The organism is Chloroflexus sp. (assembly GCF_056331925.1).
Genome location: NZ_JBWGQH010000001.1, coordinates 166,893 through 215,480, shown reverse-complemented (window position 1 = coordinate 215,480; position 48,588 = coordinate 166,893). Strand labels below are relative to the sequence as shown.

Sequence of the window (48,588 nt, the reverse complement as noted above, 5' to 3'; positions counted from 1 at the left end):
CACTGCCGTGCGCACCTACTAGTGGCGGAAATGGCGGTGGCCGGTAAAGACCATCGCGGCTCCGGCGGCATCTGCGGCGGCGATAACCTCTTCATCACGGACCGAACCACCGGGCTGAATGATTGCTGTTGCTCCGGCGGCAATTGCTGTTTCGACTCCATCGGCAAAAGGGAACAGGGCATCACTTGCCACGATACTCCCACGTAGATCAAGCCCCGCTTGTTGGGCTTTCCAAACTGCGAGTCGTGAGCTATCAACACGGCTCATCTGACCGGCACCAATGCCGAGGGTACGGTCAGCCGCTGCATAAACGATTGCATTGGATTTCACATGTTTGACGACGCGCCACCCAAACCGGAGGGCGGCTACTTCGGTATCGGTAGGAGCGCGTTTGGTAACTACCCGCCATTCTTCGGCTGCTAGCGGCGTATGATCGGCTTCTTGGACGAGTACTCCGCCGGGTACACTGCGGATCTGCCATTCACCGGTGCGGGTGACCGGTTGCAGATTGCGCAGTAAGCGGCGATTTTTCTTCCGTTGCAGTAATTCGAGCGCATCAGGTTGGAATTCTGGAGCGATAATAATTTCGGAGAAGATTTCATTTACCGCTTCAGCAAAGGCAAGATCGACCGGACGGTTCACGGCGATGATACCGCCAAAGGGGGCATCACGGTCGGTGGCGAAGGCTGCTTCCCATGCACTGCGCGGATCGGGACCGATGGCCACACCGCAGGGATTCGTATGCTTGATAATCGCCACTGCTGCTCCCTCAGCGGGAGGAAACTCTTCGATAAGTTCTTGAGCCGCGGTCGTATCCAAAATATTGTTATAGCTTAGCTCTTTGCCGTGCAACTGTTGGAAGAACGCACCGAAATTGCCGTAAAGTGCAGCGGCTTGGTGGGGATTTTCGCCGTAGCGCAAGGATTGGTATTTGCGCCATGCCATCGGTAACACGTCAGGGAAGGGATCGGTGCGCAAATAGGCTGCGATCGCTGCATCGTATTCGGCGGTATGGGCAAAGGCCTTTGCTGCTAGCCGCTGCCGTTCGGCCAATGGTACCTCCCCGGCGCGTAATCCGGCCAGTACCCCTGCGTAGTCAGCCGGGTCAACCAGCACGAGTACAGCCGGGAAGTTCTTGGCGGCGGCACGTAGCAGGGCAACACCACCAATATCAATCTGCTCTTGGGCCTCGGCCATCGTTACGCCGGGACGACTGATCGTGGCGGCAAAGGGGTACAGGTTCACAACAACCAAATCGATGGGTTTGAGACCATGAGCAGCAAGTTCGGCCAGGTGGGTTGGTACATCGCGGCGAGCCAGGAGACCGGCATGGATTGCCGGATGCAGGGTTTTGACTCGGCCGTCAAGAATTTCAGGAAAATGGGTGATGTCGCTTACTGCTACTGCCGGGATGCCGGCCTCACGTAAGACACGCTGGGTTTGACCGGTTGAGATAATCTCAACGTCAAGTGCATGTAACTCCTGTGCGAACTCAACAATCCCAGACTTATCGTAAACGCTGATTAATGCCCGCACAGCACGCTCCTCATCAAACAATATCGTCGGTCAGAATCAAAAAAAACCTGCCCCTAGCGACGGGCAGGGTCGCACGCCGACATTGTACCACAGATCACACGAGTAACTCACGGGCACGCTCACGGAGTTGGGCCGCGGCTTGACCGGCGCGGTCGGCGCCGATCAGGCGACGGGCCTCTGCTTCAAATGCATCGGCGGCGGCGAGCATTTCGGCAGCCGATGCACGTGACGGATCGGTCACACCGGCGATCCGGTACGCCTCTTGGAGCAAGGCATTGGCACCGGTGCCGAGATAGCCGGCAGCGATCTGTTCAAACTCAGGGGCTAACGACTCACCGGCAGCGGCTTCGCGCCGTTCGATCAAGCCACTCTGCATTAACTTCGTAATAATCTCAAGAGTTCGCGTCTCACCAATACCACTGCGCTGGGCAATTTGCCCAACCGTGTGTTTTCCGTTGATCATCGTCAGCACGCGCCATTCCTCGGCGTCAAGGCTAATCTCAACACTACCCGAGGCAGGGTTTGGCACGAGACGAGGCACCATCGTCAGGGACGGGGCAGTCTCTTGTTGTTGCGACCACGTCTCTTGGCGATGAATACCCTCCATAATAATCGATTCGTTGCTAGCCGTAATGGTGACTTGGGGCGACGTTACTCCTTCGTGAAAACGGAAGGGACCGCTCGTCACAGTAAAGAAGGCATAGACGGCCTCGAGCGGTGTCAGGCCGGGCAATTTTGCATCGACGATTTTACCATCACGAAAGAAGATCCACCCGGTGAGCCGTTGAGTGCCACGCCGGCCATCAATCTCGACTCCACCGGTCTTCTTACTAAGTTGCAACAACTGAATAATATCGGTGAGTGAGAATTCACTCAAATCACCTGCCAGCGCCATAGTTGCGCCTCACTCACATACCGTTTGTCTGCCAACACTACAGTTTACTAATAACCACCCGACTAATAGCACGTAACGTCTCAAATACACCAACACCTTTCGTTGCAATTGCCTCAATGCGCGGCCAATTCATTTTTTTTACACCTAAGAAATGATCCATCATCTCTACCGGGGCCAGCACATCTGGGGGTAAATCACGTTTGTTGTATTGCAACACGACGGGAAAATCAGCAAAACGCTTATTTTGGCGCGTAATATTCTGGGCCAACTCACGCAGGCTATTGATATTTTCCTGCATTTTCGCTTTGTGTGAATCGGCAACAAACACCACGCCGTCAGCGCCATTCAGCACCGCCACGCGGGTTCGTTCATAGAGCACTTGCCCCGGTACAGTATAAAGGTGGAAGCGTGTCTGAAACCCACGCACTTTACCGAGATCGAGCGGTAGAAAGTCGAAGAAAAGGGTGCGTTCGGTTTCGGTAGCAATGGAAAGCAGATCGCCCTTAACCTCTTTCGGCACCTGGCTGTGGATGTACTGCAAGTTCGTCGTCTTACCGCACATACCGGGGCCATAATAGACGATCTTGCAATGTATTTCACGCGCAGCGACATTGATCAGAGCCATAGATTCTCTCGCGTAGCCGGTCGAACGAAGACGCCGACGCGGCCTATCGGCAGTGCAGGAATGCGGCTAATCGCGGAACAGGAGATCGATAGTATCTTCCATCGACGTGCGGAAGGCCGAACCGAGCACCTCATCGCGTGCTTTGTGTTGCTGGCGCACTCGTTCGAGCACGGCGGCCAACTCGTCGGTAGCCTTCTTGGTCAAGACCTTTACCAACCCGATATGGGTACCTTTGTTGAAGATAATACAGAGAATCCACTGTTCTTCGATCAGGGCGATAAAAATATTTTCGCGGACACCTTGCTGAAACGAGGCTCGAAAATCGCGTTCGCGCAACAGCTTCGCAACTTCGCGCGAGGATGCGAACACACCGGCAATCAATGCACCGAGAGCCGTAATGTCTTGGCGGTCACCATCGCCCTTGGAAGAGATAACCTGACCACTCTTATCGAGGAGAAGTGCATAGTCACTGCCGGTGTCTTCGACCAAGCGGGCGAGACATTCCTCGATCTGAGCAATCTCTTCTGAGGGTACGATGATACTTGTCAACTGTGGATCCATCGCAACCTACCTTCACGTCTGAGAGTGGCGGGAATCGATGCGTTACTTTTCAAAATTATAGCACACTCACTGTTAGATTGCGCTCAGCGCATCGATCATTTCGTCACGATGTTTTGCAGCGAGAAACCGCAAAAGACCCAAATCGTCACGCGAATTTGTTAAGAGTAAGAGCATCGCATCATCGCTGATCGGTTCGATCAACACCAGTCCTTCGTCGTATTCAAGAACTGCCTGTACGGTGCTACCTTTGGCTATTTCACGCCCGAGCGCATCGACCATTGCCAACCCATTGGAGGCAACGGCCCCAATCGCATCAATATCGACCCCGGCGCGTGAGACACTTTCGATCAATAACCCATCGGTCGCAACCACTGCCGCTGCTTCAACGCTCTCGACCATTCGGAATCGGTTGAGAAGCTCTTTCAGCTCACTGCTCATGCTGCCTCGCTCTCGCGTGGATGTCTTTCACCACGCATCGATACCTATTATACACTGTCGTGCAACCACATTGTTTCCAAAGGCGGGGTTAGGCGTCGCCCGTTTGGCCCGAGCGTTCGCGCTCTTTGGGTGGACGCCCGGTCCGAATACTGCGGAGCGAGTCGATGGTGGCGGCCAGTGCGCGATCGGCCCAGCCGTAGATGGTTGGGCGGCTTCTGCGCAATTCGTCGGCAATTTGGGTGACGTTTGCCCGGTAGCCCGGATCGAAGGTGGCGAGATTAATACGAGCTGCCGCAACGATTTGCTGAATCTCTTCGGGCGTGAGATTGTGTTCCCGGATCAGCTTCTTTGCGCGCTTGCCGCTCAGATCCAACTTCATGGCCGATCTCCTCGTCGTTGACGATGGTGTCTGCTGTGCACTTGGTTGGCGCGATCTCCCCTGTGCTAAGGGCAATTGCTTGGGTAGCGCTACTCTTCGTTTCTGTTCGGTGTGAAATATCTATTGGCCGTCTGTACAGATCGGTGACAATTTTATCATGCATCATATGTATTGTCGAGTCGTTGTGTAAATAGTAATTGGCCGGTAGTTGGGTGTTAATAGCGGCACGTGAGGTTGCTGCGGCATGAGTTTCGGATCACTGAGAGGGGTATAAAACACATAGGCGATAGTACTCGCGGTAATCCTTGACAGCACCGGTGAATAACTATGTGAATCGGTGTAAAAGGTTATCCTGAAGAGAAAGGGAGTAGTGTGTCGTTCTATGGTACAATGGCAACGATGACTGACCTCCGCTTACGTCAACGCGAATACCTGTTACAGATCGGTCGTGCCCTGACGGCTCAGCTCGATCTGGGTAGTGTACTGAATCTGGTCATTACTTACGCCGTCGAACTACTCGCCGGGACGCTTGGTTTTATTGCGTTGTTCGACGAGGACGATGGCGTGTTGCGTATTCGCGCCTCGGCTCAATTACCGCGTGAGAGCTGGCCGGCCTTCACACCACTGTTGCGAATTCCGATCACCGATCTCAGTCTCTATGGGCCGCAAGTGTTGCGTGAAATATCGTTGGATACCGGTATTCCACTGCGCCAAATGATCGCCCTTCCCCTCACCGTGCGTGAAGCGCCACTCGGTGTAATTTACGTTTTTCGTGCCGCGCTCAATGTGGCTTTTTCCGCCGATGATCGGCAGATGTTGCAAGATTTCGCCGACCAAGCGGCGATTGCCGTTGGGAATGCACGGTTGTTTCAAAGTGTTTTGCGTGAGAAGCAGCATCTGAATGCGCTCATCGAACAGTCGGCGGATGGGGTGATGATTATCGATGGCCGCTGGCGCATTACCACGTTCAACCATACGATGGAGCAACTGACCGGTTGGTCACGGGACGAGGCGATTGGGCGACCCTGTGCTGAAGTGTTGGGGATCCGCGATGCGCAGGGGGTGAATATCTGTTTGAATGATTGTCCGTTGCAGCGCCATCCCGAACTCGCTAATCCGGTGGTTGAGGGACGCATTACCACGCGCGATGGACGTGAGTTGTTTATCCAAAATCGCTATGCGCCGCAGCGGAATGCACTTGGTATGTTGTTGAGCGCTATTGCCAATGTGCGCGATATTACGGCGCAGAAGGCTGAAGAGGAGCGCCAGAATACCTTTATTTCGGTGATTTCGCACGAATTGCGCACGCCGGTGAGTATTATCAAAGGCTTTGCCGAGACGATGCTTCGTCCTGATGGGCAGTTTACCATCGAGCAGTACCGTGAGGCGTTGCAGGTGATCGGTGAAGAGGCCGACCGGTTAGCCCGTCAGATTCAAGATTTACTCGATGTCTCGCGGATCGCTGCCGGTGGTTTGCGCCTCGAACGGAGTGATGTGTCGCTCCAATTGCTGGTGAAGGAGGTTGTGCGGCGGTTTGCGGCTCAGGTTGATGACCGGATTGAGTTCGAGATCCGTGTTCCTGATGATATGCCCCCGGTCTATGCCGATTACGAGCGGTTACGGCAAGTGTTTACGAATCTGATCGAAAATGCAGTGAAGTATAGCCCCAACGGTGGGACGATCCGGATTGGTGCGCGTGCTGAAGGTGAAATGGCGATAGTTTACGTCGCCGATCAAGGCATCGGTATTCCTCCCGAAGAGCAGGATCTGATCTTTGAGCGTTTCTACCGGGTTGATAACCGGTTACGCCGCGATCAGCCCGGTAGTGGGCTAGGGCTTTATATTACCCGCGCGATTGTCGAGGCCCATGGCGGTCGGATTTGGGTAGAAAGCCAGGTTGGGCGGGGGGCTCGTTTCTTGTTTACGCTCCCGTTGAGCCGGCGTCGGTTACCGGGAGAATAGCACGGAGATAGAGTACATCATGCCTGTTGTTATACCTGCACTCCTCGCTATCTTCGTTCTTGCCTTACTCTTTCGCCAAGCTGCATTGACGTTGTTCACAGTGATGCTCTTGGTAAGCATGGGCGCTGCCCGTTTGTGGCAACGTTGGTCGTTGCAGCGGGTAGCGTACCGCCGTGAGTTGAGCCAGACGCGCGCCTTCCCCGATGATGACGTAACGCTGACAATCACCCTGACCAATCGGAAGCTACTCCCATTAGCCCAGATTCAGATCTTTGACACGATCCCCTCGGGTGTACAGGTGCTCGATGGGCCGGTGATGTTTAGTGGCAGCCGACAGAGCAATCTTCTGCGGCGCAGTACAGGGTTGCGGTGGTACGAGCGGGTGGTTTGGCGCTATCGGTTACGGTGCAAGCGACGGGGTACGTTCCGTTTCGGACCGGCGCAGGCGCAAAGTGGTGATCCGTTTGGGATCTATCGTAGTGAGATGACGTTTGCCGCCGATGCAACACTGCTCGTTTATCCACGGCTGCGCAGTTTGGCCGAACTCGGTTTACCGGCGCGCGATCCGCTCGGCTTGGTTCGCGCATCGGCACTGCTCCGTGATCCGTTACGGGTTGTTGGCGTGCGCGAGTATGCTCCATCCGACCCGTTGAAGGATGTCCATTGGGCGGCAACTGCGCGTACCGGGACGCTACAAACGCGAGTGTACGAACCGACGACGGCGCACGTTGTGGCGTTGGTGTTGGATCTCGATACCTTCGAGTTTTACTTTCAGGGGATCGATCCAGATTTGGTCGAGCATATGATCGGTGTGACGGCAACGTTGGCGCATAGCAGTATCACTGACGGTCATGCGGTTGGTTTGTATGCCAACGGAGCACCCGTCGAAGCAGAACATCTGGTGCGGTTACCGCCTGGACGTAGCCCCAACCAGCTTGCTCAGATCATGGAGACATTGGCTCGACTGACGGCCTATTCCGTTGTGCCCGGCACACGGCTGCTACGCCTGATAACTCCCGAGCTGCATCCCGGCGCTACTATTGTGTTGATCGGTGCCGTTGCATCTGATTCGATTCGGGCCGCGTTGTTACGCTTGCATGAATTGGGGTTCCGTGTGGTCTGGGTCTTCTGTGGTGCGACGGCTGCACCTGCTGTCCCCGGTGTCAATACCTACTGGTTACCGATGCGCCAACAGCAGCACGTAGAGCATGATCCATCTCCCCATACCTCCGGGGGGTAATCTAGATTACAGACAGCTCTTGAGGCAACGTGGTATACTTTCGGCTGTGAGCGACGCGACATTGTTGCGCCGACGGCTATGTATCGCTTAAGGAGACAGGTGATATGCATCACAAAGTTGTTATTATCGGATCGGGTCCGGCCGGTCTGACAGCAGCACTCTATGCGGCACGGGCGAATCTCGAGCCACTCGTCATTCGCGGTCTGCAACCGGGCGGTCTCATTGCTACCACGAGTGAAGTTGAGAACTACCCCGGCTTCCCCGAGGGCATCGGTGGCTTCGAGCTGGCCGAGGCAATGGAGAAGCAGGCAGCTCGTTTTGGTACGCAGTATCTCGATTCTATGGCAACGAAGGTTGTCGTCGATCAGCGACCCTTTATTATTCATACCGACGGCGGGCAGATTGTGACTGCCGATGCGATTATTATCAGCACCGGCGCTTCGCCGCGTAAGCTGGGGGTTCCCGGTGAAGCTGAGCTGGCGAACCGTGGGGTAAGCTATTGTGCAACATGCGACGGTTTCTTCTTCCGCGGTAAGAAGGTCGTCGTGGTTGGCGGTGGTAATAGTGCGCTCGATGAAGGTCTCTTCCTGACCCGCTATGTCGATGAGTTGGTGATTGTCCATCGCCGTGACACACTACGTGCTGATCCGGTGTTGCAAGAGCGGGCATTTAACAATCCTAAGGTTCGCTTTATCTGGAACTCAACGGTAGTGGCGATCAACGGTAAAGACAAGGTTGAGTCGGTAACGCTGCGTAATTTGAAGACCGGTGAGCTGAGCGAGCTACCGACTGATGGTGTCTTTCCATATATCGGCCACGTTCCCAACACCGAGCTTTTCCGTGGTATTCTTGATCTCGATGAAGGTGGTTATATCGTTACCGATGGTCGTACCCGTACTAACATCCCCGGTATCTTTGCCGCCGGTGATGTGGCCGATCACATTTATCGGCAAGCGGTGACTGCTGCCGGTGATGGTTGCCGTGCAGCAATGGAGGCGACGTGGTATCTTGCTGAACAGGAGCACGCACGCGCGAAGGCGACGGCTACCGCATAAGGGTAAGACAGGCGTTCAGGATCACCGTCGTAGTCGGTCGATTTGACGATGAATCGGCCGGTTGACCTCAGTGAGGTAAATGTCCTAAGGTGATAACGTATGTGTAGGACCGTTGTCCCTTGGGTCTTGTGACGGCCACCGGCGCAAGATGGCCGTTCACTTACGCCGTCACTTGATACACCACCTGTCCGTCGAACGACTGAGCCGGTCGGGTGGTTGTCGATGGTATTGTTGGTGTTAGACGGCTTCTGAGTTGGTGCGCGCCTGGGTGATTGTGAGATCGGTGTTTGCACTAGGCAGCGTGAGGGTTGGGTTAAGCCTACCCTCGATAATTTCTGGATGACGGGATGAAACTTTCGTGTAAGTGAAAATCCCATCACATGATTGCGTCTCTTTCTTGAAACTAGCGTACCAGTATGCTACAGTTATACATAACAGCATATACAAGGAGGTGCGCTATGGCAACGACGCCCACCACCGATCTAGATCTCGTTGGTCATGCTCGTGAGAGCTACGAGCATCTTGAGCAGGCCTACATCATCGAATACCTGCGCAGCCAGGGCCTCACGCTCGAGCAAGTCCGTTTGATGCCGAAAGAACAGGCCAAGGAAATTATGCGGGCCGCATCACTCTATGCCTCGACGCAGATGAGTGTAGTTGAGGCACGTGCCCAATTGGTGGAAGAACTGCACGGTGGGCCACGTGCATTGTAAGGGGTGATAACCGTTCTGAGGTGCGGGGAGAAAGTACGTTCTCGTAGAACGTACCTTCTCAGTGTGTCCTGATTCGGCGGCGAAGCTACGCGGTATCACCGCCACGTCGCTGCACCGAGGCATGCACGCGGGGCGATTGAGAGGTGCGCGAACAAACCGTAATCGTCGCTTCCGTTGCGCACGGGCGATGAGCGACGTGGGCGTTGTGATATGAGACAACTAGCGCGAAGCCACGGTGAACCATGCTGGGACGCACCCAATTCTCGCGGATCGCTCCTCCTACGGAGTCGCCGGTGTTTGGCCGGCAACGAACGAGGCGCGCACTGCGCCGGGGCGAATCTGGACGTGACCGGCGTGTGGTATCGTTCATGAGCGAAACCACACTGCCCCATGGTGGGTCCGACCAGCAATGGCGACCTTCCGGGAGGAGAGGGTGCTCCCGGAGGGGGGAATGTGCCGCTTTGCCGTGGCGATTGCGTGTATTTAGAATAGCAGGGAAGCAGTTGAGCGATTAGCTTCCTTTCTCCGTTTATTCAGCCCAATACTGCACGCAAGACAGCATCGGTATCGCGCAAATCAGGGAACAGGGCATCGGGCTGATGAGCCGCCAAATCGGTGAGCGAAAACGGACCGGTGGCGACAGCGACCGTGCGCGCACCGAAGGCTTTACCGCAGGCGATATCTCGGGGGGTATCGCCGATGATTACGACATCAGTACGGTTAAAGGTATGCCGGTAGCGCGCTGTTGCTCGGGCGACGGCAATTGGTGGTAAGGCGAGGCGGTCAAAATGGTCGTCGCCATAGGCACCGGCCTCGATGTCGAGCCACGGTAACAGACCGGTGCATTCGAGCTTGATCTTGGCTGCTGCGGCGACATTGCCGGTTAGCGGTACCTGGTACGCGATGTCCGACAACCCTTGTAAAGCTTCTACCACACCGGCAAAGACGGTCGAGCGCGCGATCAAAGCCTCACGCTGCGTAGTTAATTCAGCGACATAGAGCGCAATAAATTCGCGTAATTGACTATTGATGGCTTCTTCATCAATTGAGGGTAAGCTCTCACGTACAATTTGCCAGTCGGTTTTACCGGCGTATGATGTGCGCTCGATCTGAACCTCTGGCCCAACCAACCGGCGGAGCGCCGTTCGCATTGCATTTGCGGCAATCCCGTCGGTCGAGAGCAGAGTCCCATCCACATCCCACAAGACTAGACGCTTCATCGCAACTCCCGTTGGGGTGGTGTACCTAGCGTTGAGATACGCCACCTAACAACTCAGTAATGGTAAGCAACAACTCATCAAGATCGGTCGGTTTCGTCAAGAAGCGGTTGAAGCCGGCAGCGAAGGCTTTCTGCCGGTCACTTTCGCCCAATCCACTCAGAGCAATAGCCGGGCAATGGCGCAGTTCAGGCCGAGCACGTAACTGTTTGAGCAGCTCAAAGCCATTGCAATCGGGCAGACGCAGATCGATGAGGAAGAGGGTTGGGAGTGAGATGGGTACGGTCAGAGCCGCAGCTCCGGTAGCGGCGACGGTCACATCGAACCCATGTCCGCGGAGGAAGATCGTAAAGAGCTGTTGCATGAGCAGATTATCCTCAACCAGCACGATCTGCATAAGCGCTCCTGCGCAGCCTGAGCCTCAACGCATTACCATCGGCGAGAGGATCGGCTGCCTATCACGGATACACCCCACGGGTCGTATTTGCATCGGCAACCCGTTGCACGGCAAGCAGATAGGCGGCAAGGCGTAACGGGATGTGGCGCTGTTCGGCCATCGCATTCACTTGCTGGAACGCGCCGACGATAATCCGTTCCAGCTTCTCGTTAATATCTTGCTCATCCCAGAAAAATTCTTGTAAGCCCTGCACCCACTCAAAGTACGAAACAATCACCCCACCGGCGTTGGCGAGAATATCGGGGACAATCGGAATGCCACGCTCGCCGAGGATGGCATCAGCTTCGGGTGTCGTCGGACCGTTAGCCCCTTCAACGATCAGTTTAGCCTGGATGCGGTCGGCATTAGCGCCGGTGAGTTGGTTTTCGAGTGCTGCCGGAATGAGCACATCACAGGCGAGTTCGAGCAACTCGTCGCCGCCGATTGGTTCAACACCGGGCGCACGATACCCTTCGAGCAAGCGGTACGGATGTCGGTCGGCGTACTGGCGCATTGCCGGAATATCGAGACCGTGAGCGCAGTAGTAACCACCGGAGGCATCGGACACACCGATCACCTTACAGCCGAGTTGATGGAGCAAGTGCGCAGCCGTGCCGCCGACGTTCCCAAAGCCTTGCACGACAATCCGCAGATCGGACAACGGCCACCCCAGCTTACGTGCCATCTCGCGTACCATCAGCATCACACCGCGCCCGGTCGCTTCGACCCGTCCGAGCGAACCACCGACATTCACCGGCTTGCCGGTGATCACTGCCGGCACGGTATAGCCACGGTGCATCGAGATGGTATCCATGATCCAGGCCATCGTTTGCGCATTCGTACCGACATCGGGCGCGGGAATATCTTTTTCGGGGCCGAGCAAGATGCTGATCTCAGTCGCAAAGCGACGGGTTAAACGTTCCAATTCGCCGAGCGAGAGCTGTTTGGGGTCGACAATCACACCACCTTTCGCACCACCATAGGGAATATTGACTAGCGCGCATTTCCATGTCATCCACATTGCCAGTGCGCGTACTTCATCAATATCGACGCTCGGATGGTAGCGGATCCCTCCCTTGACCGGCCCACGGCTCAGGTTGTGCTGGACACGATAGCCGGTGAAGACACGAGTCGAACTATCGTCCATCTGAACGGGGAAGTTTACCGTCAGCTCACGCTGCGGTACGCGCAGAATAGCCCGAATATCATCGGGTAGGTGCAACATTTCGGCTGCCTGATCGAACTGTTGTTGAGCGACGTGAAACGGATTAATCTGGTGAGACGTCATTGTCTTTTCCTCTTCATTGATGGTTTGCATGAATCCTATTCCTATGATTCGATCAGGTAAGCTCTTTGCGCATATAGATCCAGCCATCCTGACCGAAGAACAGCCGTCCGAGGAGTGAACGGCGAACATACAGAGCGTGAAACCCAATCCGTTCGTACAACATCTGCGCGCCGTGATTCGTCTCACGTACATACAAACCAAGATACGTGAGGGCGCGAGCGCGCGCATCATGCTCGGCCTGGCGCAATAATGCACGGGCTACCCCGCGTCGGCGCCACTCCGGTGCGACGGCGACATCGGCGATGAAGCCTTCGCCTGGTTCGATTTGGTGATCGAGCAGTGATAGGGCAAAGAGCGAACGAAGTGCTCCCCACAGTCCCAACGTTTCAAAAAAAGCCGACTCGGCGAATCCGCCGCTCGGCCCCATCATATCACGAGTACGCAAACTCGTGGTACCGATCAACTGACCGGCATATTCGGCCACCAGCATCCCTTGCAACGCCGACGGACCTTGGCGTCGCCAGCCGGTAGCCAGTGCCTGTGCGCCCCGCTCGCGGTCACGTGGACCAAATGCAGCACCGAACGTATCGGCAAAGGCATCGCGGTGAAGGGCCACGATGGCATCAATATCACTAAGACGCGCCGGACGAATGAGCACATCATCGGCTGACGCGCCTATAGGCGAAGTGACAACGGCATACATACACTACGCTGGTCTAGTGAGCGTTGAGTTCGGCCAGTCGTAATTCGAGGCGGTTGGCAATATCGCGATACATGTTGCCACGTCGTTCGGCAGCAGCGAGCTTTCGCTGTAAAAAGATAATGTATCCCAACGCTGTGAGCAGTGCAAACAAAGGTATCCAGCGCATGGAGTATCCTCCTTATAGCCTGATCGCACCGTATTCTAGCGTAGGCGAGGCAGACTTTCAAGCCGGTTATTCGGCATGTCGTCGGTAACGTTGGCGCCAGGCATGATAAATGGCAATACTACCGGCGACAGCCGCATTGAGCGAACCGATTTGTCCAACAATCGGTAAGCGCACCAAAAAATCGCACCGTTCGCGTACTAAGCGAGACATACCGGTGCCTTCGGCACCAATGACGAGCCCAAGTGGGAGATCAAGATCAACCGCGTCTATATCTTGTGCTGCTTCATCTTGCTCAAGACCAACAACCCAAATCCCGTTGCGTTGCAACTCCTCGATGGTCTGCGATAGGTTAGTCACTATAGCAATGCGGAGATGTTCAACCGCACCACTGCTGGCATTCACCACTGCTGGCGTAATTTCGGCGGCCCGCCGACCCGGAATGACGATTCCGTGACAGCCAACCGCTTCAGCGGTGCGCAGAAGGGTACCAAGATTCTGCGGGTCTTGCAGATGATCAAGCAACAATAAGAGGGCTGCTTCGCGGCGGGCGTTAGCAAGGCTGAGACATTCATCGAGTTCAACGTAGGGGTAGGGACCGGTTTCGAGCATGACGCCCTGATGATTTGCTTCGCGCAACTGGCGGTCGAGTATCTGCCGTTCGATTCGTTCGATGGGAACACCGGCCTGTTCGGCGAGCCGGATAATGTCGGCGATGACACCACTTTCCTGGACACTACGTGAAACAACTAAACGGCGCAACATGCGACGTCGAGCGCGGAGAGCCTCGCGTACCGCGTTGCGCCCATAGAGCAACTCGGAGGTCATGGATTACTCACTCATCATTCAGTCAGACACCACGTGTACCCTTGATACTCTGGCAATTACCCATCAGTTGTGGGCGTGTACTTTTTTACAACCCGAGTGCATCTTTAATATGACCGAACAACCCCTTATCGCCGTGGTCGTGATCGTGGGATGAGAAGGTTTGGGCCAATTCTTGGAACAAACGGCGTTGTTGATCGGTCAGCTTAGTTGGTACCTCAACACGGATCACCACAATCTGGTCGCCACGACCTTGTTGACGCAGGTAGGGTACTCCTTTCCCGTGGAGACGGAACGTTTGACCGTGCTGGGTACCGGGAGGCAGTCGCAGTCGCTCCGTCCCTTCGAGGGTCGGTACACTCACCTCACCGCCGAGGGCCGCTTGGGCGACATTGATAGTCAGGTTGAGAATAATGTCATTCCCTTCGCGCTCAAAGATCGGGTGCGGCTGAATATCGAGCGCCACATAGAGATTACCAGGTGGTCCCCCGCGTGGTCCGGCTTCACCCTCACCACTAATCCGAATCTGCTGCGAACCATCGACTCCTGCGGGTACCCGCACGGTAATCCGACGGGTCTGGCGCACACGGCCTTCGCCACGACATTCGCGGCAGGGAATAGGGATGACGTACCCGGTCCCACCACACACATCGCAAGTCGTGACAGTCACCATATTAAAGATAGGGGCACGCTGGCGAATCTCACCGGTACCGCCACAACGTGGACAGCGCGTCGGCTCGGTGCCCGGTTCGGCACCAGAACCACGACAGGCCGGGCAGGTTTCGAGGCGGCGGAATTCTATCTCCTTTTCCGTTCCGAAGACCGCTTCTTCAAACGTCAGGTGCAATGTATAGCGCAGATCGGCACCGCGCATTGGGCCACGTGTACTCCGGCCTACACCGGCAGCACCGAAGAACGCATCAAAGATCGAGCTAAAGGGATCGACGCCGCTGAATGGATCGGCACCCACTCCACCAAAACCGGGCGGATTGTGACCAAAGCGGTCGTACATCGCCCGCTTTTGTTCATCAGAGAGGACTTCGTAGGCTTCGTTAATCTCTTTAAACTTCGCCTCAGCATCGGGCGATTTATTCACATCGGGGTGATACTGGCGGGCCAGCCGGCGAAACGCTTTCTTGATTTCGTCGGGCGTCGCGCTGCGACTCACCCCGAGAACTTCGTAGTAATCACGTTTGGCACCCGTCGTCATACGGTTTCCTCGTTACGTGCGCTGCCGGCCACCGCCAGCCCTTAGTTTTCTACCTGTTCACCTGTCACCGTGCCGGCAGCGTTGTTTGTTTCCGTTGTGGTGATATGCTGTAATGCTACTGCCAGCTCGGCGATCCGATTACGAATCGCCTGTTCATCATCATCGGCCAAGACGCTACGGAGCGCGATCATCTTCTCTTCGACGGTACTCCGCACGGTCGGATCGAGATTCTCACCAGCTTCACGCAGTGCCTTTTCGGCTGCATACAGGGTGCTATCAGCCTGATTCCGAGCTGCCACCAGTTCACGCCGTCGGCGATCTTCTTCGGCGTGCAGTTCAGCATCGCGCACCATCTGTTCGATCTCTTCCGGTGATAAACCCGACGAGGCCGTAATCGTGATGCGCTGCTCTTTGCCGGTAGCCTTATCACGGGCGCTCACGTTCACAATTCCATTGGCATCGATGTCGAACGTCACTTCGATTTGTGGGACACCGCGCGGTGCGGGTGGAATCCCTGACAGTTCAAAGCGGCCAAGGCTCTTGTTATACTGTGCTTCTGCTCGTTCTCCCTGCAAGACGTGAATCTCGACGCTGCTCTGGTTATCGCTGGCGGTCGAGAAGATTTGGCTCTTGCGGGTCGGAATAGTCGTATTCCGCTCGATAATCGGCGTCATCACGCCACCGAGGGTCTCGATGCCAAGGGTCAGTGGCGTCACATCGAGCAGTAAGACATCCTTCACTTCACCGCCAAGGACGCCGGCTTGAATGGCTGCACCAATTGCCACCACCTCATCAGGATTGACGCTGCGGTTCGGTTCTTTACCGAAGAAATTACGCACCGCAGCTTGAATCGCCGGCATACGGGTCTGACCACCGACCAAAATAATTTCATCGATTTGATGGGGTTGCAACCCGGCGTCGCGGAGTGCTTGCCGCACCGGTCCCATGCTTCGTTCGATCAGGTCGGCACAGAGTTGTTCAAGGCGGGCACGGGTGAGGGTCACACTCAGATGTTTTGGCCCACTCGAGTCGGCGGTGATGAACGGCAAGCTAATCTCGGTCTGCATCAACGTACTGAGTTCCATTTTTGCCTTTTCCGCTGCCTCTTTCAGGCGTTGGAGAGCAACCCGGTCAGTGCGCAGATCGATCCCGTTTTCCCGCTGAAACTCATCGGCCAGCCAATCGATAATCCGCTGGTCAAAATCATCACCACCGAGATGGGTATCACCGCTGGTGGCCTTTACTTCGACCACACCCTCACTCAGCTCGAGGATACTGACGTCGAAGGTACCACCACCCATATCGTAGACGACGACCAGTTCATCTTTGCCTTTCTTATCGAGACCGTAAGCCAGCGCACTGGCGGTTGGTTCATTCACGATCCGCAGCACTTCAAGACCGGCGATCTTGCCGGCATCTTTCGTCGCTTGGCGTTGGCTATCGTTGAAATAGGCTGGTACGGTAATCACCGCCTGCGTTACTGGCTCGCCGAGATATGCCTCAGCATCGGCTTTGAGCTTTTGCAGCACCATCGCCGAAATCTCCGGTGGGGCGTACTCGCGGCCGGCCATCAGCACGCGCACATCACCGTTGGGTGCAGCGGTCAGTTGATACGGCACCAGTTCCTTGTCGCGTTGGACCGACGGCTCATTGAACTTACGGCCAATGAACCGTTTGACCGAGAAGATAGTATTTTCCGGGTTGGTAATGGCCTGTCGGCGTGCAACTTGACCAACGACTCGTTCGCCTGATTTGGTAGTTGCAACGACCGAAGGGGTCAACCGCGATCCTTCGGCATTGGGAATAACGACGACATCACCGCCTTCAACGACTGCCACAACCGAGTTGGTTGTGCCAAGATCGATTCCGATAACTTTCGGCATGAGAATAAGACCTTCTGTATCCTATCGGATTCCAAGATAGTATCACACACAGTTCTCGGCAGTAGGCCGTCGAGTCGCTCGTTTGCTCACTCGCGATATAAAGCGATGTATGATTTTACCCACGGCCAACCTTGACCATACTCGGTCGAATGACACGGTCGTGCAGGAGATAACCGCGCTGTAATTCAGCGATGACCTTACCCTCCTGCCCTTCCGCATCTTCATAGATCACTGCCTCGTGCAGATTGGGGTCAAAATCTTGCCCCAGCGCCTCGATCGGCTTCACACCCTCACTTTCAAGCATAGTACGCAACTTATGTGCGATAAGTTGCGTTCCCTGCCACCACGGTGTTTCGGCAATCTCAGGCGGCACGTTAGCGATGGCCCGCTCGAAATCATCGAGTACCGGAAGCAGTTTGAGAATAATCGCCGCACCGGCATTGCGGATCAATTCGGCCCGCTCGGTTTCAGTACGACGTTTGAAATTGCGATAATCGGCTACAGCGCGCATCCACTGATCTTTATACTCAGCGGCTTGCGCTTCGGCTTGGGCCAAGCGCTGTTGCAGATCGGCGATCACCGCTGCCGGATCGGTCGGTGTGTCGGTCGTAGTTGGCGCAGCATCGGTGGCAATCGCTTGATCGCCAGCAGTTGCCGACTCGGCAGGAGCTGCTGTGGTCTGCTCCACATTCATTTCAGGTTTTACGTCTTCTTGGTTTACCATAGGTTCCTCATCAAACCAATACTATGTATCAGGCACGTTGTTCATCCTCGTATGCAGGTGTTACCTCCGAGGGACGTGCTTGAACATTGTAGAGTTCGGCCAATAAATTATTCATCAACGACGCGATGTAGCGCACCGTCGAGATTGAGCGTGGATAGGCCATACGGGTCGGGCCGATCACGCCGAGCACTCCGGCGATGACACCTTCGACACCATAGCGAGCCAGGATCACGCTATAATCTCGCATTGTATCTTCACCGTGCTCACCACCGATGATCACCTGGACGCCGCCGGAAGCCAGCGCTTGCGGGATGAGCGGACCAAGACCGCGTCCGCTCTTCAGGATCTCAAGGGTGCGACGCATCCGTTCGATCACTCGTTCGGCGTCATCACGCCCGCTCGCAGGCGAAAATTCCGGCTGGCTAAGCATTTCGAGCAAGCCATCAGAATAGATCTGTTCTTGCTCCTGCTCCTCGAACGCGATCATCGCCCGCACGATGAGATCGACCAAGCCGCGTTCAAAATCGCTGAGCGGGATACCGTTGAACGTCGCGGCTGTAGCCAACTCCTCGACGCGGGTGAGGGTGGCATCGGCAAGCAGATCACTCACCAAACCGGCTGCTCGACGGAGGTCTTCTGGTGTGCGCCATGGTTCCACCGCGAGCGTTTGCTGTTTGACGATACCGCCGTGGAACACGATCACGGCCAGGGCCATTGTCTCGTGAATCGAGATCAACTCAAGGCTTTTGAAGCGCAGTTGTTCAGCACGTGGCGCGGTGGCAACCGACGCATTGTGGGCCGTGCGGGCAAGCACCGCACAAGCCAACTGTACCCATTGATCGAGTTCGCCGCGCACCTGATAGAACTGATGACGGATCATGCGCTGCTCGGTAGGCGACAGCGATGTGCGCTCCATCAGGTTTTCGACAAAGAAGCGATACCCGGCATCGGTTGGGATGCGACCGCCCGATGTGTGGGGATGGGTAAGAAAGCCTAGCTCCTCAAGGGCAGCCATGTCGTTCCGTACCGTTGCCGGTGAAACGGGGAGGCGGTATTTGCGCACCAACGTTTCGGAAGCAACCGGTGTGGCTGTGTCGACAAACTCCTGAATAACCAGCTTGAGTATTGTCTGCCGGCGTTCGGTCAGCGGTCCGCTCATCGCTGTATCCTGCCTCACTGGTTGATGATTAGCACTCGTGAGGCGAGAGTGCTAAGGCTTGTAATGTAAAAGGTTGGCGTGCATCTGATGCACGCCGATACAGAGTATACCACAAGTTAATGCAGTTGTCACGAGGGGACAACGATGTGTGTGAACGTGTGAAAGGTGTCACTTTTGTATAACGTGAGACTTGCGTTATATAATGAAGTGCTCAACCGCATAAACAGATGGAGTGGTAGGGTTATGGTAATGGAACGTTTTGCCGCCTATATGGTCGAACACCAGGCGCGGTTTCGTGCCGAGCTGGCGGAGCTTGTACGTTTACCTTCGGTATCGGCGCAGAATCGGGAGATTACCGAAACGGCGACATTTGTCGAGCAACGCTTGCGCCGTCTTGGTGCTGAAACCCGCTTGCTCAGCGCTGATGGTGGTAATCCGCTGGTCTACGCGACAATTGGCAATGGGCCACGCACATTATTGATCTACGACCATTACGATGTGCAGCCGGCCGAGCCTCTCGAACTATGGTACACACCGCCGTTTGAGTTGACCGAGCGTGACGGGAAGCTTTACGGGCGTGGGGTAGCCGACAACAAAGGGAATTTGATGCTGCGTATTCAAGCAGTTGAGGCGTGGCTGGTGACCGAAGGGGCGTTACCGATCCGGATTGTTTTTGTGGTGGAGGGTGAAGAAGAGGTTAGCTCGAAGACGTTGCCGGCGGTGTGTCGCACGTATGCCGATCTGTTCCGGGCCGATGGTTGCTTATGGGAGACGGGCGGGGTCGATCTGAGCGAACGCCCGGTTGTTACCTGCGGGGCGAAGGGAATTCAGTACGTGGAGTTGGTGGCACGAGGGGCAAGCTACGATTTGCATTCCTCGTATGCGACTTTTGTCCCTAATCCGGCATGGCGTTTGACGTGGGCCTTGAATACCCTCAAAGGGCCTGATGGCCGGATCCGCATCCCCGGTTTCTACGACCGGGTACAACCGCCGTCGGCTACCGATATGGCGGCACTCGCAACTATTCCGGCCGGTGATGATGAGACGTTGTTAGCCGATTTCGGCCTTACAGCGTTCCTGGATAATGTGCGTGGGATCGAACGTCTGCGTCGGCATCTCTTTGAACCGACCTGCACGATCTGTGGTTTGGTCAGTGGGTATACCGGTGAAGGTAGCAAGACAGTTTTGCCGAGCGAAGCACGGGCCAAGCTTGATTTTCGTCTCGTACCCGATATGGACCCAGCCGAGGTATTGCACCAGTTACGCCGTCATCTCGATGCGGAAGGCTTCAGTGACATCGAAATTATTGATTTGGGTGGTGAACATCCGGCGCGTAGTCCACTCGATGCGGCGATTGTCCAGGCGGCGGTAGCGTCGGCACGTGACGTGTATGGTTGCGAACCGATCCTCTACCCAACGATGGCCGGTACCGGTCCGATGTACCCACTCTGTACAGCGTTGGGGACGCCGGTGGCGAGCGGAGCCGGTTGTGGTTATCACGGTTCGCGGGTGCATTCGCCAAACGAGCATATCCGGTTGGCCGACTATGAGCGCGCAATGCGCTGGATGGGAAGTTTGATCAAGCATTTTGCGAGCTGATGTCTTCGAGTGGTGAAGGACACCCCCGCTCGTCGTAGGTGCATAGCGTTGCTATGCACCTATGGGGAGAACGATAACGCCGCTTGATCGTATGCCGCCGGTAATCTTGCCCGAAAATGCAACAAGCGCATGCCGTTCAGGGTTACGAGCAGTGAAGCACCGACATCGGCAAGGACCGCCATCCACATTGTACCGAGGCCGGCGAGCACCAGCCCAATGAAGAGAAGTTTGACCCCAATGCTAAACACAACATTTGCGGCGATGGTGCGGAGAGTTTGGCGGCTAAGCGCGATGGCAAACGGCAACTGATGCAGATCACCGCTTAATAGGGTTATATCGGCAGTTTCCATTGCCTGCGTTGTTCCCCCGGCACTCGCACTGATGGCAATGCCGACATCGGCTGTAGCCAATGCCGGTGCATCATTGATCCCATCGCCCACCATTGCCACCGCACCAGTCGTTTGGCGCAATGCTTGCACGGTTTGGGCTTTGTCGGCCGGTAACAAACCGGCCCGCACGTCATGGACGCCCAACTCGGCAGCGATACGCTCGGCAGTGGCCGTATCATCACCGGTCAACATCACGATGCGCAGCCCCTGATCGCGGAGGTGGGCAATTGCACTCCGACTCTCTTCACGAATGGTGTCGGCTACCGTAATAGTGCCGCGGTATTGACCATCGACCCCGACCATTAACGGGGTGCGACCTAATTGACTATCGCGTTGTGCGGCAAGGCAGTGCCATTCATCGTGCGTCACTACTTGATCGAACATGCGATGACTACCGATGAACACTTCGGTCCCGTTCACTACCCCACGGACACCCTGCCCAACCAAGGCACGCACCTCTGCCGCTGGTGGTAAGGTTAGGCCACACGTAGTAGCTGCATTGACAATCGCATACGCGAGTGGGTGTTCTGAACGGAGTTCGACTGCTCCGGCCAATGTTAACAATTCATTACACGCCGGACAATGGCCAAGCGGTGCCTCAGGGTTCGTGCAGCCAATCGTGCGCAATACCACAACTGCCGGTTTGCCGGTCGTGAGGGTGCCGGTCTTATCGATGGCAATCGTCTGTACACGCGCTAACGCTTCGAGATACGCTCCACCTTTGATCAAGACACCATGGCGGGCAGCCGTGCTTAGGGCACTGACAATACTCACCGGCGTACTGATCACCAAAGCGCATGGGCAAGCGACGACGAGTAGGGCTAAACCACGGTAGAACCACCCAAACGTGTCGGGGGTTGGATTCCAGAACGGTTGGCCGAAGAAAAGTGGTGGCACCGTAGCGACAATGGCGGCAAGCAGAACGACTAATGGCGTGTAGATGCGGGCAAAACGGTCGACAAATCGTTGAATCGGTGCTCGTCGTTCTTGTGCTTCTTGCACCAGATGGATCATGCGAGCCACGGTACTCTCGGCGGCGGGTCGCGTGACAATCACTTCGATGCTTCCCTCGCCGTTCATCGTTCCGGCAAACACTTCATCACCGACACTCCGCTCGACGAGGCGGCTTTCACCGGTAATCGGTGCCTGATTGACGAACGAACTCCCGGCGGCAATCGTGCCATCAACTGGGATCCGCTCGCCAGGTCGGACGATAATGCGGTCGCCGGGGCGTAGGGTCTCCACGACGACCACCTGTTCATCGTCAGGGGTGATGAGGGTAGCAGTCGGTGGTGTCAGTTCAAGCAGGCTGCGAATGGTATGACGAGCGTGGTTGGCTGTGTATCCCTCTAACGCCTCGCCAATCGCATAGAGCACCATCACCAACCCAGCTTCGACATACGCACCGATGATGATCGCACCGATAGCTGCGATGGTCATGAGGGCGTCAATACTCAACTCACGATTGGTTCGTAACACGCGCCATGCATGTTGGGCAATTGATGGTCCTACCAGTGCCAGGCCACCTAACGCGAGGACATCAATCCACCACGCTTCCCAACCGAGTATCTCGTGCAACACGATTCCCGGTATGACAAGGAGTAATCCGATGAGCGCCGGTCTTGTTTCGCGACTACTCAACATAAAACGTAAGAATGCGGGTGGTGGCTCGCTCACTGCGGATGTCGTTGGTCGGGCTTCGTACCCTAATTCACGCACACGAGCAATAACTGTTTCAGGGTCAACATCACCGGTGATGTGCAACTGCTCAGTAGTGAAGTTCAAATGACACGTCTTCACTCCTGCGAGCCGGGCTACCCCGCGTTCGACGGTGCGTGCGCAATCGGGACAATCCATTCCTTTAATTGTAAACCGCTGGTTGTGCATCATGTTGTTCCTCAGCAGTGCAAAAAAAGCGATTTATGCCTTTACTCTAGCGCATTCGGCGATAAAGTCAAGGGAAGTAAGAAAAAATGACACTATGTCTTAGTTGTGAGATGGCAGGTTTTCGTTGTATAGACGTTGTCTCAGGGGAGAGGCGTTGCCGGTTGGTAAAAATAATCGATGGTGTAACACGAATATTACGGCAATTACGTTACTATTGTAAATTATTCTGCTTTAGAAAATCGGTAACGTTATTAAAAGCATTCAAAAAGAGGGGTGTGCCGGCGAATGACAGTGGTGAAACCGGTCCGATGGTCATAAATGAATACTCACGACTATCGCTATCGATGGCAGAATGAGGATCGCGGAAAAGCTGATAGAGATCGAGCGCATTCCCGCGCCCGCCAACTAATTCGCTCAAAGCACGGAACTCGGTTCCCATGCTCAAGCCGAATCCGAAGAAGAAGATGCGCAGTTGTTCGATTATTTCGCGGTGTAGACTTGAGAGGGTTTGGCTGATAAACATCCAGCCAACGCCGTATTTGCGGGTCGTGCGCACGGCATCGATCAAAAAGGTGCGCACCGCTTGTTGTTCCTCATTGCTCGGTTCTTCCCGTGGTGCGATGCGGTGGGCTTCGTCGATAAGAACGAGTGTGTTGAGACTGCGATTTTGCCGGTACGAGCGCTCAGCAGCGTGGCGAATGCCTTCGAGAAGCCGTCTCATGACTAACGCCTGGATAGTGTCGTTCCACACAATGCCGGAGGGCAACGCGGTGTCATCAATTTCGGCCACTCCAGGCAGAGTGAGTTGGTTTTTGGATGTAGGCTTTGATGCAAGTGATTGTTCCTCGGAGAGATCAATCACCACCACTGCTCGTTGACCTTGACCGGTAAAGAGATTTTCTAGCAGATGGTCAACGGTTTGAGCCTCTTGGCGACGTTGATGAAACAGTTGGGTAATCGGTAGCCATGCCTGCCGATAGATCGTATCAGGAACGAGACGATGCATTTGTGTAAGCACTTGGTCGCGTTTGTCTTTGGTTCCATAAATTCGAGTCAAGTTTTGCTCTTTCTTTAAGATTTCCCACACACTATCAAACGTTTCTCTAAGGTGTAGATCGGTAAGTTTCTTTTTCCCCTCTAAATGCTCTCGCACAACTTCAGCGGCCTGTTTTTGGTTTTGTGAGGCTTTGATCCCAAGTCGCTGAAAGAAGCCCGAATTGCCCAAAATCTGTTCAAAAAGGTCCCACCGATCGAGGACTAAGTTTCGAATGCCGATAACTTGCACGTTTCTTCCCAACTTTTGCAGGATAGATTGCATAGGCAAACGAAATGATCCTGTTCCGGTATGGTCACGCATATCTTTGGCAAATTCGCCCTGCGGATCGATTACGAGGAGCCCCATTTCACGGTGACGTGCATACGCCAACAAGATCATTTTGGCGAGGACCGACTTCCCCGATCCGGTTTTACCGAAAATACCGAGATGGTATGCCTCACCTGCCCCATCGAGTCCACTACCAAAATGTTTAAACCAGCACGGTAATAGAGGGGTTGATCCGTAGATATGTCCAAGGTAGAACAATTGCTGTTTGAAGAGCGCCAGGAGTTCATGCAAAATAGCGTCGGTGACCAAATAAATCGGGGTCCCGGTTGGTGGTACGGTGCCTAGCATATCAGGCCGGTACGTGCCACTCCTGGCTGCAAATACCGCACTGATCGTCATTTCACCGAGGTGTGTATCTTGCCGTTCACTCACCGTATCGATCCGGCCGCGCTGGCGAATCAAGCTACGCATGGTTGGGTCTTCGTGCCACACGTTGCGCAGCTTGATTTCGGTGATCTGACCAAGAGCATAGTGGGGTACACCGTCTTGCATATACCGAAAGATCGCCAGTTCTCCGATCAGCTTTTTATGAATAGCACTGGCGAGGATGTCAAGTGCAAGTTCTGAGGTGGAGGAAGGTGAGCCGATGACACCAATCCGCTCGGCTTGATCAACGAGTTGATCGAGACGCTGATACATTGGTTACACTCCTGACTCGGTGCGGTAGCCGTGTAAACTGATAAATACGTCGTTGATGTCACCTTGGTAGTGTTCGGCCATTTGTTGACCGGCAATTTGGCGCAATGTTGGGATTGCAATGGCAAGACGTTTGACCATCCGGTCGGCCATGTAGAGTGGGTACGGTTCAAGTACTGCTGGGGTCCCACACTGATGGCGAATCCCGTGTAGGACCTCGGCGAGGCGATGACGATTATTCGCAACCGCCTGTGCCATCTCTAGGCGTAGTGCCGGTAACCACTGGAACGGTCGGTAGTAGACCACTTGTATGGTAGATAACGCCTGGATAATCTCGTTTGCGATTGGACGCAATGATGGTTCAACATTGAGGTGCCACGGTTCGTTGGGCTGTTGAAGGGACACCGGCTGCGTATACTCACTGGCTGCAAGCAAAAAACTGAGCACACTGCGATCGTCGTGCGCCGATGACCAATTGAGGTAGTGACCGATCTCGCGACGGGTCGTGTATTTCGGGATGCTGATCCAACAACGGTCGCTCCGTTGGGCTTGTAAAATGGAGTGGTACGCTGTGAGAAAGGCTGGAATCTGTTCTAAAAAATATTGTGTGGTTTTCAGATGACCGGTCTCGCGACATTTATTCAACGCTTGATTAAAGTAGATCAGCGGGGTCGTTAGTGAACCGTCGAGCAACACAACCTGATGGGGTGCCTCGTGAGCCAGTTGCAGTTCAAACCCCATCATCAAGGCGCGCAGAATAGTACCGGTATCGCTATCGTGGACTTCGGCTTCAATCCACGCTCGATGCCGTGGTTCTGGCCAGTAGCGTGTTTCGGATGGCGGCGTTAGCCCTTCCACCGCTACGGCGGCTGCGGCCACAAGATCGCTGGCGAGTAAGCGCTCGACTGCATACGCACCATCAATACCACAGGTGGTAGGGATAGTTGGGTATGCGAGATCGGCTTCACGTCCGAGTAGTTTGGTCTCCGTCAATAGACGGCGCCACTGTTCGTACTGCTGGCGGAGGTGCTGAAAGTCGCTGAGCAGATGCTGACTCAAATCGGCTGAGCGATGCAGCAACTCAGCGACGAGCGCGGCGGGTAGTTCCCCAAAAACTCGATCAGGTACCTCGTTCATAAACCACCTCGCTAGGAGCGAGTAGGATTCGATGACGTAAGTCTTCTTTACACCACGATTGCCACTGGACCCGTTCAGCACGTGGTAACAGCCAGCGTGATCGCCACCAGGCTGCCAAGGTTGCGAAGGGTAAATCGCGATACTGCGGTTCGCTTGTTCTCCCTTCAAGATAATCTTCAAGGTTATCAATGAGACGGAACAAGAATACCTCTCGCTTTACGCCGTGTTGGAGTAACGAGGCAGAAAGACCGAGTCGTTCCAATGCTCTGACTATTGTTTGCCATGTTCGACGAGGACCAACACCGAATCCGCCACGGGTCGAAATCCCCTGCTGTTCCAGAAATGTGCGGAAGAGCGGATACAATTCGATAAGGTGAAAGCTGCCGTATCCTTCCGTAAAACCAATCGACTCGGCAATGCTGAGGTGGTGATAGCGCAAGCGGTTGTAAATGCTGCTCCGTCCAAACGCACTGGTGGTGGTGAGGGCGACGAGGTGAGGTGGTAGGATACGCTGTTCCATCTCGGTTGCCCGTTGTTCGTATTTTCGCCGGTAGGCAGCACGGATTTCATTCGCTGCGGCTGCATAGGCGATCAGTTTTCCGCCCAGCAATCGATCGTATGGCGGGACGGCGCCGAGCGTTTGAATATCCATTGTTTGGTTTACCAGCTCGGTTTTTTTGTCTGGCGGGTAGCGAAACAGGCGATCGCGTGATGGAAAACTCAGTGGTGGTGATTGGAGCGCAAGAATACCAATCAGTTTCTGATTGGTATGATCAAAAACGAGGAAGCGTAATCGTCGTCCATACCCTTTCGAGAGCGGAATCGACCAGAGTAAGCGAGCAATCCGAAAGAGATTGGCGTGGTCTTTGGTACGCACTTCGACCAGCTCTGGCTGGATGTGCATCGGGTCAACCTCTTCACCATCTGCGAAGTAGGGAAGATACCGATCCAGATGCCGGTGCAGCCAGGCTTGATGGGCGGCTCGTTCGACGTTGGTTGCCGGTTGATGTAAGAGCCGGATCGCCTCTTTTTCGGTTGCTTGGAGTGACAAGACGCCGGTATGCGATAGTTCAAACCCACACGCTTGTAATCGTTGGATGACGAGACGTTTGAGTTCGTTCGCGTTCATAAGAGTAGCTCTATCATCATCATCTTTACTGTGAGATTTCATGTATCATACCCTATTTCTGCGCTAACGTTCCTGCTGAGATGGTGTGATGGCTTCTTAAGTACCATCATCTGGTGCATACTATGCTATACTTGCGTATGCAACCAATTGTTCATCCGCCAGTCAGGCGAGGAATACGATGACCAGCACACCTATTCGGATTGGAGTATTGACCAGCGGTGGCGATGCACCAGGCATGAATGCCGCAGTACGTGCGGTGGTCCGTACCGGAATTAGTCACGGCTGCGAAGTATACGCTATCTACGAGGGATATAAGGGTCTGATCCAAGGCGGCACGTTGATCCGACGAATGGATTGGAGTTCGGTCGGTGGTATCATCCAGCGCGGGGGCACGATCATCGGGACGGCGCGCAGTGCTGAGTTCCGAACGCGCGAAGGACGACGGCAGGCGGCGGCGAATCTGGTGACACTTGGGATTGACCGATTGGTGATCATCGGTGGTGATGGCAGCTTGACCGGAGCCGATCTCTTTCGTCGGGAGTGGCCGGAGTTGTTGGCCGAGTTGGTAGCGGCGGGTACGATTAGCGAAGCCCAAGCGGCGGCGCATCCGCATTTACGCATTGCCGGGATTGTGGGGAGCATCGACAATGATTTCTGTGGCACCGACATGACTATCGGTGCTGATACCGCTCTCCACCGGATTACCGAGGCGATTGATGCGATTAGCTCGACGGCAGCGAGCCATCAGCGTACCTTTGTGATCGAAGTTATGGGGCGCAATTGTGGCTATCTAGCGCTGATGGGAGCGATTGCCGGTGGCGCCGATTGGGCGTTTATTCCAGAGATGCCACCGCAGATGGACGACTGGGAGCAGCACATGTGTGATGTGTTGCGGATCGGACGGGAGCATGGGCGGCGCGATAGCATTGTAGTGGTGGCTGAAGGTGCGTGCGATCGTCACGGCAAGCCGATTACAGCCCACTATGTCAAGAAGGTCCTTGAGGAGCGCTTAGGTGAGGATACGCGCGTGACTATTCTCGGCCACGTGCAACGCGGTGGTGCGCCGAGTGCGTTTGATCGCTGGATGAGTTCGTTGTTGGGGGCAACAGCTGTTGAAGAGTTGCTGAGCGCGGATGCCGATGCTGAGCCGAAGCTGATCGGTTTGCGGGAAAATCGGGTCGTGCGGTTGCCGCTCATGACGTGCGTGAGCGATACGCGGCAGGTGGCTGAGGCCATTGCCCAACACGATTATGAGCGAGCTATCGCGATGCGTGGGAATAGTTTTGTCGAGGCGTATCGTACCCTTGGGACCCTCATTCAGTCCCAGCCCTCGCCCCCCGACCGCTTGCGGCGCGGTCACCGGTTCGCTGTGATGCACAGTGGTGGCCCGGCGCCGGGAATGAATACCGCGGTCCGGGCAGCAGTACGGATCGGGATTGATCGGGGTCATACGATGCTTGGGGTGCGCAATGGCTTTCAGGGCCTGATCGATGGTGATATCTTTGAAATGGACTGGATGAGTGTCAGTGGTTGGGCAACGATGGGCGGCGCCGAACTCGGCACCAATCGTAAGATTCCCCAAGGTAGTGAGTTGTACCAGATCGCTCGTAATATCGAACGATTTGGGATCGATGGAATCTTGATGATCGGTGGTTGGACCGGTTATCAGGCAGCGTACAAACTCTACAGCGAGCGGCATATTTTTCCGGCGTTCAATATTCCTATTATTTGCTTGCCGGCAACGATTGATAACAACCTACCCGGTTCTGAACTTAGCTTGGGGGCCGATACAGCGCTCAATAGTATCGTTCATGCGGTTGATCGAATTAAGCAGTCGGCGGTGGCGTCCCGGCGGTGTTTTATTGTCGAGGTGATGGGGCGCGATTGTGGGTATCTTGCGCTGATGAGTGGTCTCGCCACCGGTGCCGAACGGGTCTATCTGCCTGAAGAGGGGATTAACTTGCGCACGTTGCAATCAGATCTCGATGAGATGATGGAGTGGTTCCGACGTGGTAAACGGTTGAGTCTGATTATCCGCAACGAGAAGGCTAATCCGGTCTATACGACCTCGTTTATCTGTTCACTGTTTGAAGAAGAGGGTGGCAAGCTGTTTGAGGTGCGGCAGGCAATTCTCGGTCATTTGCAGCAGGGTGGTGATCCATCACCGTTTGATCGGATTCAGGCAACACGCCTGGCCGTCCGCTGTATTGAGTTTCTGATCGAGCATGCCGATCGGCAGGAGCCGGTGGGTGCTTTTATCGGGTATCGTGGTGGTAAGGTGCAGGTGCATCCAATTGAGGATATGCCGCGGCTGATGGATCCAGTCCATGCGCGTCCGCGTGAGCAGTGGTGGTTGGCGTTACGCCAGATGACGCGGTTGCTGACGACGCCGCCGGCGTTTCATCAAGTTGAGCAGAAGTGAGTTGCGCTGGCTTACGCAAAGGGGGTAACGCAAAGGCGCAGAGGGGGTAACGCAAAGGCGCAGAGGGGGTAACGCAAAGGCGCAAAGGGGGTAACGCAAAGGCGCAAAGGGGGTAACGCAAAGGCGCAAAGGGGGTAACGCAAAGGTGCAGAGGGTTTGTTAGCTCCCCCTCGACTGCGGTGCGGGAGCGGGGCCGAGGGGGAAGACAGCTCCCCTAAAACGGAATATCCTCATCATCGAGCGGTTGTGGCTGGTTGCGTGACGGTGCTCGATTAACCGGTGCGCGGGTGGATGATGAGGTATTAGACGGGCGTGAATTAGGCGGTGAAGAGGGCGGTGTGCGACGCACCGGCTCATCGACCGGCTCGTCGTAGACCAGCTCGGCGTCCGGTACCGGTCCGCGTTCACCCTTGCTCGATAGAATGATCATGTCTTGGGCAATGACCTCGGTAGTGTAGCGCTCTTGCCCATCGCGATCGACCCATTTGCGCGTTTGTAGGCGACCCTCGATGTAAACGCGCGTGCCTTTGGTGAGGTATTGGTTGCAGATTTCACCAAGTTTATCCCACGCAACAATGCGGAACCATTCGGTCTCTTCGTGGGAATTGCCGTCTTTGTCACGCCACGTGCGGTTGCTCGCGACCCGGAAGGTGGTTACAGGGCTGCCTTGTGCCGTGTAACGCATCTCGGGATCGGCGCCGAGATGACCCGTTAGTTGTACCTTGTTTAGATCCTTTGCCATCGTACCCTCCTCGTCTCTTGTGTGTTATCGTCCCAACAGTACCGAACCGAGCGAGAGCTTACCCGCACGTTCTCGAACTATTGTACTAATCATAGCATATGTGCCCGCCGTCGTCAAGTAAAATATTGCGTTCTTGTCTACGATAACCCGATGTCAAACCCAACTTCGAGATCTCGCCGTGAATAACGACGGAAAGCTAGTACCGTGGTTGTGTGGCGCACGCCGGGTAGGCGGGCGATGCCACTGGGTACGGCGTCGTCGAGTGATTCGTAAGCGTTGACGCGCAAGACGGCGATGATGTCGTAGTCGCCGGTAACCGAATACACTTCGGCAACGTTGGGTAGTTCGGCGATCTCTTGGGCAAGGTCGCTGATCCGTTGCGGTTCGCAAGTGATGAATACAAAGGCAGTGACCATACGTGCTCCTTTGCTGATGAGCGGTTGATTGGTTTCATCATACCAGAAGAACTGAGCACAACACCGGGCAAGATCGGTGAACCATGTCTCTCTAGAATGGCTCCGGTGGGCGGACGCGCCAGAGCATCGGTGTGAGCCAGTACCAGCATGTGTTGAATAACACGAATAGACCGGCCCCGATTACGTTGATTCGACCAACCCATCCACGCTGCCACAACGTATCGCATGTCGCTGCTGTTCCGATAGCAATTGCCCAGCCTAACGCCATCAGGTAGCGTGGACTGTTCGAGACCTGAGTGATGAATGGTAACGTAGCGAAGATGATGGCAACTACGAAGCTTAAACCCATCAGGCCGATCGTGATTTGCCAGCCTTGTCGCCGGAGCAAGAGCCATAGACCGATAAGTGCGAAAGGTATTGGTAGTAGTCCATAATGGGCAATCAGTCCGGCTTGCCAGAGATTGTTCCATAAGGCTTCGCGGTTGATCGGCGCCCGTCCGGCTACAGCCGTGAGACCGCCCGTGCGGGCGGTGTCGAGTTGAGCGAGGAACATTGACAGGTAGGCGCTGTAGAAGAAGATAATGGCGAATAGGGCACCAATACCGATGGCAAGGGTGAGCGGCCCACTTACTGCCCGTGCCCATTGCAAACCCAGTCCGCGGGCGATCCAGACGATAGCGATCAGGAGACCGAGCAACGTGCCACTACTGATCAGGAAACCGAAGTGGCCGAGAAAGACCATCGCACTAAGAGCGGCTAGCCCAGCTATCCACTCGCGCCGGTACTGCCCAGCTCGCCAGTCTTCCCAAGCTCTGATAATACCCCATATGAACAATAAGTAGAGACTTTGGGTGATAATATGCGTGTCAAACGACCACCATGTGGTGAGATAGGTGGCAGCGGTGAAGGCGTAGATCGCAGCGGCGAGTAGTGCCGGACGTGGTGGGAGAACGCGACGGGCGATGACGTAAACAATCAGCGCACCAAGGCTATCGGCGAGTGCCGCACCGATTTGCAAAAGGAGTGGGGGCGCGATCCCCAATACGTGACCGGGGGCAAGAAGGAGGTATGGCCCCGGTGGATAGGGAAAGTCAATGCCGCGATTCTTCGAGATGATCGTGATCAGGCCACCCAGCGCTTCATGAAAGCGATTCGTGTGAAAGCCGATGTCACCCGGCATGCTGGCCGGGTAGAATCGGCCTCCGATCCGGGTCGCGAATGCAATGGCCACTATCGCACTGAGTGTGTCAGCGATGCCCTGAAGCCGTATCTGTCTCCGTGCCCATGCCTGTATCGCCAGGGTTAAGGGATAGGTCAGAGCAAGAGCTGCAAACGCCGCTTCGGCGCCAAATGCCCAGCGTGCCGGGTCGAGGAGCATAGCGGCGGCGAGTAATCCACTGCCGATTGCCAGGCCCCACAGCGCCTGACGATGCATGGTACGAACAAGGATGAGCCAACCCACAATTACGCCGCTAATCCACCATGCAAGCAGTGGAAGTGCTGGCCAAGCCCACCCGCCGGGAACGGTTGTTACGATAATGCGCTCTAGGGGTAGGCTGAGCTGACGTGGATCTTGTGCCGGTTGAAAGCTATCGCTCACCAGTCGCAAGTGGAGGTTCCCATCTGCGGTGGGTGGCACGATGAGCCATTGCCGACTGCCGCTGTGCTGTACCGGTAGCTCGGCGATGAATCGGTTTTCGTGCCACACCTGAAGCGTGGTAGGTGCCTGATCGACTATCTCTGCTCCGATAGGTAACCAGTGAAGCTCGATGACCGTTGCTCGTAATCCGAAAGTTGGTAAGAACACTTGCGAGTCGCCACTCGTCCAGCGAAACGTGCCGAAGAAGCTCTTCTCGGCAGTGTTAAAATCGCGCAGAAAGGGCAGATCGGCGTCACCGATCCCCTCTTCATAACCAACATCGATCACGTGTTGGTGGGGGATTTGGGCAGTGAGGATGGCAATGGCGAATAACAGCCCCACTGCAACCCAGAGGGCCGGTGTACGCAGAGCACGCCAGTCTTGGCTAAGCGAATTGCTAATGGCGTTAACCATAGGCAGCACTACAGAGAAAACCGCGAAGCGCAGCACATCTTCGCGCTTCGCGGCTCTATTCATCGCCTACTGTTACGGATCACAGTGAGGACAGATCGGGATGATCTGAATCCTCTTCATCATCGTGGTCGTTATCACCGGACAGCAACTCTTCGAGCCGTGCCCGCAATAACGCATCGGTATCGCTCTGCGGTACCTGATGACCGTTGGTAGTAGGCAAGGCGGTGGTTGTTGGCTCGGCACTCTTCTCGGCCTGCTGTACCTCTTCGAGCATCCGTGCCATCTCGCTGACCAAATCTTCGTGTTGGCGTTCAAGCCGCTTCTCGATCCCCGTTCCGGCAGGGATGAGCTTACCGATGACAACGTTCTCCTTCAGACCGCGCAGATAGTCAACCTTACCCTGAATAGCAGCATCGGTCAACACGCGGGTCGTCTCTTGGAACGAAGCCGCCGAGAGGAAGCTATCGGTATTCAGTGAGGCTTTGGTAATGCCCAGCAATACTGTCGCTGCGGTTGCCGGATCACCACCCTGGCTGACAATATCGTTGTTGAGGCGGCGGAATTCGGCACTATCGATCAGCTCACCGGGTAAGAGACCGGTATCACCGGGTTCTTCGATGCGCACGCGGCGCAGCATCTGGCGAGCAATCACTTCAATGTGCTTGTCGTTGATGTTCACGCCCTGCGAGCGGTAGACCTTTTGGGCTTCGTTGACCAGGTAGCGTTGCACTGCTTCCCGACCTTGCAATTCAAGCAGCTCTTGCGGATTAGCACTACCGTCGGTTAACTGTTGCCCGGCCATAACCCGATCACCATTATCGACCCGAATGCGAGCGTTGTGGGGCACCACCAATTCACGCTCTTCGTGATCTTCCTGACTAATGATGATCCGGTCAGACTGAATAAAGGCCTTCCCGCTCAGCCGAGCGATGATCTGCTCACCACCCGGTCCTTCGGCGATCACCTGTCCTTCATAAACATCGCTCTCAGATTCGATCACCGGTGTGAAACCGCGCGTCAGCGGGTACTCATCGGTGTAGACGTTGGTCGAGACGATGCGAATCTTACGTACCCCTTCATCTTCACGCACGATCTGCACCACGCCATCGATCTCGGCCAGCAATGCTTTACCCTTGGGCACACGTGCTTCGAAGATCTCCTGCACGCGTGGCAGACCCTGCGTAATATCATCGGCGGAGGCAACACCACCGGTATGGAACGTTCGCAGGGTAAGCTGGGTGCCCGGCTCACCGATGGATTGCGCAGCGATGATTCCAACCGCCTCACCGATCTCGACCAACTTGCCGGTAGCGAGGTTGCGACCGTAGCACATCCGGCAAAGACCGTGTTCGGCTTGGCACGTCAGGGGCGAACGGACAAAGACCGATTCGTGACCGGCGGCGATAATCTTTTCCGCCAATTCTTCATCGATCTCGGTGTTGCGGTCGGCGATCAACTCACCGGTCGTCTTGTCGTAGATCGGTGCGGCAAGAATGCGGCCGAGCATACGGACCTGTAGCTTTTCCATCAACTCGCCATCGTCGGCGCTATGGAGCCATAGACCCTCTTCGGTACCGCAATCTTCGATGTTGATAATCACATCTTGCGCAACATCAACCAACCGGCGCGTGAGGTAACCGGCGTCGGCGGTACGCAACGCGGTGTCGGCCAGACCCTTACGCCCACCGTGGGTTGAAACGAAGTAGTCGAGCACCGACAGACCCTCGCGGAAGTTGGCCTTAATCGGTAGCTCGATAATCCGTCCGGTTGGGTCGGACATCAACCCGCGCATACCGGCCATCTGTGAGATCTGGTTAATGTTACCGCGAGCGCCCGATGTTGACATCATTGCCACGGGGCCGAAGGGGTTCAGATTCTCCTTCACGGCAGCGATGGTTTGCTTAGTCGCCTCCTGCCAGATCCGTACCACCTCTTGATAGCGCTCCTCTTCGGTGATCAGACCACGGCGGAACTGTTTCTCGACTTCAGCAACCTGTTGTTCGGCTTCGCGCACGATGTCATACTTCTTGGCCGGCACTTCAATATCGTCAATCCCGATCGTCATACCGCCAAGCGTAGCGTAGCGGAAGCCGAGTGTCTTAATACGGTCGGCTTGCTGGGCCGTCATCTCCGAACCGTAGATACGGGCCAATTCTTGGACGTGCTTATTGCCATGGGCTGCCCGTACCTCGTTAAGCTGGGCTTCGCTCAGATTGCGCAAGCTGGTGTAGTACTGGTAGCAATCGGCGATAATCTCTTTCAGGCCCTTCTTGTCGATCAGGCGATTGCGGAAGCGTAATGGTGGTTGTAGCTCGCTATTGAGCAACACACGCCCGATTGTCGTTTCAATGACCATACGCGGTGTACCATCGCTGGCCGGCGGCAATTCGCGCACAGGACGGTCGCTCTTACCAGAGATGGAACCATTCATCCGGATCCAGATCGGTGCTTGAATATCGATCAAGCCCTTTTCGTAGGCCAGCATCGCCTCATCGATCGAAGCGAACCGCTTACCCGTTCCCTTCGTGCCATCGCGCACCATTGTCAGGTAGTAGCAGCCAAGAACGATGTCCTGCGAAGGGGTGATAATCGGTTCACCATGCGCCGGACTCAACAGATTGTACTTGCTCAGCATCCGAGTGCGTGCCTCTTCCTGCGCTTTCCGTGAAAGCGGCACGTGAACCGCCATCTGGTCACCGTCGAAGTCTGCGTTAAACGCAGCGCAGACGAGCGGGTGAAGCTGAATCGCCGATCCCTCGATGAGCTTCGCCTCGAAGGCCTGAATCGAGAGGCGGTGCAACGATGGTGCGCGGTTGAGCAGCACCAGATAGTCTTTAATCACCTCTTCGAGTGCGTCCCACACTTCAGGGCGCACACGTTCGACGGCACGCTTAGCGTTCTTAATGTTATGGGCGACACCACGTTCGACCAGTCGGCGCATCACAAAGGGCTTAAATAGCTCGAGTGCCATTTTCTTGGGCAGACCGCACTGGTGCAGTTGCAGATTGGGGCCTACCACGATCACCGAACGGCCCGAATAATCGACACGCTTACCGAGTAGGTTCTGGCGGAAGCGGCCTTGTTTACCCTTGAGCATATCGCTCAGGCTCTTCAGACGATGCTTCCCCTTACCGCTAACTGCTCGCCCACGCCGACCGTTATCGATCAGCGCATCAACTGCCTCTTGCAACATGCGCTTCTCATTACGCACGATGATTTCCGGCGCGTTCAGTTCGATCAGCCGCTTGAGTCGGTTATTGCGGTTGATCACCCGACGATAGAGATCGTTGAGATCGCTCGTAGCAAAGCGACCACCATCGAGCTGCACCATCGGGCGCAGGTCGGGTGGTATAACCGGTAGCACCGTAAGGATCATCCACTCCGGGCGATTACCGCTCTTGCGGAACGCCTCAACGATGCGCAGCCGCTTCGTCGCCTTTTTCCGGCGCTGACCCTGTGATGTTTGAATCTCGGCCTGCAATTCTTCGGCCAGCTTATCGAGGTTCAGGTGCCGTTCGAGCAGCTCGCGGATCGCGCCGGCCCCCATATCAGCACGGAAGACACCGGGTGCAACATCGCGTAACTGCCGGTACTCGTTTTCGGTAATGATCAGGCCCACCTTCAGTTTATCGAGCTGTTCGAGCTTCTCCTTCTCTTCGCGAACCAGCATATCCAGCTCCCGTTGCAGGCGCTCTTGCAATCGCTCCTGCTCTTGGGTAGCTTCATACGCCTTACGCTCGCGTTCGGCGTCGGTCAGCAGCTCGGCATCGGCCAGATCACGGCGACGGCGCTCTTCAAGCACCTCAAGCTCTTGCTCAACCAATTCGTCGAGCTGGTCGAGGGTGTTGTCGTTAATCAGTTCACCCTCTTCGACCACGGTCACACCCCGGAAGATAATATCTTCATCGGCCAGCGTACCGCTCATCTCTTCCAGCCGCTCACGCAGCCGTTCGGCTTCGCCAACCAACTCATCGCGCTGACGGCGGTAATCTTCTTCGATTTGCCGCTGGGTGCTGCGCTGCGCTGTCTCCATACCGCCGAGGTCTTGGGTCAGTTGCGTACTCAGCTCGATCCGCTTCTCTTCGGCCTGCTTTTGAATCTTCTCGCGGCGCGCAGCGTACTCCTCCTGCACCATCTCACGTGCCACCTGAAGCATATCCTCCTTCACATCTACAATGATGTACGAGGCGAAATAGAGGACACGCTCAAGATTTCGTGGCGAAATATCGAGTAGGAGGCCGAGGCGAGAGGGAGTACCTTTGACAAACCAGATGTGGCTCACCGGCGAGGCCAGACTAATATGGCCCATGCGCTCACGTCGCACCTTAGCCCGGGTGACCTCGACTCCACACTTATCGCAGACGACACCCTTATAGCGCACACGCTTATACTTCCCGCAGAAGCATTCCCAGTCTTTCGTTGGACCAAAAATACGTTCGCAGAAGAGACCGTCGCGTTCAGGTTTGAGCGTGCGGTAGTTGATGGTTTCGGGTTTCGTGACTTCGCCGTGCGACCACGATCGGATATCTTCAGGTGAAGCGAGACTGATCCGAATGGCGTTGAAGTCGTTAATTTCCAGCATGGGGACTTACTCCTGTAGCGGAAGCATACCGCCAGACTTCATGCACCGACTACGACTACATCAACCGTAGTGGCGCCGTGCTTGGGTCAGTTCCGTCTGATTTGGTATCGTACAGTGCTGGGGTCTCAACGATACACCATAGGCTTGCACAAAGCGACGAGATCGTGGTGCTAAGGTTAATGTTCTGTTACGCAGTGTAGAGACGTTGCCTGGCAACGTCTCTACCGATCAGATGTCATCCTTACCAACCACCGATTGCCGGCATCCCATTGATATATCGTGACCGATCCCCATCTTCCGATCCGAACGATTAGAATTCGCCGCGTTCCATACCACTCAGGTTAATACCTTCAAGGGCACCGATGTCGCTATCGAGGTCATCGCTCAGCTCAACCGGCTTTTCGTCGGCGCTTAGCACTTCGACGCTAAGGCCAAGGCTCTGCAACTCCTTGATCAGCACCTTGAAGCTTTCAGGTACACCGGCCTCTTGGATCGGCTCACCCTTCACAATTGCCTCATACGTCTTGACGCGGCCAACTACGTCGTCGGATTTGACGGTCAGCATCTCTTGCAAGGTGTAAGCGGCACCGTATGCCTCCAATGCCCACACCTCCATCTCACCGAAGCGCTGCCCACCGAACTGAGCCTTACCACCGAGCGGTTGCTGAGTGACAAGGCTGTAGGGACCGGTCGAGCGCGCGTGAATCTTGTCTTCAACGAGGTGGGCTAGCTTGAGCATATAGGCATAGCCGACGGTAACCGGATGGTCGAATTTCTCGCCGGTCCGGCCATCGTAGAGGGTTACCTTCCCATCGGCAGGCAAGCCAGCCTGTACAAGCAGGTCCTTAATCTGATCCTCGTGAGCGCCGTCGAACACCGGGGTGGCGACGCGGAACCCAAGGCGGGCGGCGGCCCAGCCGAGGTGGGTTTCAAGAATCTGACCGATATTCATACGTGACGGCACACCGATGGGATTAAGGATAATATCCACCGGGCGGCCATCGGGCAAGAACGGCATATCCTCCATGGGTAAGACGCGCGAGACGACACCCTTATTTCCGTGGCGACCGGCCATCTTATCACCGGCGCTAATCTTGCGCTTCTGGCAAAGCAGAACCCGCACCGTCTGATTCACGCCAACCGGTAGTTCAGCCCCTTCGCTGCGCGAGAACACCTTGACATCAATAACCTTCCCGCGTACACCGTTGGGCACGCGCAGCGAGCTATCTTTCACCTCACGGGCCTTCTCACCGAAGATCGCCCGCAGCAGACGCTCTTCGGCGGTCAAGTCGGTCTCGCCTTTGGGGGTAATCTTTCCTACCAGAATATCGTTCGGTTGCACCTCGGCGCCGATATAGATAATACCGCGTTCATCAAGGTTGCGCAGGCTATCCTGACCAACGTTTGGAATATCGCGGGTAATCTCTTCGGGGCCGAGCTTGGTATCGCGCGCCTCGACCTCATACTTTTCAATATGGATCGACGTAAAGATATCCTCGCGTACCAGTCGCTCGCTGACCAGAATAGCGTCCTCAAAGTTACCGCCCTCCCACGGCATATACGCTACCAACACATTCTGGCCGAGCGCCAACTCGCCCTGATCGGTACTCGAGCTGTCAGCGATCACATCACCGGCGCGCACCCGCTGACCACGCACCACCGACGGACGCTGGTTGATACAGGTATCTTGGTTACTGCGCATAAACTTACGCAGGCGATACTCTGTCCGCTTGCCGTCATCTTCCTCGACGATGATGCGGTTGCTGGTTGCGCTCACTACCACTCCATCGCGGCGGGCCACCACCACTTGACCACTATCGCGAGCAGTACGATACTCCATGCCGGTGCCGACAATCGGCGCATCAGGGCGGAGCAGTGGCACAGCTTGCCGTTGCATGTTCGACCCCATCAGCGCACGGTTTGCGTCGTCGTGCTCAAGGAAGGGGATCAGCGAGGTCGAGACGCTCACCACTTGCTTGGGTGATACGTCCATGTAATCGACTCGCTCTACCCGTTCGGTCACGAAATCCTCGCCGAAGCGACACGAGACCGTTGTATCGAGGAAGCGGTTATGTTCATCAAGCGGTGCATTGGCCTGCACGATGACGAAGCGATCTTCTTCATCGGCACTCAGGTAATCGACCTCTTGCGACACGACCGGACGGATCTTAATCTGCTTCATCGGCAGGTTCACAATCCGTTCGGCGAGGGCGCGGTTAATTTCGGTACCGGCCTCGGCGATTAATTCACCGGTATTGGGATCGACAATATCCTCACGGAGAATCTGACCGCGCAGCAAGCCAATCGTAATCTGGCGGGCAATCTGGTCATCGACGCGAGTACCCTTGGCAGCGATCAGATCACCGGTGCGGAGATCGCGCACGTCCCGCAGTAAAATGCCTTTTTCGCGCCACACGTGGGCGTTATCGATGCTGTTATACACCTTGCGATACGGTGTTTCGAGAAAGCCCATCTCATTAACGCGGGCGAAAGTCGACATCGTACCGATCAAGCCGATGTTCGGACCTTCCGGTGTTTCCACCGGACAGATGCGGCCATAGTGCGAGTGATGCACGTCGCGCACTTCAAAGCCGGCGCGGTCACGTGACAGACCACCGGGGCCAAGCGCTGACAGACGGCGCTTATTGGTCAACTCGGCGAGCGGATTGGTCTGATCCATAAACTGGCTCAACTGCGAACCACCAAAGAATTCGCGCATCGCCGCGACTACGGGTCGGATATTAATCAGACCGTTGGGTGTAGCGCTGGCCGGGTCTTGGAGTGACATTCGCTCTTTCACCACCCGTTCGAGGCGGAGTAGACCAACGCGGAATTGTTGCTGGATCAACTCACCGACGGTACGCACGCGACGATTCCCAAGATGGTCGATGTCATCAGGGCGACCGTAGCCGTTGTTGAGCAAAATCATTTGCTCTACGATACGGAAAATATCGCGAGGTAGGAGCACGCGAACACTGAGATCGGGTGCTTTGGGACCATCACGGCGGGCATCGCGCTCCCAGAGGTTCTTGTTGAGCTTGTAGCGGCCCACTTTCGCCAGATCGTACCGTCGCGGGTTAAAGAGCAGCGACTCGATCAGTGTGCGCGCGTTCTCAAGCGTCGGCGGGTCACCAGGACGCAACCGCTTATACAGCTCAAGCAATGCCTCTTTCGCATTGTGCGACGGATCCTTATCAATCGTCGCCTGGATGTATAGATGTTCGGCCACCGTATCAACGTGGCGGAACCATTCGATAAGATGCTCATTGTGACCGTACTTATCTAGTTCGTTATCGGGTGCCCAGCGTCCGCTACCATCTTCGTTGGCGATCCAGGCGCTAATGGCGCGGAGCAAGATTGTGACCGGAATCTTACGTTTGCGATCAACTTTGACGCTGATCACATCGCGCTTGTTGGTCTCGAACTCAAGCCATGCACCGCGGTTAGGGATCAGCTTGGCGGTATGAAGGACACGACCGCTGGTTGGATCCTTTTCATCTTTAAAGTAGACCCCCGGTGAGCGGATCAATTGCGAGACGACCACTCGTTCGGCGCCGTTGTAAACGAAGGTGCCGTTATCGGTCATCATCGGAAAATCACCAAGGAAGATCTCCGATTCCTTAATCTCACCGGTGGTGAGAATACGTAATTCGACCTTTACTCGTAGAGGGGCAGCATAGGTTAGGTCACGATCGCGGCACTCGAACTCGTCATAACGGGGTTCGCCGAAGGTATAATCACGAAAGTGTAGTTCGAGGTTCTTACCGGTAAAATCGGTAATTGGCGAAATCTCGTCGAAGAGTTCGCGCAGCCCCTCTCGTTTGAACCATTCAAAACTCTTGAGTTGGGTTTCGATCAGCAACGGTAGATCAATCGCATCTTTGATGCGTGCGAACGAACGGCGTTCGATCCGGCGCGACCGGCGACCGTCGAAGCCCGGGTCGATCGGGGCGATCAGCGGCTGAAGGACCACGCTCTCAATCAACGGGGGCATACGCACCTCTCTTCTCTGTGTCCGGTTTGGTTCATCATGCTGCGTGGCGAATGGGTTAGTTACAAAAACAGAAATAGCCACCTCTCGGCTTGCCCATCAGTGGGCTGCCGGTAGACTGGCCCAAACTTACGTACCGGTTAGCATTCATTGCGCCCCACACGGGGACTTCCTGCCATAATAGTAATCACTGATCTGAGCGCGCTTATTACAGATCGCGAAAGACAATGATACCATGAACTGCTGAAAAGTTCAAGAGGTTACTTTGGATATAGGCGGTAACGACACTGTTGAGCTGTATAGTCAGTATACCACAAGACCCTCCGCACTGCAGGGGTAGTGTTGGCGAGAATCACAACGACCATTGTGCCCGATGGATTGCAGGCTTCTGTTCACAGGACATTGCCGGTGATAGAGATGACACCACCGGCACGCGAAAACTGACCGTAGTACCGCGCCCAAGCTCACTTGTGGCCCAAATTTGACCACCGTGAGCTTCAACCAACCGACGGGCGATTGCCAGCCCTAACCCGGCACCACCACTGCTACGAGTGCGGGAGCGATCCGATCGGTAGAATCGGTCGAAGATGTGTGGCAGATCAGCAGGATCGATCCCACTACCGGTGTCACGCACATGAAACGTAACGTTGTCAACATCGGCGATGACGGCAAGGTTGATCTCACCACCGGGTGGGGTGTGGCGAAGAGCATTGCTGATCAGGTTACCCAACACTTGAGCAATCCGTTGTGGATCAACATCAACATCGGGCAAATCGGAGGTGATGGTAGTGGTAAGGACGACCTTACGTTCGGTGGCGCTTTGCGTAAACGAGCGGATTGCCTCGTTAACTAGCATCACCGGCGAGACGGTTTCCCGGTAGAGTGGTAGTTGGCCGGCATCGGCCAGTGCCAGCAAGTGTAAGTCGTTGATCAGCCGTTCGAGGAGTGCTACTTCGGCAAGGAGGGCTTCGATCTGTTCGTCGTCAGCTTCGTACACGCCGTCTTGAATGCCCTCAAGCCGTCCTTTGATGATCGAAAGAGGCGTGCGCAGTTCGTGAGCGATGTCGGCAGTGAGTTGCCGGCGCTGCTGGTCGGCCTGTTGTAACGCGGCAGCCATGCGGTTGAAACTGGCAGCCAGATCGGCTAGCTCGCGCACGTTGGCCGGTTGGACGCGACTGCTGTGATCGCCGGCGGCGATGGCGTGGGCGGCGGCACTGATGTGTCGGAGAGGCGTACTGAGTTGGCGTGAGAAGATGGTGGCGAGGACAAGTAAGATGACCATCAATCCAGCGCCGGCCCCGATAATGCCAAGCAAGATCGTCCGCCGATCAACGCTACCGACCGGAAATGCTTCTTCATCGTCGACGACTGAGATCACCAGCGTCCCAACTTGCTGACCGTCAACAATGATCGGAATACGGCGTACAGCTTCGTTGCCGCGTAAAATGGGGGGACGACGGCGGCCAGCGACGATCCTGCCATTGGCGTCGAGAAGCCATGTCGAACCTTTGATGTCACCGAAGCCCTGCGGTAGCGGCCCCATCTGTCGCTCGACGTCACGCCACGAACCGGTTTGACGGTAGTAGGCTGCCAGTTCGGTGGCTCGTGCTCGTGCCGCCATCTCGGCTTCCATCCAACGCCGCTCGCCCGGATTGGCCTGACTCATCACCAGCCAAAACGATAAGACCATGCCGCTAATACCGAGCATGATCACGAGTGCGAAGGCGGTGAGCATTAGATTAAAGAGTCGCGGTGGGCGCATACGCAGCCTCAATATTCGATTCGTTGTGCCTCATTCAGCTCATCGTGTAGTGTGCGGTGTTGGTAGCCGGCGGTAAAGCTGGACGCCAGACGGAGTAGCGTCACATGGGATACTGATACCGACAATCTGTACGGATGCCATCTCGCCGTCATCACTGATTATACGCATCCGGTTCCATCCGGTTCGGCAAACTTATACCCAACGCCGTACACCGTCAAAATGAGGCGTGGTGGGCCATTTGGATCAGGCTCGATCTTACGACGCAGATTTTTAATATGGGCATCGATGGTGCGGTCGAAACCGGTATAGTTGGTATCATAGATGCGATCAAGCAATTGGGCACGGGTAAACGGTCGCCCTGGCGCACTAGCAAGAATGGTGAGCAACTCAAACTCGGTAGCAGTCAGCTCAATTATCTCATTATCGCGACGAACGATGCGCCGTTCGAGATCGATGGTCAATCGGCCGGCTTGTATCACCTTCGTCGGTTGAAGGTGCCCTTCAATCCGTCGAAGTACTGCGCGCACGCGCGCAACCAGTTCACGCGGACTGAAGGGTTTGGTGATGTAATCGTCGGCACCTAATTCAAGGCCGATTAAGCGGTCGGTCTCTTCGACGCGCGCAGTGAGCATGATGATCGGTACGCCGGCGGTGAGCGGATCTTGACGGAGTGCGCGTGTAACGTCTAGTCCGTCCATTCCAGGCAACATCAAATCGAGCACGATCAGAGATGGGTGCTCTTGGCGAGCCAATCGCAGCGCGCTTGGGCCATCGCCGGCGCTGGTCACGTGGAAGCCGGCCCGTTCGAGGTAGTCGCGGGCAATTTTGACGATGCCGGGTTCATCATCAACAACTAGAATCGTTCGCGTCATGGATCACTCGCAGCGTCTCGATACGGGAGCGAGAGCGGGTTTTGAGGTCAGCCACAAACCCGCTCTGTGATGATCAATCCTTCTCGATTGCCAGTGCTACTCAACCCGTGGGTCGTGACCGGCCGGGGTGAGTGGTGGAGCCGGTGGCGTAGTCGGTGGCGTAGTAGCCGGTGGGTTTTGGCGCTGGCGGAAGATGCGGATGCCAAGCCAGACCAAGAGCGCTAGTGCAGCCAGTTTGAGGAGGCCGTCGATGAGGCGGAAGAGGCCGCCGAAGAAGCCGCCAAACCAACCCTTACCACCTTTCATACCGGGCATACCCCAACCCGGCATAGGTGCAAACCCACGCTCGCCCCGTTCGTGCCAACCGGGTGCCATCGGGCCACGCTCGCCCCGTTCGTGCCAACCGGGTGCCATCGGGCCACGCTCGCCCCGTCCATGCCAGGCGGGTGGTACAGCCGGGGGGATTTGCGGATTTGACCAGTTGGGGACATTCCACATCATCCATGTCGCCCGCTGGCTCATGGCCATGCTCCCAAACGCCACGATGAGGGCGAAGATCGATATGCCGAGTGCTAGCCATGCCGGCCAGTTGAGGCGTCGTTGTTCCATAAAACCGTTCTCCTTTCCAGTGTTGCATTGTATCAGCTTCGTTGATCAGGATACTTGTCAATTGTGAAGATCGCGTGAAGAGATAGTAGATTCTTTGTTGTCCGACCGATTTGGCCTAACCTCCCTGTCGTGCAATAAAACTCTCGCTGAGAATAGCATCGAGTCGCTCTAGAAAGACGGTGGTTGCGGCGAGATCGAAGGTAAGCGGTGGGCGAATCTTCAACACGTTGTCGGCTGGACCTTCGGTGCCGATGAGAATGTGTTCGGCGCGTAGACGCTCTCGCACATAACGAGCAGCCGCGGTGGCCGGTGCGCGTGTTGCACAGTCGGTAACCAACTCAATGCCGATAAATAGGCCCATTCCCCGCACATCACCAATAACGGGATGGCGGTGTTGTAGGTCACGCAGACCGGCGAGCAGGACCTGACCAACACAGTGGGCGTTATCCATCAGGCCTTCTTCGTCGATGATGCGCAGCACTTCGCGCCCGATGACGCACGAGAGCGTACTGCCGCCAAACGTCGAGAAGAATTCGAGGCCATTATCGAAGGCACGAGCGATCTCGGCAGTTGTGATCACCGCTCCGATGGGGTGACCATTGCCGAGTGGTTTGCCAAGAACCACAACATCAGGCACTACCCCTTGACACTCGAACGCCCAATAATGTGTACCGAGTCGCCCCAATCCGGTCTGTACTTCGTCGGCAATACAGACACCACCGGCAGCGCGAATACGTTGATATACTGTAGCGAGGTAGCCAGGGGGGGGAATAATCTGTCCGGCGACGCTAGGGAAGGTCTCGGCGATGAAGCCGGCGAGTTTGCCACCGCGTGTAGCGATCCGTTCGAGGGCTTGATCAACTTCGGCGGCGTAGCGAGGGCCATCGTGACCGTAAGGGCCGCGGTAGGGGTCAGGTGCCATGACTACCTCTACCCAGTCGGGTTTACCGTTGCCGGCGGGGTGATTGAACTTGTAGGCCGAGATAGCGATTGCGCCGGTGGTGTGGCCGTGATAGCCGTGGTCGATGGTAATCATATCGTGCCCACCGGTGTAGGTGCGGGCTAACCGTAACGCCAGTTCGTTGGCTTCAGAGCCGGAGTTGACGAAAAAACAGACACTTAATGACGGGGGCAGTTTGGCAAGCAGTTCGTGGGCAAACGCGATCTGAGCCGGGTGCAGATAGCGTGTGTTGGTGTTGAGTAAACGCAGTTGTTGCGCTGCAACTGCTTGGATGCGCGGGTGCGCATGGCCGACGTGAGGGACGTTATTGTAAGCATCGAGATACGTTTGGCCGTACTCATCGAATAAATAGTGGCGCCAGCCCCGTAAAAAGGTGCATGGTTCGCGGTAACTCAAGCGCAGATTGCCGGCAAAGTGCGTGCGGCGTTCACGTAGGAGACTGACCTGATCGAGTGGTTGGTAGGCGACGCGCTCGTCCGGTAGGTTCAGCAGGGCTGCCGGATTGGGGCAAACCGCACGCCACCAAGTCCATTCGCTAGCAGCCGCAACACCGGGCCAGTCTCCGGCAACGGCGTCGTAGAGCAGGATCAATTGAAAGTGGAGATGTGGTTGCCATCCGCCGTTGTTGTTGCTCATGCCGAGGGCGGCAAACAGTTGCCCGGCGGCAATGTGCTGACCAACGGTGAGACGTTTGAAGCAGATCGGCTCAAGATGGCCGTAGAGGGTGTAGAACGGATCACCGTTTGGAGTGTAGTGCTTGAGGATGACCAAACCACCGTAATCGAGTCGGTCGGAGAGATGTTCGACGGCCACGACTTCACCATCGAGTGGAGAGCAGATCGGAGTGCCGGGCGGAGCAAACAGATCGACGCCGAGATGGATGGTGCGGCGTTCGGCCAGCGGTTGGGGAGCGGTCCAGAATGTGGCAGTGGTATAGATAAGGCGTGGCTCACCGTAACGGCCGATGTATACACCGGTGTTGCTACCGGTCAGGGCTTCCGCTTCTGGCGTCGTGAGCTGGAACGGGTCCTGCGGCAGCGGTGCATCGACCGCAAGGCTGAGCACCGGAACCGTGGTTAGATCGCAGCCGATCACCGGTGCAAAACGACCACGTTGCGCATCAAGCCAGACCATAACCCGTTCGGCAGCGTCGGATATTGGTAAGTCGCAAATGGTGCGTAAACGGGCAGCAACCAGTGCGGGGTCATGGTGGGCGGTTGTAGCCAGCAAGCGCCACGCTGGTGCTTCCGAGATCGTTACGTAGGGGTCATCGGGGCGTTGTTGTTTCATCAGCGCCGAGTTGACTACGCTTATCGCCAATCGAGTGCGTAGCAGCGGCCAGATCAGATCGATCTCGGCGGTGGTCAGTGACCAGACGCTATGGTACCCAGCGACCAACTCGCCTAGTGTCCGTATGGGGTCGGGTTGGTCAAACAGGGCATACGCCGCTGCAATTGCAAGTTCGCAGATGCGCGGTGCAGCGCACAAATCGCCGAAGTCGAGGATACCACTCAGGGTTAAATGACCATAGCTGTCGGCCATCACAAGCAGGTTGTAGTCATTGAGGTCGTTGTGAATAGTCGTAAGTGGTAGTTGCAGCAGGTTTGGACGTAGATCGGTGTAGGCGGCAAGTGCAGTAGCGGCAAGGTCGCGCTGGATGGGGTCGGTAATAGCGGTGAGGGCAGTGGTGGCCCAATCAGCTTGGAGCAGATTCCATTTGAGTGGTCGGTGCAGAGTGGGATGGGTAAAGCTACCCAGAGCCTGATCGAGACGAGCGGCTTGTCGGCCTACTTCGGTGTGCAAGGTGGTGGTGTGAGGGCGGAAGGTAGCATAGTGTTCGCCCGGCAGTGCGGTGATCAGCCAGATGAGCCGATCTTGCTCTGTGACAAACCTTTCACCGGTGGTAGTGCGGATCAAGCGTGGAATAGGAAGATCGGGCGCAACATTGGCGAGATGTTCCAACGCTGCACACTGGAGATCAACAAGTGTCGCATCGCAGTGCGACCGCATGACCTTCAACACGTACTGTATGCCATCGCTCGCAGTAACGAGCAGGTTGTGATCATATTCACCGGGGAGTGGTGTCACCGTGCCGTGGATGTGGTAGTGGCGGGCAAGGGCATTTGACCATGGCATTGGGTGTCCTCCGTTTTGGCTTTAGTTGATGATACCATAACGTGTAACGCAAAGGCGCAGAGAGGGCGTGGAGGACACAGTACGTGCGGTAACCGGCACGGTTGGTGAGAATGGGTGCCCCGTAACGTAGGGACGTACAATCGTGTGTCTCTACGTTACGGGGCGTTCCGTTTTTATCGTCCGCGATTACCGCATGATTACCGGGATATAAATCCAATATGACGGTACGGTTATCACCGATGTCGGGGTCGGGGTGGCCGTCGCGGTGGGCGTGTTGGTCGGCGTGTTGGTCGGGGTGGCCGTCGCAGTCGGCGTATTGGTCGGGGTGGCCGTCGCAGTCGGCGTATTGGTCGGGGTGGCCGTCGCAGTCGGCGTGTTGGTCGGGGTGCTGGTCGCGGTCGGCGTGTTGGTCGGGGTGGCCGTCGCAGTCGGCGTGTTGGTCGGGGTGGCCGTCGCAGTCGGCGTGTTGGTCGGGGTGGCCGTCGCAGTCGGTGTGTTGGTCGGGGTGGCCGTCGCAGTCGGCGTGTTGGTCGGGGTGGCCGTCGCGGTCGGTGTGTTGGTCGGGGTGCTGGTCGCGGTCGGCGTATTGGTCGGGGTGGCCGTCGGTGCAATCGGTGCAAAGTTTGCCGTGAGCGTGCGGTTTCCTGTCGCCACAAAACTGTAGCTGGCCGTAGTCGCCACGATCGTTGCCCCTTCCGTCCAGTTAACGAAGGTGTAGCCGCTGGCCGGCGTCGCATTGACCGTCACCACTGCGCCGTGCGGGTAGGCGCCGCCGCCGCTAGCTGTGCCGCCGCTGGCCGGTTCGGCGCTGACCGTGATCTGGTAGTTTGGCCGTGCGTTAATGTGGATGGCGAAGGCGTCACGTGCGG

Annotated in this window: 36 protein-coding genes (1 of these 36 cut by a window edge); 6 read left to right on the top strand and 30 right to left on the bottom strand. The window is 55.9% G+C overall.

Annotated features, from left to right (window positions below; translation table 11 throughout):
* Positions 1-18: 18 nt before the first annotated feature.
* The 6 genes from purH to AC01ZF_RS00860 form a co-directional block, all read right to left on the bottom strand.
* Positions 19-1,536 carry a bifunctional phosphoribosylaminoimidazolecarboxamide formyltransferase/IMP cyclohydrolase gene (gene purH, locus AC01ZF_RS00885; protein ID WP_424676648.1) on the bottom strand — a complete coding sequence of 506 codons (1,518 nt, stop codon included), beginning with the start codon at positions 1,534-1,536 and terminating at the stop codon, positions 19-21.
* A 94-nt stretch (positions 1,537-1,630) separates the two neighbouring features.
* Positions 1,631-2,431 (bottom strand): DUF4388 domain-containing protein, encoded by an 801-nt coding sequence (locus AC01ZF_RS00880; RefSeq protein WP_424676649.1) that lies wholly within the window; start codon positions 2,429-2,431, stop codon positions 1,631-1,633.
* 37 nt (positions 2,432-2,468) lie between these two features.
* Positions 2,469-3,056 carry a GTP-binding protein gene (locus AC01ZF_RS00875; protein ID WP_424676650.1) on the bottom strand — a complete coding sequence of 196 codons (588 nt, stop codon included), beginning with the start codon at positions 3,054-3,056 and terminating at the stop codon, positions 2,469-2,471.
* A gap of 66 nt (positions 3,057-3,122) precedes the next feature.
* Positions 3,123-3,617: a roadblock/LC7 domain-containing protein gene (locus tag AC01ZF_RS00870; RefSeq protein ID WP_015941405.1), complete on the bottom strand. Its 495-nt coding sequence runs from the start codon at positions 3,615-3,617 to the stop codon at positions 3,123-3,125.
* A gap of 72 nt (positions 3,618-3,689) precedes the next feature.
* The gene (locus AC01ZF_RS00865) at positions 3,690-4,055 is read right to left on the bottom strand and encodes a roadblock/LC7 domain-containing protein (RefSeq protein ID WP_015941406.1); all 366 of its coding nucleotides are present in this window, start codon (positions 4,053-4,055) and stop codon (positions 3,690-3,692) included.
* Between the two features lie 88 nt (positions 4,056-4,143).
* A complete protein-coding gene (locus AC01ZF_RS00860) occupies positions 4,144-4,434 on the bottom strand; it encodes a helix-turn-helix domain-containing protein (protein ID WP_015941407.1) in 291 nt (96 codons plus the stop codon).
* A 372-nt stretch (positions 4,435-4,806) separates the two neighbouring features.
* Between AC01ZF_RS00860 and AC01ZF_RS00855 the strand changes: the two genes are divergently transcribed.
* The 4 genes from AC01ZF_RS00855 to AC01ZF_RS00840 all read left to right on the top strand — a co-directional run bounded on the left by AC01ZF_RS00855 (position 4,807) and on the right by AC01ZF_RS00840 (position 9,404).
* The gene (locus AC01ZF_RS00855; RefSeq protein ID WP_476575034.1) at positions 4,807-6,396 is read left to right on the top strand and encodes an ATP-binding protein; all 1,590 of its coding nucleotides are present in this window, start codon (positions 4,807-4,809) and stop codon (positions 6,394-6,396) included.
* A 19-nt stretch (positions 6,397-6,415) separates the two neighbouring features.
* Entirely contained in the window at positions 6,416-7,636 is a 1,221-nt protein-coding gene (locus tag AC01ZF_RS00850) for a DUF58 domain-containing protein (RefSeq protein ID WP_424676651.1), read from the top strand.
* Between the two features lie 104 nt (positions 7,637-7,740).
* Complete coding sequence (gene trxB, locus AC01ZF_RS00845) at positions 7,741-8,691, top strand: thioredoxin-disulfide reductase (protein ID WP_424676652.1); 951 nt, start codon at positions 7,741-7,743, stop codon at positions 8,689-8,691.
* Positions 8,692-9,149: 458 nt separating this feature from the next.
* A complete protein-coding gene (locus tag AC01ZF_RS00840; protein WP_424676653.1) occupies positions 9,150-9,404 on the top strand; it encodes a hypothetical protein in 255 nt (84 codons plus the stop codon).
* 533 nt (positions 9,405-9,937) lie between these two features.
* Here AC01ZF_RS00840 and AC01ZF_RS00835 read toward each other — a convergent pair.
* From AC01ZF_RS00835 to hrcA, 10 genes are all read right to left on the bottom strand, one after another.
* On the bottom strand, positions 9,938-10,624 hold the full coding sequence (locus tag AC01ZF_RS00835; protein WP_424676654.1) for an HAD family hydrolase: 687 nt from the start codon (positions 10,622-10,624) through the stop codon (positions 9,938-9,940).
* A gap of 25 nt (positions 10,625-10,649) precedes the next feature.
* Positions 10,650-11,018, bottom strand: coding sequence for a response regulator (locus tag AC01ZF_RS00830; protein WP_424676655.1), 369 nt, complete (start codon positions 11,016-11,018; stop codon positions 10,650-10,652).
* A gap of 61 nt (positions 11,019-11,079) precedes the next feature.
* Positions 11,080-12,345, bottom strand: a complete 1,266-nt coding sequence (locus AC01ZF_RS00825; RefSeq protein WP_424676669.1) for a Glu/Leu/Phe/Val family dehydrogenase — start codon at positions 12,343-12,345, stop codon at positions 11,080-11,082.
* A gap of 52 nt (positions 12,346-12,397) precedes the next feature.
* Positions 12,398-13,048, bottom strand: a complete 651-nt coding sequence (locus AC01ZF_RS00820) for a GNAT family N-acetyltransferase (RefSeq protein ID WP_424676656.1) — start codon at positions 13,046-13,048, stop codon at positions 12,398-12,400.
* A 13-nt stretch (positions 13,049-13,061) separates the two neighbouring features.
* Positions 13,062-13,214 (bottom strand): hypothetical protein, encoded by a 153-nt coding sequence (locus AC01ZF_RS00815; RefSeq protein WP_424676657.1) that lies wholly within the window; start codon positions 13,212-13,214, stop codon positions 13,062-13,064.
* A 66-nt stretch (positions 13,215-13,280) separates the two neighbouring features.
* Complete coding sequence (gene rlmB / locus AC01ZF_RS00810) at positions 13,281-14,039, bottom strand: 23S rRNA (guanosine(2251)-2'-O)-methyltransferase RlmB (RefSeq protein WP_424676658.1); 759 nt, start codon at positions 14,037-14,039, stop codon at positions 13,281-13,283.
* Between the two features lie 85 nt (positions 14,040-14,124).
* Complete coding sequence (dnaJ, locus tag AC01ZF_RS00805) at positions 14,125-15,246, bottom strand: molecular chaperone DnaJ (protein WP_428131711.1); 1,122 nt, start codon at positions 15,244-15,246, stop codon at positions 14,125-14,127.
* Between the two features lie 41 nt (positions 15,247-15,287).
* Positions 15,288-17,129: a molecular chaperone DnaK gene (gene dnaK / locus AC01ZF_RS00800; protein ID WP_476575033.1), complete on the bottom strand. Its 1,842-nt coding sequence runs from the start codon at positions 17,127-17,129 to the stop codon at positions 15,288-15,290.
* Between the two features lie 115 nt (positions 17,130-17,244).
* Entirely contained in the window at positions 17,245-17,853 is a 609-nt protein-coding gene (gene grpE, locus AC01ZF_RS00795) for a nucleotide exchange factor GrpE (protein ID WP_424676661.1), read from the bottom strand.
* A gap of 28 nt (positions 17,854-17,881) precedes the next feature.
* A complete protein-coding gene (hrcA, locus tag AC01ZF_RS00790) occupies positions 17,882-19,012 on the bottom strand; it encodes a heat-inducible transcriptional repressor HrcA (RefSeq protein ID WP_424676662.1) in 1,131 nt (376 codons plus the stop codon).
* 243 nt (positions 19,013-19,255) lie between these two features.
* On the opposite strand from hrcA, the gene AC01ZF_RS00785 reads away from it, so the two are divergent.
* A complete protein-coding gene (locus tag AC01ZF_RS00785; protein ID WP_476575032.1) occupies positions 19,256-20,611 on the top strand; it encodes a M20 family metallopeptidase in 1,356 nt (451 codons plus the stop codon).
* Between the two features lie 59 nt (positions 20,612-20,670).
* Here the strand turns inward: AC01ZF_RS00785 and AC01ZF_RS00780 are convergent, their stop codons facing one another.
* The 4 genes from AC01ZF_RS00780 to AC01ZF_RS00765 all read right to left on the bottom strand — a co-directional run bounded on the left by AC01ZF_RS00780 (position 20,671) and on the right by AC01ZF_RS00765 (position 27,173).
* A complete protein-coding gene (locus AC01ZF_RS00780; protein ID WP_424676663.1) occupies positions 20,671-22,890 on the bottom strand; it encodes a heavy metal translocating P-type ATPase in 2,220 nt (739 codons plus the stop codon).
* A gap of 208 nt (positions 22,891-23,098) precedes the next feature.
* Positions 23,099-24,910 carry an ATP-binding protein gene (locus tag AC01ZF_RS00775; RefSeq protein WP_424676664.1) on the bottom strand — a complete coding sequence of 604 codons (1,812 nt, stop codon included), beginning with the start codon at positions 24,908-24,910 and terminating at the stop codon, positions 23,099-23,101.
* Positions 24,911-24,913: 3 nt separating this feature from the next.
* A complete protein-coding gene (locus AC01ZF_RS00770; RefSeq protein ID WP_424676665.1) occupies positions 24,914-26,044 on the bottom strand; it encodes a DNA double-strand break repair nuclease NurA in 1,131 nt (376 codons plus the stop codon).
* The gene (locus AC01ZF_RS00765) at positions 26,028-27,173 is read right to left on the bottom strand and encodes a Druantia anti-phage system protein DruA (protein ID WP_424676666.1); all 1,146 of its coding nucleotides are present in this window, start codon (positions 27,171-27,173) and stop codon (positions 26,028-26,030) included. Before AC01ZF_RS00765 ends, AC01ZF_RS00770 begins: the two co-directional genes overlap by 17 nt.
* A 178-nt stretch (positions 27,174-27,351) precedes the next feature.
* On the opposite strand from AC01ZF_RS00765, the gene AC01ZF_RS00760 reads away from it, so the two are divergent.
* Complete coding sequence (locus AC01ZF_RS00760) at positions 27,352-29,595, top strand: 6-phosphofructokinase (protein ID WP_424676667.1); 2,244 nt, start codon at positions 27,352-27,354, stop codon at positions 29,593-29,595.
* 214 nt (positions 29,596-29,809) lie between these two features.
* On the opposite strand, the gene AC01ZF_RS00755 is transcribed toward AC01ZF_RS00760, so the two are convergent.
* From AC01ZF_RS00755 to AC01ZF_RS00710, 10 genes are all read right to left on the bottom strand, one after another.
* Positions 29,810-30,337, bottom strand: coding sequence for a single-stranded DNA-binding protein (locus AC01ZF_RS00755; RefSeq protein WP_424676516.1), 528 nt, complete (start codon positions 30,335-30,337; stop codon positions 29,810-29,812).
* A 137-nt stretch (positions 30,338-30,474) separates the two neighbouring features.
* A complete protein-coding gene (locus tag AC01ZF_RS00750) occupies positions 30,475-30,753 on the bottom strand; it encodes an Lrp/AsnC family transcriptional regulator (protein WP_424676515.1) in 279 nt (92 codons plus the stop codon).
* 91 nt (positions 30,754-30,844) lie between these two features.
* Positions 30,845-32,806 carry a hypothetical protein gene (locus tag AC01ZF_RS00745; protein WP_424676514.1) on the bottom strand — a complete coding sequence of 654 codons (1,962 nt, stop codon included), beginning with the start codon at positions 32,804-32,806 and terminating at the stop codon, positions 30,845-30,847.
* Between the two features lie 79 nt (positions 32,807-32,885).
* A complete protein-coding gene (gene rpoC / locus AC01ZF_RS00740) occupies positions 32,886-37,388 on the bottom strand; it encodes a DNA-directed RNA polymerase subunit beta' (RefSeq protein WP_424676513.1) in 4,503 nt (1,500 codons plus the stop codon).
* A 310-nt stretch (positions 37,389-37,698) separates the two neighbouring features.
* Positions 37,699-41,382, bottom strand: a complete 3,684-nt coding sequence (gene rpoB / locus AC01ZF_RS00735) for a DNA-directed RNA polymerase subunit beta (protein ID WP_424676512.1) — start codon at positions 41,380-41,382, stop codon at positions 37,699-37,701.
* A 349-nt stretch (positions 41,383-41,731) separates the two neighbouring features.
* Positions 41,732-43,141 (bottom strand): ATP-binding protein, encoded by a 1,410-nt coding sequence (locus AC01ZF_RS00730; RefSeq protein ID WP_424676511.1) that lies wholly within the window; start codon positions 43,139-43,141, stop codon positions 41,732-41,734.
* A gap of 158 nt (positions 43,142-43,299) precedes the next feature.
* Complete coding sequence (locus AC01ZF_RS00725; RefSeq protein WP_424676510.1) at positions 43,300-44,013, bottom strand: response regulator transcription factor; 714 nt, start codon at positions 44,011-44,013, stop codon at positions 43,300-43,302.
* 96 nt (positions 44,014-44,109) lie between these two features.
* Positions 44,110-44,622: a hypothetical protein gene (locus AC01ZF_RS00720; RefSeq protein ID WP_424676509.1), complete on the bottom strand. Its 513-nt coding sequence runs from the start codon at positions 44,620-44,622 to the stop codon at positions 44,110-44,112.
* A gap of 115 nt (positions 44,623-44,737) precedes the next feature.
* Positions 44,738-47,719 carry an aminotransferase class III-fold pyridoxal phosphate-dependent enzyme gene (locus tag AC01ZF_RS00715; RefSeq protein ID WP_428111058.1) on the bottom strand — a complete coding sequence of 994 codons (2,982 nt, stop codon included), beginning with the start codon at positions 47,717-47,719 and terminating at the stop codon, positions 44,738-44,740.
* Between the two features lie 186 nt (positions 47,720-47,905).
* Positions 47,906-48,588, bottom strand: partial view of an InlB B-repeat-containing protein gene (locus AC01ZF_RS00710; RefSeq protein WP_476575031.1) — the final stretch only. Its footprint extends 847 nt past the window's final position; the window shows 683 of its 1,530 coding nt (coding positions 848-1,530); the start codon falls outside the window, past its right edge; its stop codon occupies positions 47,906-47,908.

Excerpts from the sequence above, each read along its gene's own strand:
- AC01ZF_RS00875 (WP_424676650.1), bottom strand. The coding sequence starts at position 3,056 with ATGGCTCTGATCAATGTCGCTGCGCGTGAAATACATTGCAAGATCGTC.
- grpE (WP_424676661.1), bottom strand. The coding sequence starts at position 17,853 with ATGGTAAACCAAGAAGACGTAAAACCTGAAATGAATGTGGAGCAGACC.
- AC01ZF_RS00745 (WP_424676514.1), bottom strand. The coding sequence starts at position 32,806 with ATGGTTAACGCCATTAGCAATTCGCTTAGCCAAGACTGGCGTGCTCTG.
- AC01ZF_RS00785 (WP_476575032.1), top strand. The coding sequence starts at position 19,256 with ATGGTAATGGAACGTTTTGCCGCCTATATGGTCGAACACCAGGCGCGG.
- AC01ZF_RS00760 (WP_424676667.1), top strand. The coding sequence starts at position 27,352 with ATGACCAGCACACCTATTCGGATTGGAGTATTGACCAGCGGTGGCGAT.
- AC01ZF_RS00765 (WP_424676666.1), bottom strand. The coding sequence starts at position 27,173 with ATGAACGCGAACGAACTCAAACGTCTCGTCATCCAACGATTACAAGCG.
- rpoB (WP_424676512.1), bottom strand. The coding sequence starts at position 41,382 with ATGCCCCCGTTGATTGAGAGCGTGGTCCTTCAGCCGCTGATCGCCCCG.
- trxB (WP_424676652.1), top strand. The coding sequence starts at position 7,741 with ATGCATCACAAAGTTGTTATTATCGGATCGGGTCCGGCCGGTCTGACA.
- AC01ZF_RS00850 (WP_424676651.1), top strand. The coding sequence starts at position 6,416 with ATGCCTGTTGTTATACCTGCACTCCTCGCTATCTTCGTTCTTGCCTTA.
- AC01ZF_RS00715 (WP_428111058.1), bottom strand. The coding sequence starts at position 47,719 with ATGCCATGGTCAAATGCCCTTGCCCGCCACTACCACATCCACGGCACG.
- AC01ZF_RS00820 (WP_424676656.1), bottom strand. The coding sequence starts at position 13,048 with ATGTATGCCGTTGTCACTTCGCCTATAGGCGCGTCAGCCGATGATGTG.
- AC01ZF_RS00770 (WP_424676665.1), bottom strand. The coding sequence starts at position 26,044 with ATGAACGAGGTACCTGATCGAGTTTTTGGGGAACTACCCGCCGCGCTC.
- AC01ZF_RS00840 (WP_424676653.1), top strand. The coding sequence starts at position 9,150 with ATGGCAACGACGCCCACCACCGATCTAGATCTCGTTGGTCATGCTCGT.
- AC01ZF_RS00730 (WP_424676511.1), bottom strand. The coding sequence starts at position 43,141 with ATGCGCCCACCGCGACTCTTTAATCTAATGCTCACCGCCTTCGCACTC.
- AC01ZF_RS00815 (WP_424676657.1), bottom strand. The coding sequence starts at position 13,214 with ATGCGCTGGATACCTTTGTTTGCACTGCTCACAGCGTTGGGATACATT.
- hrcA (WP_424676662.1), bottom strand. The coding sequence starts at position 19,012 with ATGAGCGGACCGCTGACCGAACGCCGGCAGACAATACTCAAGCTGGTT.
- dnaJ (WP_428131711.1), bottom strand. The coding sequence starts at position 15,246 with ATGACGACGGGTGCCAAACGTGATTACTACGAAGTTCTCGGGGTGAGT.
- rpoC (WP_424676513.1), bottom strand. The coding sequence starts at position 37,388 with ATGCTGGAAATTAACGACTTCAACGCCATTCGGATCAGTCTCGCTTCA.
- AC01ZF_RS00860 (WP_015941407.1), bottom strand. The coding sequence starts at position 4,434 with ATGAAGTTGGATCTGAGCGGCAAGCGCGCAAAGAAGCTGATCCGGGAA.
- rlmB (WP_424676658.1), bottom strand. The coding sequence starts at position 14,039 with ATGACCTCCGAGTTGCTCTATGGGCGCAACGCGGTACGCGAGGCTCTC.
- AC01ZF_RS00865 (WP_015941406.1), bottom strand. The coding sequence starts at position 4,055 with ATGAGCAGTGAGCTGAAAGAGCTTCTCAACCGATTCCGAATGGTCGAG.
- AC01ZF_RS00780 (WP_424676663.1), bottom strand. The coding sequence starts at position 22,890 with ATGATGCACAACCAGCGGTTTACAATTAAAGGAATGGATTGTCCCGAT.
- AC01ZF_RS00835 (WP_424676654.1), bottom strand. The coding sequence starts at position 10,624 with ATGAAGCGTCTAGTCTTGTGGGATGTGGATGGGACTCTGCTCTCGACC.
- dnaK (WP_476575033.1), bottom strand. The coding sequence starts at position 17,129 with ATGCCGAAAGTTATCGGAATCGATCTTGGCACAACCAACTCGGTTGTG.
- AC01ZF_RS00775 (WP_424676664.1), bottom strand. The coding sequence starts at position 24,910 with ATGTATCAGCGTCTCGATCAACTCGTTGATCAAGCCGAGCGGATTGGT.
- AC01ZF_RS00870 (WP_015941405.1), bottom strand. The coding sequence starts at position 3,617 with ATGGATCCACAGTTGACAAGTATCATCGTACCCTCAGAAGAGATTGCT.
- AC01ZF_RS00830 (WP_424676655.1), bottom strand. The coding sequence starts at position 11,018 with ATGCAGATCGTGCTGGTTGAGGATAATCTGCTCATGCAACAGCTCTTT.
- AC01ZF_RS00725 (WP_424676510.1), bottom strand. The coding sequence starts at position 44,013 with ATGACGCGAACGATTCTAGTTGTTGATGATGAACCCGGCATCGTCAAA.
- AC01ZF_RS00825 (WP_424676669.1), bottom strand. The coding sequence starts at position 12,345 with ATGACGTCTCACCAGATTAATCCGTTTCACGTCGCTCAACAACAGTTC.
- AC01ZF_RS00750 (WP_424676515.1), bottom strand. The coding sequence starts at position 30,753 with ATGGTCACTGCCTTTGTATTCATCACTTGCGAACCGCAACGGATCAGC.
- AC01ZF_RS00880 (WP_424676649.1), bottom strand. The coding sequence starts at position 2,431 with ATGGCGCTGGCAGGTGATTTGAGTGAATTCTCACTCACCGATATTATT.
- AC01ZF_RS00720 (WP_424676509.1), bottom strand. The coding sequence starts at position 44,622 with ATGGAACAACGACGCCTCAACTGGCCGGCATGGCTAGCACTCGGCATA.
- AC01ZF_RS00755 (WP_424676516.1), bottom strand. The coding sequence starts at position 30,337 with ATGGCAAAGGATCTAAACAAGGTACAACTAACGGGTCATCTCGGCGCC.